Annotated in this window: 61 protein-coding genes and 1 tRNA gene (1 of these 62 cut by a window edge); 44 read left to right on the top strand and 18 right to left on the bottom strand. The window is 64.1% G+C overall.

The window, feature by feature from the left end:
• From H536_RS0113760 to H536_RS0113690, 15 genes are all read left to right on the top strand, one after another.
• On the top strand, nt 1-303 hold the end of the coding sequence (locus tag H536_RS0113760; RefSeq protein ID WP_155898490.1) for an HK97 family phage prohead protease. Its footprint begins 714 nt before the window's first position; the window shows 303 of its 1017 coding nt (coding positions 715-1017); its start codon lies off the left edge, out of view; the stop codon is at nt 301-303.
• 12 nt (nt 304-315) lie between these two features.
• Nucleotides 316-675 (top strand): hypothetical protein, encoded by a 360-nt coding sequence (locus tag H536_RS0113755; RefSeq protein WP_024351027.1) that lies wholly within the window; start codon nt 316-318, stop codon nt 673-675.
• Between the two features lie 61 nt (nt 676-736).
• The gene (locus H536_RS0113750) at nt 737-1720 is read left to right on the top strand and encodes a major capsid protein (protein ID WP_024351026.1); all 984 of its coding nucleotides are present in this window, start codon (nt 737-739) and stop codon (nt 1718-1720) included.
• Between the two features lie 117 nt (nt 1721-1837).
• Complete coding sequence (locus tag H536_RS0113745; protein WP_024351025.1) at nt 1838-2224, top strand: hypothetical protein; 387 nt, start codon at nt 1838-1840, stop codon at nt 2222-2224.
• Entirely contained in the window at nt 2224-3720 is a 1497-nt protein-coding gene (locus H536_RS0113740; protein ID WP_155898489.1) for a hypothetical protein, read from the top strand. The genes H536_RS0113745 and H536_RS0113740 overlap by 1 nt, the downstream gene beginning before the upstream one ends.
• Nucleotides 3721-3725: 5 nt before the next feature.
• Complete coding sequence (locus H536_RS0113735; RefSeq protein WP_024351023.1) at nt 3726-3926, top strand: hypothetical protein; 201 nt, start codon at nt 3726-3728, stop codon at nt 3924-3926.
• Nucleotides 3923-4228, top strand: coding sequence for a head-tail joining protein (locus H536_RS0113730; protein WP_024351022.1), 306 nt, complete (start codon nt 3923-3925; stop codon nt 4226-4228). The genes H536_RS0113735 and H536_RS0113730 overlap by 4 nt, the downstream gene beginning before the upstream one ends.
• Nucleotides 4225-4713, top strand: coding sequence for a hypothetical protein (locus tag H536_RS0113725; protein ID WP_024351021.1), 489 nt, complete (start codon nt 4225-4227; stop codon nt 4711-4713). The genes H536_RS0113730 and H536_RS0113725 overlap by 4 nt, the downstream gene beginning before the upstream one ends.
• A 15-nt stretch (nt 4714-4728) precedes the next feature.
• On the top strand, nt 4729-5544 hold the full coding sequence (locus H536_RS0113720) for a phage tail tube protein (RefSeq protein ID WP_155898488.1): 816 nt from the start codon (nt 4729-4731) through the stop codon (nt 5542-5544).
• A 52-nt stretch (nt 5545-5596) separates the two neighbouring features.
• Nucleotides 5597-6229: a hypothetical protein gene (locus tag H536_RS0113715; RefSeq protein WP_024351019.1), complete on the top strand. Its 633-nt coding sequence runs from the start codon at nt 5597-5599 to the stop codon at nt 6227-6229.
• Nucleotides 6226-9672 carry a hypothetical protein gene (locus tag H536_RS0113710; RefSeq protein ID WP_060576952.1) on the top strand — a complete coding sequence of 1149 codons (3447 nt, stop codon included), beginning with the start codon at nt 6226-6228 and terminating at the stop codon, nt 9670-9672. The genes H536_RS0113715 and H536_RS0113710 overlap by 4 nt, the downstream gene beginning before the upstream one ends.
• Nucleotides 9673-9675: 3 nt before the next feature.
• Nucleotides 9676-10206 carry a hypothetical protein gene (locus H536_RS0113705; RefSeq protein ID WP_024351017.1) on the top strand — a complete coding sequence of 177 codons (531 nt, stop codon included), beginning with the start codon at nt 9676-9678 and terminating at the stop codon, nt 10204-10206.
• Nucleotides 10203-12122 (top strand): hypothetical protein, encoded by a 1920-nt coding sequence (locus tag H536_RS0113700; RefSeq protein ID WP_024351016.1) that lies wholly within the window; start codon nt 10203-10205, stop codon nt 12120-12122. The genes H536_RS0113705 and H536_RS0113700 overlap by 4 nt, the downstream gene beginning before the upstream one ends.
• A complete protein-coding gene (locus H536_RS0113695) occupies nt 12115-12495 on the top strand; it encodes a hypothetical protein (protein WP_060576956.1) in 381 nt (126 codons plus the stop codon). The genes H536_RS0113700 and H536_RS0113695 overlap by 8 nt, the downstream gene beginning before the upstream one ends.
• 60 nt (nt 12496-12555) lie before the next feature.
• Nucleotides 12556-12774 (top strand): hypothetical protein, encoded by a 219-nt coding sequence (locus tag H536_RS0113690; RefSeq protein WP_024351014.1) that lies wholly within the window; start codon nt 12556-12558, stop codon nt 12772-12774.
• A 3-nt stretch (nt 12775-12777) separates the two neighbouring features.
• On the opposite strand, the gene H536_RS22660 is transcribed toward H536_RS0113690, so the two are convergent.
• Nucleotides 12778-16635 (bottom strand): bifunctional DNA primase/polymerase, encoded by a 3858-nt coding sequence (locus H536_RS22660; protein ID WP_162142666.1) that lies wholly within the window; start codon nt 16633-16635, stop codon nt 12778-12780.
• A gap of 453 nt (nt 16636-17088) precedes the next feature.
• Here H536_RS22660 and H536_RS24420 point away from each other — a divergent pair, with 453 nt between their 5' ends.
• From H536_RS24420 to H536_RS0113605, 16 genes are all read left to right on the top strand, one after another.
• Nucleotides 17089-17286: a hypothetical protein gene (locus H536_RS24420; protein ID WP_155898486.1), complete on the top strand. Its 198-nt coding sequence runs from the start codon at nt 17089-17091 to the stop codon at nt 17284-17286.
• Nucleotides 17283-17939 (top strand): hypothetical protein, encoded by a 657-nt coding sequence (locus H536_RS0113675; RefSeq protein WP_024351011.1) that lies wholly within the window; start codon nt 17283-17285, stop codon nt 17937-17939. The genes H536_RS24420 and H536_RS0113675 overlap by 4 nt, the downstream gene beginning before the upstream one ends.
• Nucleotides 17936-18157, top strand: a complete 222-nt coding sequence (locus tag H536_RS0113670; protein WP_024351010.1) for a DUF7940 domain-containing protein — start codon at nt 17936-17938, stop codon at nt 18155-18157. Before H536_RS0113675 ends, H536_RS0113670 begins: the two co-directional genes overlap by 4 nt.
• A 2-nt stretch (nt 18158-18159) precedes the next feature.
• Complete coding sequence (locus tag H536_RS0113665) at nt 18160-18726, top strand: lysozyme (protein ID WP_244495442.1); 567 nt, start codon at nt 18160-18162, stop codon at nt 18724-18726.
• A 106-nt stretch (nt 18727-18832) separates the two neighbouring features.
• Nucleotides 18833-19015, top strand: a complete 183-nt coding sequence (locus H536_RS0113660) for a hypothetical protein (RefSeq protein WP_024351008.1) — start codon at nt 18833-18835, stop codon at nt 19013-19015.
• Nucleotides 19016-19041: 26 nt separating this feature from the next.
• Nucleotides 19042-19566 carry a hypothetical protein gene (locus H536_RS0113655; protein WP_155898485.1) on the top strand — a complete coding sequence of 175 codons (525 nt, stop codon included), beginning with the start codon at nt 19042-19044 and terminating at the stop codon, nt 19564-19566.
• Nucleotides 19563-19853 carry a hypothetical protein gene (locus H536_RS0113650; protein WP_024351006.1) on the top strand — a complete coding sequence of 97 codons (291 nt, stop codon included), beginning with the start codon at nt 19563-19565 and terminating at the stop codon, nt 19851-19853. The genes H536_RS0113655 and H536_RS0113650 overlap by 4 nt, the downstream gene beginning before the upstream one ends.
• Complete coding sequence (locus H536_RS25010) at nt 19853-20044, top strand: hypothetical protein (RefSeq protein ID WP_024351005.1); 192 nt, start codon at nt 19853-19855, stop codon at nt 20042-20044. The genes H536_RS0113650 and H536_RS25010 overlap by 1 nt, the downstream gene beginning before the upstream one ends.
• Nucleotides 20044-20253, top strand: coding sequence for a hypothetical protein (locus tag H536_RS0113640; RefSeq protein WP_024351004.1), 210 nt, complete (start codon nt 20044-20046; stop codon nt 20251-20253). Before H536_RS25010 ends, H536_RS0113640 begins: the two co-directional genes overlap by 1 nt.
• A gap of 1 nt (nt 20254) precedes the next feature.
• Complete coding sequence (locus H536_RS24415; protein WP_155898484.1) at nt 20255-20419, top strand: hypothetical protein; 165 nt, start codon at nt 20255-20257, stop codon at nt 20417-20419.
• A gap of 94 nt (nt 20420-20513) precedes the next feature.
• Entirely contained in the window at nt 20514-20894 is a 381-nt protein-coding gene (locus H536_RS0113630; RefSeq protein ID WP_024351003.1) for a hypothetical protein, read from the top strand.
• Complete coding sequence (locus H536_RS0113625; RefSeq protein WP_024351002.1) at nt 20894-22180, top strand: hypothetical protein; 1287 nt, start codon at nt 20894-20896, stop codon at nt 22178-22180. Before H536_RS0113630 ends, H536_RS0113625 begins: the two co-directional genes overlap by 1 nt.
• Nucleotides 22177-22500 carry a hypothetical protein gene (locus H536_RS0113620; RefSeq protein WP_024351001.1) on the top strand — a complete coding sequence of 108 codons (324 nt, stop codon included), beginning with the start codon at nt 22177-22179 and terminating at the stop codon, nt 22498-22500. The genes H536_RS0113625 and H536_RS0113620 overlap by 4 nt, the downstream gene beginning before the upstream one ends.
• Nucleotides 22497-22844, top strand: coding sequence for a DUF3307 domain-containing protein (locus H536_RS0113615; protein WP_029703254.1), 348 nt, complete (start codon nt 22497-22499; stop codon nt 22842-22844). The genes H536_RS0113620 and H536_RS0113615 overlap by 4 nt, the downstream gene beginning before the upstream one ends.
• Nucleotides 22841-23446: an HD domain-containing protein gene (locus tag H536_RS23330; protein WP_024350999.1), complete on the top strand. Its 606-nt coding sequence runs from the start codon at nt 22841-22843 to the stop codon at nt 23444-23446. The genes H536_RS0113615 and H536_RS23330 overlap by 4 nt, the downstream gene beginning before the upstream one ends.
• On the top strand, nt 23443-23844 hold the full coding sequence (locus H536_RS0113605; RefSeq protein WP_024350998.1) for a dATP/dGTP diphosphohydrolase domain-containing protein: 402 nt from the start codon (nt 23443-23445) through the stop codon (nt 23842-23844). The genes H536_RS23330 and H536_RS0113605 overlap by 4 nt, the downstream gene beginning before the upstream one ends.
• 60 nt (nt 23845-23904) lie before the next feature.
• On the opposite strand, the gene H536_RS24410 is transcribed toward H536_RS0113605, so the two are convergent.
• Both H536_RS24410 and H536_RS0113600 read right to left on the bottom strand, forming a co-directional pair.
• A complete protein-coding gene (locus tag H536_RS24410) occupies nt 23905-24147 on the bottom strand; it encodes a hypothetical protein (RefSeq protein ID WP_155898483.1) in 243 nt (80 codons plus the stop codon).
• Between the two features lie 114 nt (nt 24148-24261).
• Entirely contained in the window at nt 24262-24777 is a 516-nt protein-coding gene (locus H536_RS0113600) for a MarR family winged helix-turn-helix transcriptional regulator (protein WP_024350997.1), read from the bottom strand.
• 232 nt (nt 24778-25009) lie between these two features.
• On the opposite strand from H536_RS0113600, the gene H536_RS23325 reads away from it, so the two are divergent.
• The 6 genes from H536_RS23325 (at nt 25010) to H536_RS0113565 (ending at nt 29475) form a co-directional block, all read left to right on the top strand.
• Nucleotides 25010-25837: a Rha family transcriptional regulator gene (locus tag H536_RS23325; RefSeq protein ID WP_162142665.1), complete on the top strand. Its 828-nt coding sequence runs from the start codon at nt 25010-25012 to the stop codon at nt 25835-25837.
• A gap of 126 nt (nt 25838-25963) precedes the next feature.
• The gene (locus tag H536_RS0113590; protein ID WP_155898482.1) at nt 25964-26446 is read left to right on the top strand and encodes a hypothetical protein; all 483 of its coding nucleotides are present in this window, start codon (nt 25964-25966) and stop codon (nt 26444-26446) included.
• A gap of 25 nt (nt 26447-26471) precedes the next feature.
• Complete coding sequence (locus H536_RS23320; RefSeq protein ID WP_024350994.1) at nt 26472-27155, top strand: hypothetical protein; 684 nt, start codon at nt 26472-26474, stop codon at nt 27153-27155.
• Nucleotides 27152-27541, top strand: coding sequence for a hypothetical protein (locus tag H536_RS22640; RefSeq protein ID WP_155898481.1), 390 nt, complete (start codon nt 27152-27154; stop codon nt 27539-27541). Before H536_RS23320 ends, H536_RS22640 begins: the two co-directional genes overlap by 4 nt.
• Before the next feature lie 835 nt (nt 27542-28376).
• Nucleotides 28377-29135 carry a Crp/Fnr family transcriptional regulator gene (locus H536_RS0113570; RefSeq protein WP_024350991.1) on the top strand — a complete coding sequence of 253 codons (759 nt, stop codon included), beginning with the start codon at nt 28377-28379 and terminating at the stop codon, nt 29133-29135.
• An 88-nt stretch (nt 29136-29223) separates the two neighbouring features.
• Nucleotides 29224-29475, top strand: a complete 252-nt coding sequence (locus H536_RS0113565; protein WP_024350990.1) for a DUF6894 family protein — start codon at nt 29224-29226, stop codon at nt 29473-29475.
• A gap of 34 nt (nt 29476-29509) precedes the next feature.
• On the opposite strand, the gene H536_RS0113560 is transcribed toward H536_RS0113565, so the two are convergent.
• The 4 genes from H536_RS0113560 to H536_RS24405 all read right to left on the bottom strand — a co-directional run bounded on the left by H536_RS0113560 (nt 29510) and on the right by H536_RS24405 (nt 32369).
• Nucleotides 29510-30133, bottom strand: coding sequence for a metallophosphoesterase family protein (locus H536_RS0113560; RefSeq protein ID WP_244495444.1), 624 nt, complete (start codon nt 30131-30133; stop codon nt 29510-29512).
• Nucleotides 30134-30154: 21 nt separating this feature from the next.
• Nucleotides 30155-30340 (bottom strand): hypothetical protein, encoded by a 186-nt coding sequence (locus H536_RS0113555; protein WP_024350988.1) that lies wholly within the window; start codon nt 30338-30340, stop codon nt 30155-30157.
• Nucleotides 30341-30357: 17 nt separating this feature from the next.
• Nucleotides 30358-31911 (bottom strand): AAA family ATPase, encoded by a 1554-nt coding sequence (locus H536_RS23315; protein ID WP_024350987.1) that lies wholly within the window; start codon nt 31909-31911, stop codon nt 30358-30360.
• 110 nt (nt 31912-32021) lie between these two features.
• Nucleotides 32022-32369, bottom strand: a complete 348-nt coding sequence (locus H536_RS24405) for a hypothetical protein (protein ID WP_060576960.1) — start codon at nt 32367-32369, stop codon at nt 32022-32024.
• Between the two features lie 174 nt (nt 32370-32543).
• Between H536_RS24405 and H536_RS0113540 the strand changes: the two genes are divergently transcribed.
• Nucleotides 32544-32613: transfer RNA gene (locus tag H536_RS0113540), tRNA-Val, on the top strand.
• Between the two features lie 102 nt (nt 32614-32715).
• On the opposite strand, the gene H536_RS0113535 is transcribed toward H536_RS0113540, so the two are convergent.
• Together H536_RS0113535 and H536_RS0113530 are read right to left on the bottom strand one after the other, a co-directional pair.
• The gene (locus H536_RS0113535) at nt 32716-34590 is read right to left on the bottom strand and encodes a heavy metal translocating P-type ATPase (RefSeq protein WP_024350985.1); all 1875 of its coding nucleotides are present in this window, start codon (nt 34588-34590) and stop codon (nt 32716-32718) included.
• Between the two features lie 283 nt (nt 34591-34873).
• Nucleotides 34874-36247: an NAD(P)H-dependent oxidoreductase gene (locus H536_RS0113530; RefSeq protein WP_024350984.1), complete on the bottom strand. Its 1374-nt coding sequence runs from the start codon at nt 36245-36247 to the stop codon at nt 34874-34876.
• A gap of 336 nt (nt 36248-36583) precedes the next feature.
• On the opposite strand from H536_RS0113530, the gene H536_RS0113525 reads away from it, so the two are divergent.
• Nucleotides 36584-37459, top strand: a complete 876-nt coding sequence (locus H536_RS0113525) for a LysR substrate-binding domain-containing protein (protein ID WP_024350983.1) — start codon at nt 36584-36586, stop codon at nt 37457-37459.
• Between the two features lie 31 nt (nt 37460-37490).
• Here H536_RS0113525 and H536_RS0113520 read toward each other — a convergent pair whose 3' ends face one another.
• From H536_RS0113520 to H536_RS0113480, 9 genes are all read right to left on the bottom strand, one after another.
• Entirely contained in the window at nt 37491-38864 is a 1374-nt protein-coding gene (locus tag H536_RS0113520; protein WP_024350982.1) for an Asp-tRNA(Asn)/Glu-tRNA(Gln) amidotransferase GatCAB subunit A, read from the bottom strand.
• Complete coding sequence (locus H536_RS24400) at nt 38864-39040, bottom strand: hypothetical protein (RefSeq protein ID WP_155898480.1); 177 nt, start codon at nt 39038-39040, stop codon at nt 38864-38866. The genes H536_RS0113520 and H536_RS24400 overlap by 1 nt, the downstream gene beginning before the upstream one ends.
• A gap of 20 nt (nt 39041-39060) precedes the next feature.
• Entirely contained in the window at nt 39061-39798 is a 738-nt protein-coding gene (locus H536_RS0113510) for a DUF1028 domain-containing protein (protein ID WP_024350981.1), read from the bottom strand.
• A 31-nt stretch (nt 39799-39829) separates the two neighbouring features.
• Nucleotides 39830-40561, bottom strand: a complete 732-nt coding sequence (locus H536_RS0113505) for an ABC transporter ATP-binding protein (protein WP_024350980.1) — start codon at nt 40559-40561, stop codon at nt 39830-39832.
• Complete coding sequence (locus tag H536_RS0113500; protein WP_210310293.1) at nt 40558-42255, bottom strand: branched-chain amino acid ABC transporter ATP-binding protein/permease; 1698 nt, start codon at nt 42253-42255, stop codon at nt 40558-40560. The genes H536_RS0113505 and H536_RS0113500 overlap by 4 nt, the downstream gene beginning before the upstream one ends.
• A 112-nt stretch (nt 42256-42367) precedes the next feature.
• A complete protein-coding gene (locus tag H536_RS0113495; RefSeq protein WP_024350978.1) occupies nt 42368-43204 on the bottom strand; it encodes a branched-chain amino acid ABC transporter permease in 837 nt (278 codons plus the stop codon).
• An 86-nt stretch (nt 43205-43290) separates the two neighbouring features.
• Complete coding sequence (locus tag H536_RS0113490) at nt 43291-44442, bottom strand: substrate-binding protein (RefSeq protein ID WP_024350977.1); 1152 nt, start codon at nt 44440-44442, stop codon at nt 43291-43293.
• Nucleotides 44443-44472: 30 nt separating this feature from the next.
• Nucleotides 44473-45342 (bottom strand): nitrilase family protein, encoded by an 870-nt coding sequence (locus tag H536_RS0113485; protein WP_024350976.1) that lies wholly within the window; start codon nt 45340-45342, stop codon nt 44473-44475.
• A 249-nt stretch (nt 45343-45591) separates the two neighbouring features.
• The gene (locus tag H536_RS0113480; protein ID WP_024350975.1) at nt 45592-46164 is read right to left on the bottom strand and encodes a cupin domain-containing protein; all 573 of its coding nucleotides are present in this window, start codon (nt 46162-46164) and stop codon (nt 45592-45594) included.
• Between the two features lie 1288 nt (nt 46165-47452).
• Here H536_RS0113480 and bcsA point away from each other — a divergent pair.
• The 5 genes from bcsA to H536_RS25165 form a co-directional block, all read left to right on the top strand.
• Nucleotides 47453-49669, top strand: a complete 2217-nt coding sequence (bcsA, locus tag H536_RS0113475; RefSeq protein WP_024350974.1) for a UDP-forming cellulose synthase catalytic subunit — start codon at nt 47453-47455, stop codon at nt 49667-49669.
• 46 nt (nt 49670-49715) lie between these two features.
• Entirely contained in the window at nt 49716-52013 is a 2298-nt protein-coding gene (locus tag H536_RS0113470) for a cellulose biosynthesis cyclic di-GMP-binding regulatory protein BcsB (protein ID WP_024350973.1), read from the top strand.
• Nucleotides 52010-53104: a family 8 glycosyl hydrolase gene (locus tag H536_RS0113465; protein WP_024350972.1), complete on the top strand. Its 1095-nt coding sequence runs from the start codon at nt 52010-52012 to the stop codon at nt 53102-53104. The genes H536_RS0113470 and H536_RS0113465 overlap by 4 nt, the downstream gene beginning before the upstream one ends.
• Before the next feature lie 224 nt (nt 53105-53328).
• The gene (locus H536_RS0113460) at nt 53329-55203 is read left to right on the top strand and encodes a hypothetical protein (RefSeq protein ID WP_024350971.1); all 1875 of its coding nucleotides are present in this window, start codon (nt 53329-53331) and stop codon (nt 55201-55203) included.
• A gap of 171 nt (nt 55204-55374) precedes the next feature.
• On the top strand, nt 55375-55621 hold a 247-nt coding region (locus H536_RS25165; RefSeq protein ID WP_024350970.1), incomplete at its 3' end, for a helix-turn-helix domain-containing protein.

The following is a 55621-nucleotide window of genomic DNA, read 5'->3' as shown; positions in this document are numbered from 1 at the left end:
ACCGAGGTCACCACGACCCCGACCGCTCCGACGACCAGCGAACGTTCCGCCGAGGACACCGCGGCCATCGCCGGTCTCCGCTCCGCCGCCGTCTCCTATGGCTGCGAGGCCGGCTTCGACGCCATGGACAAGGCAGGCGCCACGGTCGCCGAGTTGCGTTCGATGGTCGCGTCGGGCGCTCGCAAGCACAGCAACACGCCGGACATCGACGGCGGCTCCTCGATGGGTGGTTCTCGCCACGCAGAGCAGCTGCCGGACTTCGGCACGGCCTTCCGCTCCGCCTTCGGCGGCGGCACCAAGTAAGGATCCAAGAACATGGCTTACCAGCGCCTTCGCGAACCGTTCCGCCCGACCGAGGCATTCCACTACGAGGTCGACGTCTCCTACTGCCGTGAGGCCGTGGAGATCACCGCGCCGGCCGGCGGCGACGTCATTCCCGGCACCGTCTGTGCGGACGAAGCCGGCGACTTCATCGGCATCAACATCGAGACCGTCTACGCCGGCGAGACCACCGAGGTCGCCGCCCTGGTTCGCGGTCCAGCGATCGTGAAGGCCGCCCGCATCTTCTTCCCGGACGTCCTCGACGAGGCCGACGCGGTGGATGCCGCCGCGACAGCCGCTGCCGAGGTTTCGCTCCGCGCCGATATGGCCGCGGTCGGCATCCTCATCCGCTAACCGACACACGAAATTTCAGGCGTCCGAGGGGGTTCGGATGTCCTCAGAGGGGTTGAATATTATGTTCGAGGATATCTGGAACGGCACCGCGTTCACGATGATCGAGATGGTGAATTCCATCAACCGCGCCCAGTATGTCCCGTCGACGCTGGACACCGCGATCAACTGGGAGGCCGTCGAGTGCGGCACCCCCGACTTCGCGCTGGACATCATCGACGGCGGCGAGATCGACATCGTGCCGTCGGCGCCCCGCGGCGCGCCTGGCGACATCATGGACGACGACAAGGCGGAGACGCAGAAGTTCCCGATCCCGGGCTATGCGCGCCAGGCGTCGATCTACAATCATGAGATCCTGGGCGCCCGCCTGCCGGGCACTGCCGGTCTGCGCACCGTCCAGTCCGAGCGCGATCGCAAGACGGCCAAGCTGCGCGCACAGTTCGGCGTCACCCTCGAGCATCAGCGCTCGAAGGCCCTCAGCGGCATCATCACGGACAAGAACGGCAAGGTGCTCGTCAACACCCTGCAGCTTCTCGGGGTGACCCAGCCGACCGTCGAGATCAAGCTCGGCAACTCGGCCAAGGACCTGGACGACCAGCTCACCGACGCTCGCGAGATGATCGAGGACAAGCTCGGTTCGATCACGCCGGCGAGCTATCTCTGGCTCCAGGGCCGGACGGTCAACCAGATGGTTCGCAAGAACAAGGTCTATAAGGAGATGGTCTCTAACCCGACCAACTTCCTCCTGAACCGTGGCGACAACCGCACCGGCAAGACGATCTCCGGCAACATCGACGTCGAGAGCTACGGTCGCGCCGACTTCTTCAACCCGGCGAAGTCCTACCTGATCCCGATCTTCCCGGGCTCGGCGAAGACCGTCTGGGGTCCGTCGTCTTCCGAGCAGTACCTCGGCCAGATCCTGCCGTTCTACCTGGACAAGAAGGTCCTGGACTACGGCGAGGGCATGATGATCCGCGGCACGATGTACGCCCTGTCGTACTTCACCCGCCCCGAGGCGATCCTGGAAGTCACCGTCACCGAGGCCTGATCGGCCTTGCAGTAATTCCCGGCGCGGAGGGGTTCGGCGCCGGGATGCATGCTGGGCGGGGCGCGTTCCTGTCCCTGTCCCGTCCAGCTCCCCCTTCTCATTTCGAGGTCGTAGCCAGTGTCGTCCAAGATCCGTCAGCCTCTCGGATATTCCGGCCACCCCTATCAAGGGGCGCTGCCGCTCGACGGTGCGATCCTCGACCGGGTAACCGTCGGCCCGACGTGGACGGAGATCGATCCCGCCGGCCGCGACCTGGTCGTTCTCCGGGTGCCGGCCGCCACGAAGCGCGTCCTCCTCCTCGTCTCCGATTCCGCTGTCGATCGTGAGGGTGTCGCTGCCGTCGAGGCCGACGGTGGGTTCGTTCTCGATCCCGGTTATTTCGAGTTCTGCACCGACCGCGATGGCACGGCATTCGACCGCTACTGGTTGGCAGTCGATCCGACCGACGCAACCGATGCCGCTGCCAACGCAGTCGTCCAGATCATCAAGGCAGGGGCGCGCTGATGTTCTATCGTCCCCTGCCCGGCGCTGGCGGCGGTTCCTCCGGTCCTGCCTATGACGACACCGAGATCCGGAACGCGGTTTTCCGCGATGACGGACCGTATGTCGCTGCGCCGCTTCGTGCGGGAGAGACCGCGACTTATCGGGTTACCGCCCCTTTGAGTTCCGGGACTTTCCGTGACCTTGGGCTGACCGAATCCGCAGATTTTACCGTCGCCGCCAGCGCGACTACGGTGACCATTCCGGTCACTCCAGACGACTCGATCGGGAGCTTCATCCAAGCTCTTTTTCTTAAAGTGAAAGCGCCGATCGGGTTCGCTTGGACTGGCGCGGGCTTCCCCGTTGAGTTCACGTCCTCAGGTGGAGCGTTGGCATTCACGCCGAATCCGGTGACCAAAGCACTTGGCCTGGCGACTGGTGGCATCACCAGCCGAATTCCTGCGATCTGGCAGGGCGGCGAGATCCTCCGGGTGCCCGAGGACTTTCAGACACTGGAAGCTGCCTTGGCGATGGCTGGCAGCCGCTTTGCGCTGCCAGGTGCCTTCGTCGAGATCAGCCTCGCTGACGGCCGTCATGAGCGGACGGCGACGATCAATCTCGACAACGCCCGGCTGGGTCATGTCCGCGTCCGGGGTCGGTCGGCACCTGACGTCTGGACTGGAGCGGCAACGTACACTGTGTCAGGTGCCGCAAAGGCATGGGGGGTCACCATTCCGGTGTCGAGCGCTTTCGCAGCACTGTGCGATATCGATGACTTCATTCTCGTCGAGGTGACCAGTAGCTACGGCAATGAGGTCAACCGCAATTGCGTCCAGGGCTACTTCCGGGTCACCGGTAAGACCGCGAATTCGGTCACTCTCTTCGTGACTGCATATCCGGCACTGAGCGGTGCGACGGCAAATCTAAAGCTGACGAAATTCACGTCGGTGTTCTGGTGCGTCGACATCGAGTTCGCGACCGCAGCCGACGCGGTTCTTCCGGCGTTCGAGAATCTCGGGATCGTCCGGTCCACCCGCACGACGACTTGGACTGCGATCAACCTTGTGCGGTCCAAGATGGCGAACTCCGGCGACCTTGCGATCGGCGACTTCGGCTATTCTTTCTGGCTGTCCGGTCCCGGCGCCGAATTCCGCGGCCAGCTCGTCGTCGGCACCGGTTCCCCCGTCATCTACAACGACGCCTTGATGGCGTTGAAGCGGTGCGTCATCGGGGGCTGCAACGGCGACAGCGTGTCAATCGGATCAGGCGGCCGGTTTGTCGTCGATTCCGATACCCGGCATTCGTTCATCGGCGGCTCCAACAACGTTGGAATCTACGCCGGCAACCGGGGATCTTTTCTCATCCGTGGCGATGATCTGAAAATTGTCGGGCAGTTTTCGACGTCGATTGTTGCGAACGACAGGTCGAACGGCCACTTGGGCCCGTCTGTTGCTTACGGTTCGATCTCGCCGGCGATCGGCGTCACTGGCAACAACAATTCCTCGATTACGCAGGGCTGACGGTCATGATCATTATCGTCCACGCCACCGCCCGCGATCGCGTCCACGCCACGCATCTCGATCTACAGTGGCCCGGCATCGGCGGATACTATCCCGGCGAGGAGTTCGCCTGCGCCCAGATCGATGGCGATCTCGCGCCAGGCGACGAGCTGCCGAGCGAGATCGAATGGGTCCGCCCGTTCACGCCGGAGGTCCCGCCCACATGATCCGCGACCTCCTCGCCAGAACCGTGTCCGCGTCGATCCTCGGCGTCGACGTCATGGTCTCCCTTCCCGGCGGCGATGTGCTGACGCGTGGCACCTGGACGACGCTCGACGAGGAGCGCGACATCATCGCTGGCGAGGGCAAGGTCGGGTCGACGGTTCTCCGAACGCCGATCGCCGCGCTCCTATCCGAACCGGCGAAGAACGCCCGGATCACGGTCGATGGCGAGACCTATCGCGTCGACAACATCTACCGCCGGGGAGCGAACTTCCTGATCGATCTGAAGAAGGTCGCGACCCGATGAGGCACGTCCGCGACCAGCTCATCGAAGCAATCTGTTCCCGACTACGGTTATCTCTCCCAGCGTTCGAGGGACGGGTATTCGCGGAAGGTAGCGGCTACCTCGACGATGCAGGGACGCTGATCGAGTGGGACGAGAAATCGTACCCGACAGCCACGGTTTTCTCCGGTGCGACGCGGGTTTTCCCGATCTCGCAGCATGCCGGGTATCGCCTGGCGCGCAGGGAGCAGGAGTTCTCCGTCGCTCTCGGGGTCCGCGAATATGACGGCGAGGATCCTCTGGACGCGCTGTCGGATCTGCTGGCCGCCGTCGAGGACGCAGTCCTGGGGATCGAGGACGAAGCATTCGTCGAGAGCGTCAACGTAACGACGATCTCGCATGTCGCACAGAGCGACGACGATGACGGGGGAATTTCAGCGACAGTCATCGGATTTGCCGCTGAATATTACACGCAACATGGAGTATCCGGCGAGTTCGTCGCCGGCTAACGAGGGGTTACTACGATGCCTGAAGTGTACAACAAGGCCGCGACGTTCCGGCCGCTCACCAACGACCTCCGCATGAAGCCGAAGGGCCAGTTCGCCCTGGAGATCATCGGCGAGGAAGCGGACGGCTTCGACAAGGGCGGCGACTATTCGTCGTTCACGGTGACGCCGAACATCGAAGAGAACGACGTCAACAGCAACGAGTATCCGGAGAAGACGCTCGCGCTGGTCGATATCACGACCGCCGACATCACGATCGGGTTCTCGGCGCGTATGGCGACCAACGTCCTGCGCCGGATCTCGATGCTGTCCGAGCAGAAGACCTTCACGCAGGCAGCCGTCGCCGCCGGCACCATCACGAAGATGATGGCGCCGAACAAGCTGTTCTCGCTCGGCGCGATGGACGTCACCGTTACCACCGTACTCGGCCCGAACGCAGAGGAATACGTCTTCGGGACGCACTACGAAATCGACAGCGCGACTGGAATGGTCGGCGTTCTGAAGCACCCGGACACGGTCCTGGCCGACGAGAGTGGTCGCGCCGAGGTGACCGTCGAGTTCACCGCGCCGGAAATCGAGGGTCGCAAGGCCTACGGGTTCATGTCGAACACCACGATCCGCGCCCGCATCCTGTTCCGTCAGAAGAACAAGTGGGGCCCGCAGTCGGCGATCGAATTCTGGGACGTCCAGCTGCGCCCGGACGGCGAGATCGTTCTCGGCGGCGACGGCGAGGAGTTCGCCGAGGTGAACTTCACCGGCCGGGTCTTCGCCGACCCGACCCGCGGCGCCGGCTACGAACTGGGTCGTGCGATCGACCTGCCTCGCGCCGCCTAAGACTACCGGGCGGGCTCCGGCCCGCCCTCTCCTCCTCCCGTTAGGACCTCCCGTGACCGACAGGGCCGCGATCATTGCTGCGCTCCAGCCAGACTACGCCGTCGCATCCCGGGTGGTGCGCGGCGTCTCCCTGCGTCCGGCGCCGGCGGTATTGATGGCGGAGCTGATCCTGGCCGACGAGGGCATGGCGGCCTTCTTCGAGAATCCGGTCGCACTGGTCGACGACGAGGAGTTCCTGGCCGCGATCGACGATCCCGATCAACTCCGTCCGCTGTTTGCCAGGCTCCTCGAGCACAGCGCGATGCATCTCGACGAGAAGACGCGGGGCCGGCTCTTGGCGACCAAGGGCGACACCTTCGTCGGCCTGGCGCTGGATGCCTTCGTCGTCACCATGCCGATGCCGGTCCACAAGCTGTTCAAGGTCCGCCGGTCGCCGTCGAGCAGCCCGATCGGCGTCGATGACGATCCCGAGGATATCGCTCTCGACGTGATCAAGACGGCCGAACGCCTGCGGGCGTCCGGATACCCGGACGCCTTCTCGATGTCGTGGACCCGGCTCCGGTTCGCCGAGGCCGTCATCGACGAGACCCGTCGCGATGCAATGGGCGACATGGCGGTCTCCAGTCGCGTCGCCCAGGCCGATACCAAGCACTTCAAGGATTTCATCAGGGACATCGGCCGATGAGCGTTACCAAAAGAATCGGCCAGATCGTAACGGCAATCCGCGTCGATGGCCTTGCCGGAGCCCGACGCGCCATGTCGTCCATGGCCAGGGGTGCCGGCGATGTCGGCAAGGCTGTCGACAAGCTCGACGGGAAGTCCGCCGCGTCCGTTGCCGCCGGCGCCGAGATCGCTTCCGATTCCCTCCGCGAAGTTGCGCAGTCGGCAAAGCTCGCCGAACGTGCCGTCGAGGGCATCGGCGACGTCAAGATCGACCCGAATGTCTCCGGTTTCGGCAAGGACCTGGCGGCGAGGATGGCTGCGGAAGCCAAAATCGCCGGCCGGGAGACTGCGTCGATCGAGACCGGTTTCGCGGACGCCCTGGTCGGCGAGAACAAGGTCGCAAAGGACCGCCTGAAGACCGAAGCCAGGGCCCGGGCCAAGACTCTCGTGGACGCGGAGAAATCCGCTGCTGCCGCGATTGCCGGTCTCGACGCCTCCGATCGGAATGCCGGGGCCCGCCGGGCCGCCCAGTCCGTCGACGTCTCAGGCATTGATCCCGCCGTCGCGAAGCGGGCCGTCGCCGCATACAAGCAGGCGTTGGGCAAGGGCGTCGAACTCGACGTCTATGTCGACGAGGAGAAATCCGTCCGCCTCGTCCGCGATCAGCTGCGGGCTCTCGAGCGTCGTGCCGGCAAGCTGAACATTCAGGCCTTCGACGAGGCTGCTGTCGGGCGCGCTGCCCTGGCGATCAAGGAAGCCGCCGCTGAGGGCCGGTCCCTCGCCGAGTATGTCGATGCCTCGACGGGTACGGTATTCGACGCCGAGCAGCTGGCGGAAGTCGCCAAACACGCCAAGAAGGCCGAACGCGAACTGGCCGACGCCGGCGACGAAGCGAAGCGCCTAGCCAAAGAGGAGAAGGCTGCGGCTGCCGAGGCACGTCGCCTCGAGTTGCGGGCGCTGGCCGTCGGAACGGCTCTGGGCTTCGTCGTGGGCGCCGCGGTCAAGGCCGGCAATGGCCTGCGGAACATGGGCAACGCGGGCTACTCCGCGACCCGCCGCCTGATCTCCGGTCTCAATTTGACGGCCAAGGGCCTGACGAAGGCGACCGCTCTCAGCGCGAAACTGACGGCCGGATTGACCGCCGCGGCTGCCGTGAAGGTCGGAGGCGCGGCCGCCTTTGCCGTCAAAGCCGGCAACGACACGATCGAGCGGTACCGCCAGACGAGGAACGTCAGTTCCCTGACCGGCATGACGCCCCAGGAGGTCGAACTCTGGGAACGCTTCGGCGCATCCGTAGGCCTGCAGGGCACGGATCTTGGTCAGGTTTTCTCGGGATTCACAGCTGCGATCCGCGAAGCTGGCCAGGGCGGCAATGACACCGCGACGACGTTCGACCGCCTGGGCGTGTCCGTCACCGGTGCGAACAAAGCGGTCAACAAGGGTATTTCGGGACTCGTCCCCTCGATCAAATCGCTCTGGCCGTCGATCGAGAAAGGCGCCGAGACCTCTGCGAAATCCTTCCGGAAAACGAATACCGTCTTCCTGGACTTCCTGAATCGCGTCAACAAACTCTCGAAGGAAGAGCGCGGCCAGATCCTCACTCAGGTTTTCGGTGAAGACGATGCTCTGAAAGTCGCCGAGATCGCTGACCAAGTCGCGGCGTCCGGTGGCAAGATCTCCGGCGCTTTCGGGCGTGGGCTGGTGTCGGATCAGGACATCGCGCAGATCAAGAGATATCAGGCGGCGATCTTGTCGCTCGGCAACGCCTGGGGTGTTTTCAAACGCCAGTTGCTGGTCGCTCTCGAGCCGATGATGACGACCCTTGCCCGGTTTGCCGAGGGCCGACTGGTCCGGTCGTCGGCGACGGTTATCCGCGACTATTTCGTCCGGCCCCTCTCGTCGGCGATGCGGTCGCTGATGACGTTCGTCCGGTTCATGGACGCGAACAAGGGTTGGGCCCGGGTTAATAGCGCGATCCAGAAGACGTTCGCACTCGCCGCAAAAGCCTTCGAGACATTCGGCAAGCTCGCCGCCCTCGTCTACCGCACGTTCTCGGGCGGCAGGAACGCGGAAGCGACATATGCCAATGTTCTGAAGTCCATCACGAACAGCCTGCGCGCCGTCGATAAATGGGCGGCGGACGGTCGTGGCGAGAAGGCCTTGCTCGCCCTCGCCGAGGCCGGCAAAGGCCTGTGGACCGTATTCAAGGGTCTCCTCAGTGTCGTCGCCGCATTCGGCCTGGCGATCGACGACTATCTCCGCGACCGGGGCGTCGATCTCTCGGCGATCTTCTCGATCGACAATCTGCGGACGGCTTTCACGAACGCGATCGCCTGGGTTGGCTCGTTCTTCGGTGACATCCAGAAGATCCTCGCCGGTCAGTTTGGAATTATCGAAACCGATCTCGCCAAACGCCTGGTGCTGTTCGGTGCGAGCATTGTCCTCACGGCGATCGTCGTCTCCGACAAGCTGCGGGGAATCGTTGCCAGCTTCTTCGCCGAAGTCCGCGAGTTCATCGACGGCCTGGCGGGCTACTGGAAGTTGGCGTGGTCGGAAATGGCCTCGGCCGGCAACGGATCGGGGCTGGCCGGCATCTCGACGATGCTCGGCAAGCTGCTCTACATCCTCTCGTCGGTCCTCGAATACGTCGAGCGGCTGTCCCAGGCATTTCACGACATCTTCGTCCTGCAGAAAGATGCCCCCGAGGGATTCCGTTGGCTCCAGGACGTCCGCGAAATCTTCGGGCAGCTCTGGACAGCGATCAAGAATATCCATCGCGCCATCCAGCCAATCATCTCCGCGATCGACACGGTCCTGGAGAAGATCGGTGGGTGGAATACGGCCACGGTCATCCTCGCTGGCCTGATCGCTGGCAAACTCTTCGGAGCGATCCGCACTGCGATCGGCGCCATGGCAACGCTGTTTGGCGCCTCGGCCGGTGGGGCTGCGGCCGGCGCTGCCGGGGGTGCGACTGCCGGAGCCGCAGCCGGCGGCGGGATGCTCGCTGCGATCTCGACGATCGGCGGCCGCATTCTCGCCCTCGCCTCAGGGCCCTTCGGCGTCCTCCTCACCGCGGTCGGCCTCGTCACCGCCGCCGTATCCACGCTGTCCGAGAGATTCGACGCTCTTCGCGAGAAGCGGATGGATCTCGCTCGGCTCAAAATGGACCGGGACTACGAAAAATACGGCGCGAAGAATGGCCTGTCGGTCGCGGAAAACGACGCCCGGCGCGCCGCTTTGAAGTCCGTGAACCCCGGTTCCTATGGCTCGGTCTACGGCTCCGTGAATCGGCAGGTCGTCTACACGGCAGAAGATGATCCCGCGACGATTCGAGCGAAAATGCTGGGTCAGCTTCCGACACAAAAAATCGAGATCAAAGCGGGAGACACGGTGATCGAGGCTTTCCAGACCGAATCCCAGGCGGCCGCTCTCCGGCGGTCCCGCTCTCTCTCGCTGGGGAACTGATCAATGGCTGAGATATCCCTGATTTTCCCGGATGTCCGGATCCCACGGCGCTCGATCATCGGGATTCAGGAAGAGCTGACGCCGGTCGGTGAGACCCAGTTTCGCGAGACGTGGAACGGGCGGACCATCGCGTTGCAGCCTTCGTTTGGGCGGAAATTCGAAGTCGTACTCAGCAACGACGGCGATGCGGTCTGGACGCCCTCGTTCGATAACCTGGAACGCGGGTCACAGGTGACCCTCTACGCCTCGACGTGGTGGTCCGCGACCATTCCGCCGATGACGACGACGACGACATTGAAGCGCGACCCGGTTCCCGGCAGCGTGTCCGCTCGCGATGCCGACAACGAACGGCTCCAGGGCGACGTCGGCATCGTGGGCCGAGAAGCGAACATTTATGTTCCACGTTCCGGCTACACGACGATCCTCTACCGTCCCATCCTACATTGCTTGGTTGGCGACATCCGCATGTCCGGATCGGCGACTGGCAGATCGCAGTCCTGGGAGATGGTGCTGCGTGAGGAGATGGCGCCATGAAGGCTTTTCTCGCTCTCGTTGCCGATCTCGATGCAGTCTTCGACCCGCTGATCCACTGCGATCCGGCGTCCGATGGTTTTGCATTCACGATGCGTCAGACAGAGGCCCAGATCTCCGAAGTTGAGATCGAGATGCAGCAGTCTGGCCTGCGGATCCTGGCGGCACTGGCGAACAAGAATATTTTGCTGTCGTGGTCGCGGACCGGCGATCCCGCCGATGCCGAGCTGATCGCCCGCGGCTACATCGCGCCGGATTTTGCGGGTGTCTACGACCTAACGCAGCGAATTCGGGTGATATGCGCGCCTCGCGATATCGAGGATCGGAAGCTGGCATATGCCCGGCAGCACCTGGCGCAGAAGCCGGACACCGACAATCGATTTTCGGATTTCGACGAAGAGGACGCGGAGACGTATCTGCTCGGGCGGTCGGTGGCTTTCTATGTCGATCCGGTTACCCATGAGGTCTCGGTCAGCGACGAACTCCAGGGCGAGGTCCACCATTCTCTGCAAGACCTGGCATTCGCCGATGAAGGGGCGCGCCCGGTTTCGTCGCTGGGAACCTGGGGCTACCCGCCGAAGACGATCAGATTCCGAGTGACGGCCGACTGGGTCCAGGAGGACGCCGGGCAGTGCAATATCGCCGGACAGCTAGCGACGGCCAGTTTTGGTCGGGTTGAAACCCTCGACGCCACCATCGGCGAACGCCTGCCATCGACGCTGGGTTTCGAGGGAGCGCCGGGCTGGTCTCTCGCTGACTCCGCGCCGGTTTACTCGACGACGAGGACGGAATCGCAACCCATTCTCCTAACGGGTCCGGAATACGAAGCCACGTTCGACGCCATCGCCAACACTGTGCCGGTCAGCAACCTCAACGGCGGGACGGTCCAGGTGCGGCCAGAGACCAGTGGAAGCGCTACCTCGACGCATTCTGTGTCGGCAGTGTTCGCGAAATATTCGTTCAATTACTCGAAAATTTTGGTGAACTACGATTATTCGCAAGCTCGTCAGGAAGCGCTCTACCTCGCGATGGACGTGCCCTTGCAGCAGGCCCTGGCAACTTCCGATGTAGCCGAAACCATCGAACTGTCGATCAACGACATCTTCCGAGATCAGGACGTCCCCGACTATGAGATCGGGGTCGATTATCTCGAGAACGATGTCGTGTTCTACAACGGCAAATATTATCGGTCTCGGGGCGATCACTATGCGGAGGATTTCCTGCAGCCGATGCCCGGCACAAATCCGCCGATCACGTATTGGGAGAGCCAAACACCGGAGGGGCTTCTGGATCGAGGCACGACCACCAGTTTCTTCGAGACCAACGGAGACCTGTCGGACGCCGTCGATCACGTCAAATGCCGGGCACGAAAGTTGGCCAGGCGCATGCTTAGGATCCTCAACGTCACCGTAGCCACAACTTGGATCGATGGGGTCGCAGTGACGACGCGGGATGACGCGACGATCTACGCGCCTGACAGCAGGCTGATGCGCGGCAAGGTCATCGCCGTCGAGCGGGTTTGGGGCGGCGACGATGGCCAGCAACCGCACGTCAAATGCACGATCGGCATCCCGTTCGGTACCGGCATAGATAGCCCCTTTGGCGTCTACGACAGCGGCATCGACGAGGTCCTGGCGTGGGCCCCCACCGTCGATGCCCCTTCCGTTCCGGTGAGCGTCGCTGACATCCGGAGCGGCGCCGGTGTCGTCAGGAATGGCGGCACAGTCGTGAATTCCGCGAACGATCAGCTGGTTGCTGCTGGTGGACTCGAGAATCCCACCGACGTCTCGGTCGTGCTGCCGACGTACATTTCCGGGGTGAAGCTCACCAGTCTCTCTCCGCGACAGACGCTGTACCGCGAGATCGATGTCGTCGCGCAGCTGCGGGTCGCCCCCAAAGGAGCCGATCTCGATGCCTAAAATCGACATGAGAATGCGGTCGCTCGAAGATCGTGAACTGCTCAATCTGGTTGACAGGATCGCAACAGAGCGGGCGCGTAAAGAACGAAAACCCGCGCCAAAATCCTACAGCTCAGTGCCGACGAGTACGGTCGTCCCCATTGCGGGAGAGCAGTCGAACGGCAGCCCGGCAACGATCACAAAAGTGAAGTTCTCCGGGACGCCGACGTACTATTCGGACGGGGCCGGAGGCATGTACCAGCTGCGCAGCGTGAAGTCCGCGATCGGCACCCAGGCTATCGGGAAAGAAGCGTTCGCCGCCGAGGATTTCGGTAGCAGCATGGACACCGTCGTTCTGAACCCGACAGCGACGTCGCAGGACGAATCCAGCTAGTAATCAGATGGCGATGCGTTAAGCTGCCTGCATGTTCCCACACCAGCGAGGAGATGGGAAATGCAAGACGGGCTGCAGGAGTCGGTTTACATCGAGATCGAGCGAGCAAAACAGAGCGGCACCGCCCTGATTTTGGGCGATGCCGGAGATCGTGTCATGCGGCGGATTGGCGAATCCGGGCAAGCGATGACAGATCATGTCGAGCAGCAGCTCGTCCGTGAAGCATCCCGAGCTTCCATCCCTGTCATGTTCGGTCGAACCAATCCGCCGCCGCGGTGACGATCAGAAAACTTCGGCCTCGAAGATCTCCATTGCGGTTTTCGGAGCCGCAGCCGCCTCGGCTTCCCGGTCCGCCCGACGCAGCCGCACGTGATAATGCTGCGCGAGAACCGCGACATCCAACGTGGTCACCGGACGATCGTTCGTCGCCGAAGGATCGAAATCAGCAGGCAATTCGCGGGTCCACATTCTCGATCCGGGCATTGCCGACCAGCCCTCCGCCATGGCCGCCGACAAGGCACGATCGCGGAAGCGGACTTCATCAGCATACGTACACAGAGGCGCGGGAAACTCTTCCATCTTGCCGAGCGTCGGTCGGTGAGTGATCTGGTAGCCGTCTTCGACGAGGCGATCGATCACTGACGGGGTGTGCGCCGGGACGTAGAGGACCTCGCCGCCGACGGCGACTTCGAAGAAATTCCTCCGGGTCTCGCCCATCTCGAGGATCTTCGAGAACTTCTGCGCCGCCTTCGCTTCCTCTGTGGTATCGCCGGCGCCGATCGGGCCCTGGTGTTCCCTGGCCACCTCGACCGCCGACCCGATCCAGCTCATGAGGTCTTCGAACTCGATGACCTCATCGACGATCAGCGAGGGCGGAATGTATGATCCAACATTGATGAAAACTGTGATCTCATCGCGCCGGATCGGGCGCAGGCGGCCGAGAAATTGCAGATGTTCCTCCTGCCGGATCTGGCGGAGCGCCATCTCGCTGTAGCGCCCTTCCGTCGCGACCTGGGTGACTTCCATGTCATGGCCGTTCCGCAGCCTGATGACGTCGGTCTTGTAGATACGATCGAGATCGAACCCCCGATTTTCGCCCAGCGGATCCCGCAAAGGTTCGGGATTTTCCTCGCCGTGCGCCAAGGCCGCGACGATGTCGTCGAGCTGCTGGATCGATGGATTCAGACAGCCGATCGCGAGGGCCGCGCCGCATTTCTCAGCGACGTTGAAACCCCGGTTGTTTCCGTAGTGCATCCAGATCACGCGCTTTGGAGCAGACCAGCCGTCGAGCAAATGATTCTTCAGAGCCTGGGGCGCGCAGACCGCGATGCCGCCTTGCGGATACATCGCCGCCGTATGCGAGATCAGCGTCCGCAGCTCGACGGTCAGGCGATCCTTGTATGCGGCGTAGCTCTCCGTGTCCGAATTTTTCGGCAGCAGCGAGGTCTTCGAAAGCGACTTTCCGGTGACGTGAACCGTCCGGACCCGGAGCATGGCGTCCATAGGCTCGCAGACGATTTCGCTCTCCTTGCGGTCGAGGACGCGGGCCAACAGCGACTTGTCTGCCGAGGCATCGAGGGCGAGGATGTGGTGATCCTGAAAATTGTGTTCAGCGATCCACGACAGCCTGATCTCGCCGGCGGCATCCGTCGTCGGCCCCTTCTGCCAGAGGATCCGGCGATCGGTTTTTGCGGTCGGCAGGACGGCCGGGAGCAGCGGGTCTTTGCGATTCCCGAAGGCGTCGAGCAGGGAGATCGAATCGATTTCAACGCGATCTTTGATCAGCCGCCAGAACTTTTCCTCTTCATGCACTGCGGTCCTTTCGGGGCCGGAGCACAGCCGCTCGATCGTCGCTAGAGAGGTCGTTGGGTCGATATCGTCGGCGTCGCGGACACGCGACAAGAGCGCGATCGTGAGGTCGAGCATTTCTCGCTTCTGCGCAATCGAGTAGCCGCCGTTTCGTCCCGGCTGGTCGTTCTCGAAAAACCAGCGGACGGGATCGACTCCGCTCCGGAGCGCATAGTAAGCGCGGGCGCCGAGTTCCTCGCGAGCGAGCGTGAAGGCCTCTTCTGGGATTTCCGCCCCCTTCCCGTCCTCGGCCTTCTCTTTTTTCGTCCGGTAAGCGACCGGATTCCTGGGGTATAGGAGGATCTCGTCCGAGAAGCGAACGCTCTTGATCAACTGACCGTGGAAGCTCTCGTCGATGATCACACCACGGCAATGCGTCATCGCCTTCGGGGCGCTGCATGTCATGTATGCATGAGCTGCAAGAATGAGATCGGCGGTTTTCGCTTCCTCAGCCTGCCTCTTGAATCGACATTTCCACGTCTTCGTAGCCTCGTCCCAAGCAGTGCAGCGAATGGTCTTCGATGGGTCGTCGGGATAGTCAGGATGGGGCTTTTCGCAGATGACGTCAGTGTTCCGCCCGGCTTCTTGCATTGCCCTTACTTTATCACCTTGGACGCAGCGATCCGATCCGGTCAACGTTGCCGACCGGGCCTTTCCAATCCACTGGACGACCGCAAGTCTGACATCCCGAGCCTTCTGGCCAGTCTCCTCGATGTTTCGGTACGCCGGCGCGAGCATCAGCATCTGCGCCGGCTCGGTCGCGCCGTCGAGCTTCTCCTGACGGATCGATTCGATAACGTCCTCGACAGACAGGTCATGCCGGAACCGATCGACGCCTTCGATGAGCATGTGAGTTTTGCCGGCGCCGGTGGGAGCGATGATCGCATGCGTGGTCGGGTGCTTTGCCTCCGGATCGTCGTGAACGGCAGCGAAGAACGCGTCGATCCGCTCGTTCGTCGCTGTCGTGATCTGCCTCACTGTCTCGGCCGCGGTCTCGGGAATCTGCCGGCTCGCATATTCGGCGTCGTCGCAGCGCAGGTCGGAAAAGGGGACATCTTTAATCGGCCCCCTTGCCTCGGCGGGCGGCAACCATGCGAGCGAGCCGCGGCAGCCATCGGTGATCGGCGATCCGGCGGCCACCTTCCTCTCGACAGCCTTCCGGACCTTCCTCGACCGCGGAGCGATAGGCGTGATCCGGCCGTCGACGATCGCCTCGGCCGCCCGGGTCACTTTATCAGTGACTTCTCGCAACAGCTCGTTCGGGTTGCCCCACCGGCCATCGATGCGAGCGCGGCTCTGAAACTCTTCGAGGACGGCACGGATGAGAGCTTTCCTGCCCTCCTCGTCCCGGCAGTTGCCAGGGTTGGAGCGAGCAGAAAGCCGAGCCAACGCGAAAAGGAATTTCTCGCGTCCGTCGGTGACGAGGCCCTCTTCTTCGACCCAGCTTCCGCCGCCGGCGTTCGCTGAGAGCTTCGGGAGATTGACGCCGTCCGTCTTCACGAAGCCGAGCGCGTCGAGGTCGATGACGGTATTCGAAGAGTTCCGGTGAAAGGGCCGGAACTCCTGGACCTTCGCCATGAAGGCCTCGATCTGCGCGGGGGTGACCAGCGGCACATCAGCGGGCGTGAGGATCGCCGGCTGGTCGTCTCCGTCCCACGAAAACCGAGAGTAGGTCTCATGATGACGACCGTAGATCGTGATCGTCTTCTTATGAGACAAGATCTCAAAACCGTGCGGTGACGCGCTCTCGCCGTCGTCAGCGACGAAGAATCGGGAGATGTTCGCAGGCAATTCTTCTGCAGTCGCGACACGATACAGGAGCGCCCTTTTCGGCGCCCTGCCGACGCGTTTGAAACCCGAAAACCCGAGAATTTCGAACGCGATCTTCTCGACAGCAGACGCCAGACGCCAGTCGAGAATGTCGATATCCAAGCAGAAGGTGTTGCCGGACACCGCGCCTAGGATCAGCGCGACATTCTCATTGAAACACGGCCTCGCCCAGCGGCCGACGAGCGCAGCCGTGGGGCGCTCTTCCTGATACTGGCCCCACGCGATGGCTTTCCGCCGATAGATCGACGGCAGCCGACGGCCCGTCCGCTGCTGCGGGAAAACACACCACCCGTTTTCGTGGCACATGGGCCCGAGGGTGCCGAAAATCACCTCCGATGACGACGTCGATTCCGCGACGACGTAGTGACCGGGCTCCTCGTCAGAGTCCGGGACTTTCGCCGGGTCGACGACTTTCCATCCCGGAAAACTCCGGAGAACGGCCAAAATTTCTGGATCTGTCACGCGTTCCTGCCTGCGATGTCGTCTATCAGTGGTTGAGCCGATCGATCGTTGAGGGGAGTGTCGATCGGTCTCAGTCCTGCATCGTATCATACGATTTGTAAGCCGCAATCAGATTCGACGTTCACCAGCGAAAGTCACAATTTGCACTTTGCACATTATTGGTGCCGACGATGTTTCAGGAGCCGTGCGGATCGTGGTCGGACTTTCCGGGTGTTCACATCGGTTTCCGGAACGTTCCTGAAATTTTCCACTTTTCATGCGCCGCTTGCATTGCGCGTTGCTAACTCCTCGCCGACAATTTGATTCGTATTCGCCGGATGGGGGTCCGGCGTCGTGTTGCGTATGAGTTGTACCGAGGGGTTCCAGTTGCGTATTCGACCGCGCTTGCTTGAGGGTCTGCACGAGAGTCTGGCTATCGCTATCCGGCGGGAGATCTCCCGGCGGAGCATCACGATGCGTGAGGCCTGCCTGATCGCCGGCTGGCAATCGAACTCTCACCGCGAGAGGGTCTCTCTTTATATACGTGGCGACACCCGGGCGCTGGGTCACGAAGCCGCTCTGAAGCTCGCGGAAGCGCTGGGCATTAAGCTGCGCTACGACATCGTCGCTCCGAAGCCGGGGTCCGTCGCGCTGACGAGGCTGGCGGCATGACGACCGTCCTCGCCCTCGATCTCGCAACCAACAGCGGCTACGCGGTCCTCGATGACAGCGGCGTCCGGGCGGTCGGGTCGTGGCGTCTCGACGACGGCATCAGGAAGACCGCGACAAAGACGATCGCGGCTGTGCCGATCAACGACCAGCACGTCATCCAGTCGAAGCGCCTCCGCCGCTGGATCGGAGAGATCCTCCAGCGCTTCGAGATCGATTTCGTCGTCATAGAGAAAGACACCGGGCGGTTTGCCTCGGCCGTCCTCCTCGCCCGCCTGCAGGCCGCGGCTCACGAAGCCGCGTACGACGCCCACGTTCCGTCCGTGATCTCTCGGCTGGGCGACTGGCGCGGCCGCATTCATGGCGCCGGATATCTGAACGACAAGGATTTCCTGAAGGACGAGGCTCGCCGGATCTGCGCCGTCGACGGCGTTGCGGTTCCGGATGCCGATGCCGCCGAGGCCTACCTCATCGCCAAGGATGCCCATGCCTACGGGTTCGATGCGCTCCGGGCCGATGAGAAGGAAACGAAGAAGCGGAAGCAGCAGAAGGCCGTCAAAGCCCGGCAGATCGCCCGCGAAGCGAACAAGGCTGCGGTTCTCGAAGCCAAGATGCGCGCCCCCTCCGCGCCCCGAATCCGGAGGAAAGCCGCATGAATTTCGCACTCGACCGCGACTGGAGATCCATCCTGAAACGCGCCTGGTCGGTCCGCCTGATCGGCGTCTCGGTCGTCCTATCCGGAGCCGAGGTCGCACTCCCGTATCTCGACGGCGTCCTGCCGGTCAAACCGGGAATCTTCGCCATCCTGTCGTTCGGCACCACGATTGCCGCCGGCATCGCCCGTCTGGTCGCCCAGCGCGATCTGGAGGCCTGACCGTGGCCACTCTCGCAGATCTCTTTCGCCGCCTCTTTTCTTCTCGGAGCACGCCTGTGTCCGTCCCGCGTCCGACCGCTGCGCCGCGTTCGAAGACCAAGTCCCGCCTTGTCGTAGGCGGCGCCGGTACCGCCCTCCTCGCCGCGACCATCGCTTTCGTCGGCGGCTGGGAAGGCAAGCGAAACGAAGCCTACCGCGATGTCGTGGGAATCTGGACGGCCTGTTACGGCGAAACCCGCAACATCAAGCCGGGTATGACGTTTACCGATGCCGAGTGCGACGCCCAGTTCGCCCCGCGCCTCGTCGAGTTCGAGCAGGGCATCCGGGCCTGCCTGACCGCTCCCGATGCCATCCCGGACGGTGCGTATCGGGCGTTCGTGTCGGTCTCCTACAATATCGGCATCGCAGGATTCTGCCGCTCGTCGATGGCGAGGAAGGCAAACGCCGGCGACCTGGTCGGCGCATGCAATTCGCTGCGCCTCTGGAATAAGGCCGGCGGTCGCGTCGTGAAAGGCCTCGATAACCGTCGTCGGGCCGAGCAGAAGATCTGCCTCGAGGGGCTCCGCTGATGCTCCCCGAAATCATCTTTTTCATCATCGCAGCGCCGGCGATCGCCGGGTTTTCGCTGACGATCGCATGTGCACGGGCGCATGCGAAAACACGGAGAGACTACTGATGATCAAGCGTTCCCTCATTCGACTGTCGCTGATGATGGTCGTCCCGCTGAACCTCGTTGTTGCGGCTCTGCTTCTGGGTGAAACTGGGTCTGTCGAAATAGTGAGCGTCAGCTTGATCATAGCGCTGCCAGCCCTTCTCCTCATCGAGGCGGCGACAGCAATCAGGAAGCGGCTGGCGTGACCAGCTACCTCCTCGCCGGCATCTCTGTGATCGCGATCGGCGCCATCGCATTCGCCGGCGTCCAGTCATCGCGCCTGTCTGCCGTCCAGGCTGATCTCGCGACCACCCGCCAGGAACTTGATGTCTCCGAAGCCAGACGCCGCGGCGCCGAGTCCGCACATCGCGAGATCGTCGAGCAGCTCGCCGCCGTCAGTCGTCAGGCGGACGCCGCCGCTCGTCGTGAGGCAGCCCTTCGCGAGCGGATCGCACGGGACACGGACACGGATCGCGATGGCCCAACAGCACCGGTTCTCCGCGACACAATCCGCGACCTCGGCAAGATCTCGGCGCGCCAGGACGACTGGTACGTCGGTCGCCGCCACGTCTGGCGCCTCGTCGTCATGATAGACGGAATCCCTACCAACATCATCGAGACCAAGGATCAGGCCGCCTGCATCGGCGCTGCCGGCGCGGCCGCAGACGCCGTCCGGAAGCTGCCGAATTTCGAGAGAGAGCTGAAGGGCAAGGTCCGGATTTCCTGCTCGATCACGACGCCGGCGGTGGCCGCATGACCGCGAACATTTCCACGCACACCCGGGCCATCTGTGCGTCGATTTGTACGCTCGCGATCGCTGGCTGCACGACGACCACGATCTTGCCGCCGCCTCCTCTCGCAGATCGCATCCCGAGCCAGCTCTTGGAATGCCGTGACCGGCCGACCGTGGGCGATCTCGCCAGGCAGAGCGACGTCGCGAGGTGGGTCGTCGAACTCGATTCAGCGGGTGAGGACTGCCGGCGGAAGAACAAGGCAATCGCCGGGATCGTCGAGAGCGACCGGGCCAGGACAGGAGAGAACTGATGCACAGACGAGATCGCGAAGCATTCCTCGAGGCCGACTTCTTTGACGGGCCGATCGAGGAGAACCGGAAAGTTTTCATGTCGGACAAGATCGCCGTCCTGACGGACGATGACCGTCGTCGCATCGACCCTTTCGCGGGGACCGTACCAGCCGGCGGAGGCAACTTCCTCGACTACGGCAGGAAGCGCTGATGGACACCCTCGCCTACCGCCAGTGGCCGTCCGGAGAGCTGATCCTTGTGGACGAGGCTGCCAGTGCCGAATGGCAGCCGAACCGATTCCGCGATGGCGCGGCCAAGCGGTCGATGCTGGCCGAGGTCCGTGCCCGCGAAGCCGCCGAGATCGGCATGAACCGCGCCGAGCGGCGTCGGCGCGCTGCCCTGGCGAAGAAGGCCGCCTGACATGCCCGCCGCCCCTGCCCTTCCCGCCGACGACTATCCGGACATCCGCTCTCGTCCTCTCCTCGATCGCCTTCTGGACGACGAGGAAGACGACATCCGGGAGCTGATCCGTGTCGCTGGCCTTGGGGCATGGGATCGCCGGCGCAGCTGGCAAGACGACGAGTAACGAGTAGCCGCCGAGACGGGGGTCGGGCGGCAGGAATTCAAGACGGTGCCGAATAACGCGAGGGGTCGCGGGCGCTATGAGGGGTGTAACGAGTATGGCGTCCGAAATCATTTCCGCAGAGATGGTCGTTGCCTTGACCGGCACGATCGGCGTCTTGGGCGCCGGCTGCAAGTTCGCGTGGAATGCGATCGCAAAGAAGATCCGGGACTCGGAAGTCCGGCTCGAAGCGGAACGCGTCCGGCACGAACTCAAGATCGAGACCGAACGTCTCAAGTATGAAGCCGTCGTGGCAGATCAGATCCGCGAAATGCGGAAAGAGATGTCGCAGCAGGAACGCGAGATCAACTATCTGCGCCGCGTCTCCGATGCATACCTGCGGCACATTTCGGTTCTGGAGCAGCTGATGCGCCAGGCAGGGATCGAGATTCCCATTCTCGACTTGCCCGACTTTCCCTCGTCCGATGGAGATGTGTGATGACGACTGCCCCCTCGAAGGAGGCAATCGTCTCCGACATCCTCGCCGGCCGCACATCCGCAGCAGAGATGGAGGAGATGTACGGCATCCCGGCCAGCCGAATCCGGAAATGGTGCCAGCGGGCGCGGGAGAAGACCCGGATTTCCGCTCCCACGCCGCCGATCGTGGAGACCGTCGAGGTCGACCCGACGCCGCCGAAGACGGAGCCCTTCATGCTCGGCGGGTCGCCGGCCGACAGGAAGATCGTCGCGCTCGAAGAGCAGGTCCGGCGTCTCCGGAAGTCGTTGAAAGAGGCCCACCGTCAGGCCCTCGACGATGACGCGATGCGGGAGATCCTGGGGTCGATGGTCGCGGAACCGGTCAGGGCTCCGGACTGGACCCTGAAATCCCCGACGATCCGGACGAAACTCCCGGAAGTCCCGGTAGCAATGTGGACCGACTGGCATTTGGGCGAGACCGTCTCCCGCGACGAGACGAACGGGCGCAACGAGTACAATGCCGCCATCGCCGAGGCCCGCGTCCACCGCGTCGTCGAAAACACCATCGACGTCGCCCGGCACCACGGTCCCGGCAACTATCCCGGCATCGTCATCGCCCTGGGTGGGGATTTCGTGTCGGGCGGCCTGCACCCCGAGCTGCAGAAGACCGACGAATTCGAGATCCTGCCGTCCGCTCTGAAGTGCCGCGACATCCTGGTTGCCGCGATCGACCGGATGAAGGCCGAGTTCGGATCCGTCTATCTACCGGCGGTCTGCGGCAATCACGGCCGCATGACGCACAAGCCGGAATTCAAGCGGTACATCTACAAGAACGCGGACTGGCTGATCTACCAGATGCTGATCCGGCACTACGCCGACGACCCCACCGTCGTCATCGACTGCCGGCCGGCGAACGAGATTCTGTACCGGGTCTACGGTCTCCGCGTCCTGCTGATGCATGGAGACATGATGGGCGTGAAAGGCGGCGACGGGATCATAGGCGCGCTGGGCCCGATCGCCCGCGGCGAGGTCAAGGTTCGCGGATATTCGTTCGAGTCCTACGATTTCCTGCAGATCGGTCACTGGCACCAGGAATTGTGGCTGCCGAGGACGATCGTCTCCAACACTTTGAAGGGCTACGACGAGTTCGCCAGGCTGGCTCTCCGGGCGCCGGCAACGCCTCCATCGCAGCCTCTGTTCTTCGTCCATCCGGAACGCGGGATCACGTCCCGCTGGTCGATCGCCGCCGAGGAGAAGCCGACGCCGGCCGACGCTCCGTGGCTCCAGGTCTTCCAGGCCGCCGCATGATCCCGCACCCGGTCACCGACCACGCCTGCGTCCGCTATTTCGAGCGCGTCCACGGCGTCGATTTCGACAGCCAGTTCCCCGACGCCAGGCACGATGGCCAACGCCTCGCAGCGATCTGTAGCTATCTGGATATCCAGCCATCTGACGCGAGGGACATGGTCTGCCCACCTCGCCTGCATGCCGGCGTCCACCTGGGCGCGACACTGATCCGCGCTGCCCGACACCGCATGATTTGCGCCGGCGGCCGGGTCGTGACCGTCGTCATTCCGACACCGAAAATGAAGCGCCGGCGTCGGCCGAGCCTGGAGATCGCAGCATGACTCTCGCAATTGTATTCGCTTTGCTCGTCGTCGCGCATGCCCTGGCCGACTATCCGCTCCAGGGGGAATTTCTATCGAAAGCGAAGAACCGGAAGTCTCCGATCCCAGGCGTACCTTGGTATCAAGCGCTCGGCGCCCATTCCTTAATCCACGGCGGCTTCGTCGGCGTTATCGTCGGCACGCTCAATCCGGTCGCCGGACTCGTCCTTGGCACTCTCGAAACCATCGCCCATTTCGCCGTCGACGACGCGAAATGCCAGGGCCGGATCTCATACAATCTCGACCAGGCGCTGCATCTCGGATGTAAGATCGCCTGGGTCGCAATCCTCGCGGTGACCGCATGACGATCTACCAACCGCTCCCAAAATCCGCCATCGCCCTCGGCGGCGGCCGCTACCTGGACCTGCTCGATCCCCAGCCCGCCGATATCGACGTCTACCGCCTGTGCCGTGTCCTGGCCGGCATCCCTCGCTGGTCTGGTCAGCCTGATACGCCCTGGACTGTCGGCCAGCACTCTCTCGTCGTCGGCAAGATCGTCCAGTCGCGGTACCGCGATCCGAAACTGACGCTCGCTGCGCTTTTGCATGACGGCCATGAGTACGCGACCGGCGACATCAATACTCCGCTCAAGAGGCTTCTCGGACCGGCGATCGTGGCGATCCAGGGCGGCCTGGACGCGGCGATCTGCGACCGTGTCGGGGTGGATATCGAGGCGATGCATGGGGCGATCGTCAAGGCTGTCGATGTCGAGGTCGGTTGGTGCGAGGCGATCCTGTTCGGGATGGATGCCGACGATCCGGACCAGCGGAAATTCGTGCCGGCCCGCTATGAGATGGCGACGGATATCGAGTTCGAGATCCGCAGGTTCCTCCGATATCCCGGCGATGATCTCGATGTCGCGGCACTCATGATGATGGCGATCCAGGAAGCTGGAGGCATCCTATGAGCGACGAGAATCCGAAAGCGCTGGTCGGTCGGCAGAAAGCGCCCCTCACTCACGTCGTGCCCGCGACATCGCTGGCCTGGCTGGCCGAAGCCCATCTCGACGGCGCCGAGAAATACGGACGCCTGAACTGGAGAGAGAAGAAGATCGCCCTGACGGACTACATCGACGCCATCCAGCGGCACATCGATGCGATCAAAGAGGGTGAGGATCACGCCGGTGATTCAGGCCTGCTGCATCTCGCCCACATCATGGCTGGGGCGTCGATCGTCATCGATGCGAGAGCTTGTGGTTGCCTGATCGATGACCGGGTGTTTCCGAGGGCGGACGCACTGGAAGCGTCGAAGGTCGAGATCTTGGAAGCCCGGCGGGGCCGACACGAGAGGAAGGCTGCGGCCTGAAGACCCTGCTGCGCAGGCGTTGTACCTATTTCGCGATTTCAGTAACAACCGTCGGCTGCCTCAAGCGCGAGGTCTTCCCGGTCCGTTATACCGGCTCGCAAATCCGGTATAACTGCTCTCGCCGCTGGCCTCTTTCGTGAGCACTTCTTCTTCTCGCAAGACAGCAATTTTCAGAGCATACAGCAGCCCCGCAATGCTCGGTATCGACCCCGGAAAGTCGAAATCGCGCCGCCCAGGCAAGTCGGCTTCGAGGTAGTCACCAAGAGCCCGATGCAGTTTCTTAGCTGTCAACATATCGATCACGTCGCGTTCTCATTGACGTGAACGTAGCCAAATTTCGTTTAAGCTTTGAGAATGCACGTAGAACGGCTCGGGATGTGCGGAAGGTAATCAGTCGTCGGGACTGAGAGCTGGGCTTCAGCGGTCAATCTGAAGGTCGTTTTCTGATGTTGACTGATTCAGCGGTCGTCGAAATTGGGCAACGCGCTCTTTCAGGCGATCGTCGAGAAGCTGCAGGCCTGCGCGGATCTCAGTGGTCTCCGAGGACGACAAGTCGCCGAACAAGTTTTCTTCGACGCCGCACCAGATCTCGCGAACCAACGCTTGGGTTTCGGCGCCGGCCGGGGTCAGGGCGAGAGCGATTTTCCGATGATCGGATTGATGCGGGACACTATCGATAAGCCCTTTCGCGACGAGTTTGGTCGACATTTTCGAGGCAGTCGAGGATCGGATTTTCAGGCGGTCAGCGACCTCCGAATTCGTAATCGAGGCATCGGTCTTGAGAGCGCAGATCAGCTCGTCTTGACCAGGCCGCAGGTCAGCGACGCGGAGAGCGATATCGACGTGCGCTCGGGTGAGCTTCGCGACGTACAGTAGCTCTGTGACGGTCTGGTAGCCCGTCTCGCTTGGTGGCGTTTCCGATGACTGGTCCATGAGGCCTCCCTGTCATCGCCTTATAGATCGCGACCGGACACAACGAAAAGAACGAAATACCGTTATCGTTCGCTTTCCTGATACTTTTTGATGCCGACGCTAAGGCATTGAGAAAGCTGACGAATATTGACTTTTGCAGGGATCGGTTCATGATGGGGAGGCGTCAAAAATGACGCGGCCCGAGGCGGTGTTCACGCACCGGCCCGGGCCTAACCCAGGTCACGGAGATAACATGACCAAGGCTCGGGGCATCATAGCCCAAACTCCCGCAGTTTTCACCCGCGATGGCTCAGTTTTCGCGAATTCTCGCGACGTGGCCGCGTACTTCGAACGCCGCCACGATTATGTTGCCAGGGCGGCCGCACGCCTGGCTCGCAAGGGTGTCCCACATTTGTGGGAGGCCCCCTACATCGATGCGCAGAACGGCCAGACCTACATGTCCTACGACATGAATCGCGACGGTTTCACTCTCCTCGCGATGGGCTTCACCGGCGACAAGGTGCTGCCATGGAAGCTCTCCTACATCGAGGCTTTCAACAAGATGGAGAAGGAGCTTGCCAGCCGGCCGGCTGTCCCCGCGCCCGTCGCCCCGTCCGCGATCGATTTCAACGATACTCTCCAACTGTCCGAACTCGCGACCAACCTCGCGAACTTTGCCAAGCAGATGAAGGAGCGGGCCGAGTTCGCAGAGGCGAAGATCGCCAAGGATGCGCCGAAGGTCGCCTTCGCCGAGGATTTCGGGGACCTCTCTGGCACCTACAATTTGCGGACGTGCGGAAAGATGATCGGCGTCCCGGATCGTGAGTTCTTCGCCCACCTCCGCCGCCGGTATCTCTATGAAGACGTGAACGGCAATCTGCTGCCGAGGGCGGAGTTCCAGAATCGCGGCTGGTTCGTGGTGAAGCCGGTTCCTACACTGAGCAGGAAGGCGCACTTCCAGACCCGGGTGACCGCGCCGGGGTACCAGCGCCTGTGCCGGGATTTCGGCCGCATCGACGACCTCGCCGACATGATCCCCGGCGGCACCGACATGCGGCCGAAGCTGGCGCTCGTCCAGTAGCCAAAGAGAGAGGGGTCGCACCGGCGGCCCCTACACCATAAAAGCCAATAATATGCCGCATAAAATTGCGACATCCTATTGACCATTCCTCTAATGCCGCATATGTATACGACACGGGAACGGCATATGCCGGCCCAACCGGTAGAGGACACCGAAATGACGAACTCCGAAATCTTCTCGCTCGCACACGATCTCACCAAGGGCCTGGTCACCGAAGGCATCTCCTATAGGGCCACCTTCGGCTTGGTTCTGAAGATGGTCCGCCGGGCCGTCTCTCACGCTGCGTGGGGCCCGGTCCTGGACACGCGGCAGGTCATCAAAAAGCTGGCGACCGCTGGTGAACTGGCCACGCTGCCGACCATCGTCGGCGTCTCCGAGAAGCAGATCGCTTATGCCACGAAGATGCGTGGTCAGCGCTTCACGAATGCGCTCGGCTGGGTGAACCGTCTCCGGGAGATCCTCGACGATACCGAGGACCAGAAGGCGCTGGACGTTGTCGAGCGCGAGCTGCGGAACAACTCCGACGCGAAGTTCTGGCTCGATGTCGTTGGTGAGCACGTCAACGAGGAGACGATCGGCCGGATCTATCACCACGCCGTCGCCGCCTGATTTTAATCAAACAAGGAATGAAGCGATGACGAACCACGACAACAATCCCGACTGGCAGGAAGTCGCCGAGCGGCTTTTCGGCTCTGACTGGATCGCCCCCCTCTCCGAGGTCCTCGGCGTCAACCGCCGGACCGTGGAGCGCTGGCGGTCCGGGGCGGTCTCGGCGCCTGACCGGGTCGCCGACGAGATCACCGACCTCGCCCGGCGGGGCCGCGACAACCGGAATTACGGAATCATGCTTCGAAGGGCGGCAACCGGCGAGAGCCCGATGGCTATCCGGGACGCCGCGCAGGCACTGGTGCTCGACGTTCTCGACGAGGTGCCGGTCGCGATGAAGGCCGCTCGGGATTCCGACATGAGAGAGCCTTGCGTCGCGACCATCGCGATCGACGCCGCCATCTCCCACGCCAAAGAGACCGGTGCGACTTTGATCAAGGTGTCCGGGCGCATCCTCGCACCCGGCTGCGAAGGCCGGGAGCACCACATTGCCACGGCGGACGATGCCTCTACCGCGGTGCCCGCGGACCTCACCCGCCGGGCGAAGGATTGGGCGAACGGAGTCCAGGCGCTCATTATTTCGCGGGGACATTCCCTGATGAGTGTCAGGACCGAGTACTCCGGCAACGCGGACGTGTTGTGGGGTCCGGGAGCGCTGAGCAAGCGCATTCTCGAACTGATCGCCGCCGAGGGTGATGGCGACCGGTCATGAATCTCCGCTCTCTCATGACCCGGGCACACCGCAAGACCCGCCGCCTCGTTCGCGCCGGCATCTCCTACGCCGCGACCCTCCGCCTCGTCCTTCGCGATCTCTGGTCCCTCCTCCGGCGGCCTCTTCCCGCACTCGTCGGCCGGCGCCGGGACGTGATCCGTGCGGAATCCCTGCGGGCGACGTGGATGCCTTACTACGTCCGCGAGATCGAAGGCGCGGTCTTGGAATTCCAGGACGAAGAGGGCGTTTTCGAACGCGGTCTGGAGCTGACGCGGGCACTGTTCCGGAACGACGCCGGCTTCTGGATCGACGTCGGCCGAGGCGGGATGGTCGGTCTCGACCGGCTTGGCGAGATCGTCCGCGGAGAGCGGGCAGCAGCCATCTAACTGGAGAGAAACATGGGATTTCTGAAGGACATCGCCGCACGCTCTGACGCCAACGCGGCGTCTGGAAGTGCGTCGGCGCCAGTACCAGCGCCGATCGCCACTCCGACGGCGCAGGCGAACGACACAGGTCACCGGGTCACATCGACTGGCATTACATATCAAGTCGCGACGAAGGCCGGATCATGCGGCGGTCGGTCTCGCGGCTACAACATCACAGCCGGCGCGGTAATGCATGCCGTCCCTATCGCCGCCGGCGCAATACTGGACAACCAGTCCGCTGCGTGCGGAGCCCGACCGGCGGTCATGTGGTCCGATCAGCACGACGAGGAGGTGACCTGCCCGAAATGCCGGAAGCGCCTCGGACTGTAGATCAAAACGAGAACATCCTTTAGCCTCCGGGTCCTACCGACTCGGAGGCTTTCTCATTGTCGAAACGCGCTCGCCGAACCCGTCCCATGGGCGTCCTCCCGCCTGACGCGGGCATCACCGACGCACACATGCGCACGATCATCGCACTCGCGATCGAAGAGATCCCAGTCGATCTCCGGGCCCGTATCGCGATGAAGAGGCCGGCCGTGTCGTGGCAAGATTACGATGAAGCCCGACGCCAGATCGCAGAGCATTTGGTCTGCAGGATCCGCGAATCTGTGCGGTGCGATTATGGAGGACCGGGCGCGAACGGAGGGCACGGGTGAGCGGTCTATTATACTGATGTGCGGGTTTCCGGTACATGAGCATAATAGAGATTGTGGTCCCTTGGTGGCCGAGCTGATCCACAATTCGATCTCTTCTCGTCGCTTCCTCAAAGCATGATCGGTGCTAGAGGTGAAACTTGATGCCCGAAGGAGGGAACACGGTGCATAATGATTCAGGACACATCAGAATCCTTATTCGAAGACTTCAGCGTTCAACTGGACTGAACGAAGAGGAACTGGCGGATCTGCGTTCTCTCCCTATCCAGGTTCGCGAGGTAGGGAGAAACGAAACGATCAGTCATGAGGGCGATCGCGTCGATCATTGCATGCTGGTCGTCAATGGCTTCGTGGCGCGGTACCAGGACACCCGGGAGGGGATGCGCCAGATCCTTTCGTTCTACGTGCCGGGCGACATCCCGGATCTCCAGACGCTGCATCTCGCGACCATGGATCACAGCGTCGCGAGCATCACCGCGGGTAAAGTCGCGATGATACCGCACGGGGCACTGCACGACATCTGCGACCGCAACAGCCGGATAGCCAGCGCCCTGTGGCGCGAGACACTGATCGATGCCGCGATCGCGAGAACGTGGTTGCGCTGCCTCGGTCGACAGCAGGCGCACTCCCGCATTGCCCACATCCTGTGTGAACTCTACACGCGCCTCAATGCCGTGGGCTTGGCCGAACATCCCATCCGGATGCCGTTTACCCAAGCGGAATTCGCGGACGCGACCGGACTCAGTGTGGTCCAAGTTAACCGGACGCTGCGGGAACTTCGCGAGGAGGAACTGATCACGGTCAGAAAGCGGGAGATGGTGGTGCATGACCTGGCGCGGCTGCAGCATGTTGCGGAGTTCGATCCCCTCTATCTGCATCTCGATCCAGCGCAGCGCAGATAGGCGACCACAAAATATTCGAAGGAGAAGGGATCGGAAGGGTCGTGAGAACGTCTACGGATTGGTCCCAGTTCCCACACCGGAGATTTTGATGCCACTCTACTTTTTCGACGTCCTGGACCAGGGCGAATTCAGTGAAGACGATGTTGGCATCGAATGCCGTTCGCTTGAAGATGTGCGGAAAACTGCAATCGATGCTCTGCCAGATATCGCAAAATCAGTAGTGCCCCGCGACGACCACCGTACAATATCGGTCACAGTTCGGGACGAGACTGGCACAAGCATATTCCGGGCATCGCTGACCTTGGACGCGGGCTGGCTCGGCGAGAAAGCCGGAGACTAATTCGCCCCCGGCCCCAAGTAGGTGGTGATCACCGTCACCGCCCGCCGGCCTGATCGACACGCTGCTGCAGAACGTCGCCCAAGGCCCTTGATTCGGCTTCCTCCTTGGCTTTCTCGATGTACGCCCGCTCCCATCCCTCGAGCGACCTGCCAATCGTCGGCGTCGGCGTCCTCACGGCGAGGATCTCGTCAAGCGTCACCGGTCGGAAGTCCCAGTTGTCTACGCCGACATCGACCGCGCCGGCGACGAGACGATTGCCGTGCACGTGGCCGAAGAGATGCACGGAGTCCCTGTAATAGGCCGGCCATTCCGCCATCGGATAGTGACACATCACCACCCGCTTGCCGTCGACGGCGATCTCTTTCAGATCGTGCACCGATTCCCAGGCCCAGCTCCGCACGGACGCCTTATCGTGGTTGCCGACGACCAGATGCTTCTTTCCGTGAAGCATCCCGAAGATCTTCTCGGCATCATCGACAGGCATCTTGTAAGCAAAGTCCCCTAGATGCCAGACCTCATCACCCGGCGCGACCGTCGCATTCCAGCGCTTCACCATTTCACTGTCCATGCGCCCGACAGTCTTGAAAGGCCGCTGGCACATATCAATGATGCCGGCGTGGCCGAAATGGTGATCTGCGGTAAAGAAAATCCTGCTCATCGTGGCCTCCATCGCCGCATACTACTGTCTCTTAATGCTCTGAAGCTTCCATCTCATGACGTTGAGAGCGATACTTTTACGCATCTCGCTATCGCTATTCGTCCAAACTTCCAGAGCCGAACAGACGAAATCGTTGGGCGGAATGCCCTCGTCCTCTTCGATCTTCCGCAGGCGTTCGCGCAAATGCTTCGGGATCACGATCAACATTGTAGGCCTCCATCGCCTCAGTTTCTGATTTCGAGCCGGTCCCTGTTGTCGACCAGCGCTTCGACGATGCGCGCCAGATAACGCAGGGAACCGCCCTTCCAGGCTTTCCTCAGCAAATCTTCTTCATCCGGTGCGACGGGCGGGATCATGCCGTCGATAAGGCCGCGCTTCCTGCTGATGTCGTCGACGATCCGCCTGGCGAGAGGACCGATATGCTGCGGGCCGGGATCAGGCATTTTCACGACATCGAAGCGGTCCCTCAGCGGTGCCGGGATCGAGAGCGTGTTCGCGGTCGCGACGAACGACACGTGCGAGAGATCAATCGGCGCGTCGAGAGCGGTCTCATAATACGCCTGGGCAGTATGCGTCTCGAGCATCGGCAGCAGCGCGTCGACGAGGGACCCGTTCTCATAGTGCCTCCCCGCCTTCTCGATCTCGTCGAGAATGATGACCGGATTCGCGACGCCGTGCTGGCGGATGGTTTCGCCGGGCGTCGAGAGTTGCGAAGAATGCCACCTCGCCGGCGTTCCCCCGAAGCTGTTGTCGCCGCTGCTAGCGCACGGGAAGACGAAATGCGGAGTGTCCAGCATCGCTGCGATCGCCTGCAAGAGAGACGTCTTGCCGGTACCGGGCGCGCCGACCAGGAGCGTGGGTCGCAGCTTGATGACCTTGCCGACGCGGATGCCCGAGAGGAGGCGCCGGATCACATCGCCAGCGTGGGGCCATTCCTCGAGGAGCATAGCAGTCGGGTCGCTGTAGACCGTCCGCAGCGGGATGTCGGCGTTCACGATCGCCTGGCAAGCTGTCCACAACGCTTTGGTCGCCGTCGTCTTGGGCGTGGCGATCGGCGAGTTGAGGACCCGTGCCGTCGGACCAGTCGGGGTCGGCATCCGCTTCCAGCTGTCGTCTGCCTCCTCGGCGATCGCCGGCTCCTGCTCCTGGTCTCGGGCGCCTACCTCGTCGCGAAGGACCGACAGGATCTCAACGAAGTCCGCCGGCGAACTGGCTTGTTCGACCGCGGTGTCGAGGTGGACGCAATCGAACGAAAGCGGATCCCAGCCGATGGGCCAGTCGGACGCGGGAGTGCCAAAATGCCGGCGCAGGACCTCCGTCATATGTCCTTCGCCGACGCGGGTGACGTCGATCTCTGCAGCGACGACCCGAGACAGAACGTCCGGCATCGCGTCGTCGGGCGCGAGGTACAGCAGGACGTCGTTGTTCCCCAGCGCCCTCAAGGTCTCGCGGACATCGATCTCGCGCCGGCCGACGTCCAAGGTCGGGCCCTGCACTTCGTGCGGCATGCCAGAGAAATACGTCCGGGCAGCCCGCCTGGCAGACCGCTCCCAGTTTTCGTTCGACCGGATGACGATGAGCCGCCGCCTGTCGGACAGCCGCTCAGGCATACGAAGTTCAGGATTTGCGAGGAAGACCGCTTTCAGCGTCGGCGTCCGGGCGTCTTCAACGAGAGCCTCGATGCCGAGATCCTCCGCGTCGACGTCATCGCCGGAGAAAGTCTGGCCTTCGGAGAGAAGGCGGCGATGATCTCCGACGAGGCGAGAAAGCTTTTTCATGAAGCACTCCAGAGTCGACGGTTACGGGCCTCATCGCCCAGGTTCCGTCTGGAAGCGTTCTGGATAGCAGCTACAGGTTAAGATCGCTTAACGATTATCCCGAGATTTCTTCATAGCTCTTCGAAATCTTCGAAATCGTCGTCGTGTGCTAGTTCGAAGAGCGCCGACCTGGCGGCTTGTTTCGTCAGGCCTTCAGTGCGCATGTCAGAGTAGAGATCGCGTATCTCTTGAGAGAACTCGTCGCGGAGTTGTCGCTGCTTCTCGAGCTTCGCGAGCAGTTTTGGGGGAATGCGGGAATCGCCGCTCAGCCAGCGCGTCACATGCCGCATTGGGACCGTAGTCGACCGTTGCAGGCTTTCGGCTGTCGATCGTGGAAAGACTGCCTTCGCGAGCGCGATCGCGGCTTCGGCGTTGTATGGGACGAAATCGGGTTTTTGAGATTTATCATCGTCGGTCATGGCAGGGGCCTCCGTTCGCCCAGATGGTGTCGCCAGGCATGATGGTAGAGGAAGCCGGCGTGGGGCTGAAGCCTGGCGAGAACATCCGTTCTAGGACGACCGATGACGACGGAAACGGGCGGACAGGTGGAGAACATGGGGGTATGTGCCCCCACCTCCGTCCCCTGCAAATCAGGGAAAGCGCCAAGGAGCGCCCTCGTTCACACCGAGGGGGTCACAGGTTCAATCCCTGTCGCGCCCACCATCTATTTCCAAACAGATATCGACCCCGAAACCCGGCCATGCCTTCCGGGATCAGCCGCTGTAGATCTGCGGCTGCACGACCGGATGGCGGATCCGTCGCCGGTCAGCCCGGGCGCAGGGCGCGCAGGGCGTTAAGGATGACCGCGACGTCGATCACTTCCTGCAGGAGAGCCCCCTGCACGGGCGGCAGATAGCCCGCGGCGGCGGCGAGCATGCCGAGACCCGACAGTCCCAGCCCGACGACGACGCTCTGCAGCGCGATGCGGCGCGAGCGGCGGGCGATCGCCATGGCGTCCGCCAGCCCGTCCAGATCGTCGCGCAGGAGGATGATGTCGGCCGCTTCCGCCGAGGCGGCGGCGCCTTCGACACCCATCGCCACGCCGAGATCGGCCGCAACCAGCGCCGGCGCGTCGTTGACCCCGTCGCCGACCATCATCACCGAGCCGCCGGCCTTTTCCCGGCCGACCAGCGCGATCTTGTCCTGCGGCACGAGGTCGGCGGCGACGGCGTCGAGGCCGAGGTCCGCCGTCACGGCGAGCGCGACGTCGCGGCGGTCCCCCGTGGCCAGCACGATCCGGCCAACGCCGAGGGCCCGCATCCGGGCCAGCGTCGCACCGACACCGTCGCGCAGGCCGTCCTGCATCAGGATGAGACCGGCGAGCCGGCCCTCCACCACCAGCGCGACGATCAGCGCGCCGGCCGGCACCGCCGCATCGAGCGCCGCAAGTCCCTCCGGCGCCAGGGCCGACGCGACGTGATGACGTCCGCCGACGCGCATGGCGCGGCCATCGATCGTGCCTTCCACGCCCTCGCCGGCCACTTCGCGCCCGTCCTGCGGCATGACGAGGGCAAGGTCCCGGCGATGCGCCTCGGCGACCAGCGCCCGTGCGATCGCATGCTGCGAGAGCTGGTCGAGGCTTGCGGCCAGACGCAGGATCTCCGCCTCGTTCCAGCCCTTGGAAGCGACGATCCGGGTGACAGTGGCGACGCCGTGGGTCAGCGTGCCGGTCTTGTCGACGACGAGCGTGTCGATCCGGCCGAGGGTTTCGAGCGCCCCGCCGCCCTTGACCAGAACGCCTCTTCCGGCCGCCCGGGACATGCCGGCGACAATGGCGACCGGGACCGCCAGGATCAACGGACAGGGTGTCGCCACGACGAGGACCGCGACGGCGCGCACCGCGTCGCCCGACAGCCACCACGCCCCAAGCGACAGGGCGATGGTCACCGCCATGAAGCCCAGCGCGTAGCGATCGGCGAGCCGGGCCATCGGCGCCTTGGCCCGCGCCGCCTCCTCCACCATGCGCACGATGCCGGCATAGGTGCTGCGCGCCGCCGATTCGCCCGCCACCAGATCGAAGGCGGCGCCGACATTGCTGGCGCCGCTCATCGCGGCCTCGCCGTCGCTGCGCGCGACCGGCAGCGATTCCCCGGTCAGCGCCGACTGGTCGAGCAGCGCCGCGCCGGAGACGGTTCCGTCCACCGGCAGCACGTCGCCGAGATGGATCAACAGCCGGTCGCCGGGCGCGATGGCGGCGATGGGCACGGTTTCCAGCGCGCCGTCGCGATAGCGCGTCGCATGTTTTGGCACGCGGTCGAGCAGCGCGGTCATCTCGCGGCCGGCGCGGCCTTCGGCAAACGCCTCCAGCGCCTGGCCGCCGGCATACATCAGCGCCACCACCGCGGCGGCCAGCGTCTCGCCGACAAGAAGCGCCGCAAGCATCGCCAGTGCCGCGACGATGTCGAGGCCGAAATTGCCCTGCCGCAGGCTGACGACGATCTCGCCGACGAGAATGACCAGAACCGGGATCACGCCGGCCGTCCACGCCAAGTCGGCGATGTCGGGCCGGCCGATGCCCCAGGCGAGCAGGCCGAACGCCAGCCCGGTCAGCGCGCAGACGATCGCCCCGACCCGCGCCAGACGCCGGACCAGCGCCCCGTTCGGAGCCGCGGCCTTACGCCCGTCCCTCGCCTCAGCCATACGCGCGCTTCATTCCGGTCTTCCCTGCGATAAGACGATGCGTCGAAACACAGAACCACATGACATGCGAAAAACGTAATGTTTTCGCTCTGCGCGAACGGACGGGCATCCGAAGGTCGCGGGATGACCTACTGCTCTCGATCTGCCACCTCCTCGGGAGCTGAAGCGGCACGACCTCGTTGCCACGTGCGAACGCCGCCGCATGTTGCGGCGGCGCTCCGTCTGACGTCATTCGCCCCGGCGCGGCCAGCTGCCGGGCAGACGCGCGCCGGGTCTCGTCGGCTCAGGCCGCGGCGGCGCGTTGGGTGCGGGCGCGCTCCTCCATCGTCCGGCGGATCGTAACGGCCTGGCTCTCGGTCGCCTCGACATCGTCCCAGCTCAGCATCTGCCCCTCGGCGACGGCGCGCTTCAGCGGCATGTTGTGCGCCAGGCCGATCGGCAGGCCGCCCATGGCAAGTGAATCCTCGGCGCGGGCGATCCGGCCCCAGACGGTGAAGCCGCCCTCGCCGTCGAGCACATCGCCGGGTTTCAGGGCCTTCTTGGCGACGGCCACGACATCGGAGACGAGCCCGTTGGTCCGGCCGGTCGGCTCGCCGCGCAATGCGGCGTTGGCGACACTGACGCCGAGCTCCAGCCCGATGAGATGGGAGGGCCGGAACAGGGTCGCGTAGCGGCCGGAACTGTCGGTGACGACCTGATATTCGCGGAAGCAGCGGCGCACATAGTCGGCGCCGCGACCGTCGTCCTCCATCGCCTCGAAGGTGATGTAGACGCCCCATCTCAGATCGCCGAAGACGTGCCGGCCGTCGCGCTCCAGACTGGAGATCACCTCCACCATGCCGGCCTGTTCGAGAATGCCGCCATGAGAACGCGGCTTCAGGATCTCGGCGAGATCATGAGTGCCGACGGGGGGAAACAGCAGCCCGTCGCGCGGCGCCAGGAGGCCCGACGCGTTGGAGATCGCCGCCATTTCGAGCGCCGACTTGGTGCCGTCTAGAAACGAGTTGAACATCTGCGGGTTCATGCCGCCCTTGGCTGCCTCCTCAGGCGTCAGGCCGTAATGGTCCCAGACCGTGTCCGGCGTCGAGGCGGCGTATTGCGGCAGATATTTGGTGCCCTTGCCGGCAGCCACGACGCGGAAGCCGCAGGTGCGGGCCCAGTCGATCATCTCGCAGACCAGCGCCGGCTGGTCGCCATAGGCCATCGAATAGACCAGCCCGGCGCGGTCGAACTCCTCGACGAGATAGGCGCCGGCCAGGACGTCGGCCTCGACATTCACCATGACCATGTGGCGACCGTGTTCGGCCGCCAGCAAGGCGTGCCGGATGCCGGCCGCCGGATGGCCGGTCGCGTCGATCACCACGTCGAGACCGTCGGCGCGGATCAGCGCCTCGCCATCCTCGGTGATGCAGGTCCGGCCCGAAGCCAGCGCATCGGCAAAGCTGTGCGTCGTCGCCGCCTCGGCGTCCCAGCCGGTGTTGGTCAGCGCCGCCTTCGCGCGGTCGGCGGAGAGATCGGCGATGCCGTAGAGATGCATGCCGGGAATGTGCCGGACCTGCGACAGGAACATCGATCCGAACTTACCCGCGCCGATCAGGCCGACGCGAATGGGCTTGCCGGCGGTCTGGCGTGCGAGAAGCTTTGTGTAGAGGTTCATGGCGAAGGTCTCCCTAGAAGATGATGCTCAGACGGCCCGGACAGTTCTGCTGGATCGGTGATGCGGGATCCGGCGATGCCGCCGAGAGCGACCGCCGCCGATCGCTTCGGCGCCGCAGTCTCCCGCCTGCGTCCCGGCGTGGGCGCTCGTTGCGCATCGGCGCAGGGCCTCCCTCCCCGGCGTGATGCGTGTCTCCCCGGTCGGCGGCGGGCCCGCCCGATCCGATCGCGCGTCCATCCTCCCGGACGCGCGATGGCCTGAGGTCTGGAATACCGACCGGAGACGGGCCGGGGCAAACAACTTTCGCCGGCTCATTGATTAGAATATCTAAATCCGATGCCGATCCCGTTCCGCGCCATTCTCGCCTTTCACGCCACCGCCCGCGCCGGCAGCATGGTCGAGGCGAGCGACAGCATCGGCGTCACGCCGTCGGCGATCAGCCAGCAGATCCAGCTTTTGGAAGCCTATTTCGGCATGCGCCTGTTCTCGCGGACCGGCCGCGGGGTCATCCTGACGGAAGCGGGCGAACGCTATTTCGATCTGATCCGGCACGAGGTCGAGCGCGTCGCGAACGTCACCGAGGAGATGCGCGAGCGCCATTCCTACACGGTGCTGAACGTGCGCATCGCGCCGACCTTCGCCAACACTTGGGTGCTGCCGCGCCTGCCGGGCTTTATCACGGCGAACCCCGACATCGAACTGCATGTCGACGCCACGAACGAGCCACCGGACTACAGCCGCGAGGCGATCGACCTGGAGATCCGCCACGGCTCGGGCGGCTGGCCGGGCCTCTACACCGAGTGTCTGCGGGACGAGGAAATGTCGGTCCTGTGCGCGCCGGGCTGTGCGTCGGCCGGCTCGCTCGAAATCGCCGATCTGGCCCGCTTCCGGCTGCTGCATTCAGTCAAGAACGTGGTGCAATGGTCGCACTGGTTCGACGCCCAGGGCGTGGCGCCGCCCAAGGGTCTGCAACGCGCCCTCTTCGACCGGGCGCACATGTCGATCGACATGGCGGTCGCCGGCGTCGGGCTGGCGCTGGAATCGGACCTCACCGCCCAGCGCGAGATTGCCGACGGCCGATTGGTTCGCCCCATGCGGCACGAAAAACGCGTGACGCAACGCTCGCTCTGGCTGGTCTGCCCCCACCAGCACCTCAATCGCCGCAAGGTGCAACGCTTCGTCGACTGGCTGAAAGCAACGCTCGTCGGGTAAGGCCCGCGCGGGTAGATCAGGGCTTCTCCGGTCAGGCCTCGAGCGTCTGTTCGACCGCTGTGGCAGCTCGCACGACGCTCGCCTCGTCGAAGGCCGCGCCGGCGATCTGGAAGCCGATCGGCAGCCCGCGGGAGTCGGTCCCGCAGGGCAGACTGATTGCGGGCAGGCCGAGCAGGTTCCACGGATAGGTGAAGCGCCAGGAGGTCTCCAGCACGCTCTCGCGCCGGCCATCCAGCACCACCTCGCGCTGGCCGATCTCCCAGGCGGTGATCGGCATGGTCGGCCCGACCACGACGTCGACCCGATCGAAGACCGTCTGGAACTTCCCGGCCAGGAGCCGGCGGTAGCGTTCCGCCTGGAGGTAGTCGGAGCCCGTCACCAGCCGACCCATCTCGACCAGCAGCCTGACGTCCTCGCTGTAGTTGTCGATGGCGCCGGAGGCCAGATGCGGGAGATGGTAGGCGGTCGAGGACGACAGTTCGATGGCGAAGATCGCGCCGAGGCCACAGGCGAGTTCCGGGACCTCGAATTCGACGATCTGTGCGCCGGCAGCGGCCAGGCGCTCGATCGTCGCCTCGACCGCGGCCGCGACTTCGCTGTCCAGAGCCTCGAAGAAATGGTTGCGGCAGACGCCGACGCGGAGCCCCGCTACGGGCGCGGCCGCGAGCGACGCCAGATCGGTCGGCGGCTCGTTCGCCGATGCCGCATCGTCTGGATCGTGCCCCGACATCACGTCGACGAGCAGCGCCGCATCGGCGACGTTGCGGGTGAGCGGGCCGGCATGGTCCAGCGACCAGCTGTGCGGCACGATGCCGGAGCGGCCGATCCGACCGAAGGTCGGCTTGAAGCCCACAGTCCCGCAGAGGCTGGCCGGAATGCGAATGGAACCGCCGGTATCGGAGCCGGTCGCGGCGAGGCAGAACCCGGCCGCGACGGCAGTTCCCGATCCGCCGCTCGATCCGCCCGGCACCCGGCGCTCGTCATGCGGATTACGGGTCGGCGGGGTCTCCATGCCCCAGGCGAATTCATGCATCCGCGTCTTGCCGATGAGGATCGCGCCGGCCTTGCGCAATCGGGCGATGGCGGCGCCGTCCTCCTTCGGAAAGGCGATCTCGGCGTCCGTACCGGCCGTCGTCGGCATGTCGGCCGTCAGGTAATTGTCCTTGACCGCGATCGGGATGCCGTGGAGCGGGCCCAGTGCCCGACCGTCGCGCACGGTTCTCTCCGCCGCTTTCGCCTGCTCCAGGGCGTCGTCGGCCAGATGGACGAAGGACTGGAGCGTGCCGTCGCGAGTTGCGATCCGATCCAGGCAGGCACCGATAAGATCCACCGGCGACAAGCGCGCGTCCCGAATTGCCCTTGCCACCTCGCCGATCGGCGCATCGAAGGCGGTGTCGATGTCCATCAGGCGTTCTCCCCGCGGCGCAGCGGCCTGAACACGATGGCCGGGTGGGTCTCGCCCAGATCGAGGCGACGCAGCGCGGCGATCTGTTCGGCGATCGCGGTGTAAGCGGTCCGGACTTCCGCCACCCGATCGGCGCGGATCAGCGTCTCGGAGTCAATCTTGCGTTCGTCCTGCATCGGCTCTCTCCTCGTTCCGGTCACGGCTCGCGGCTGCCGCCGCCGCCCGGACGGTCCGGCGGCGACTTGAGCAGGAGGTCCATCACCTCCTGCGGGAAAGTGCTCGGCCGTTCGCGCCGCGGCATGCCGTCGACAAAGGGCATAAGCTGGAGCTTGGCGACCTCGAAGGTCTGGCGCAGCCGCGCCACCGGATCGGCATCCTCGTCGACGCGCAGGTCGAGCCGCGCATAGGCTTCGCCGGCGTAAACCAGCAACGCTGCCGACTGCTTGCCGCGCTTGTCGCCTCCCGCGCCCTGAGCGGCTTCGAGGCAGCGCATCAGCCGTTCGCCGAGCGGCTCGTCCGCCGTGCCGGTGAAGCTGTCCTCCATGGCGGCGATGACCTCGGGGCCGGTCAGCATGTTGCCTTGGGCGGCATAATCCGTGCCGGTGGCCGCAGCATAGGCGGGCGTGCAGGCGTCTCCGGTCCAGGACGCCGAGCCGCCGGCCGCGTCGACGACGCCGACCTGCCTGAGATGGGACTCCGGATCAGCCGCCATGGCCGTGGCAAGGGCAGCTTCGGCGCCCGCTCCCTCCCCAAGCGCATCGAGAATGGCCGAGGCGAGGCAGGGATTGACCCAGGACTGGGTCGTCACCGCACCGAGGCCGGGCCGGACATAGGGGCACATCGACCCAACGGCCGGCACGGCAGAAGCCACCGCAACGCCCAGTTCGCCGGTTCGCGCGCACCGCGCGACGATGGAGAAGGTGTTGGCTTCCATGGCAGTGACGCAGCTCCCGTCTGGCTTGCCGCTAGATCCGCAGATGCTGTTCGAGCGTCGCGGCGGTGTCGGCGTGGGCCGCATCCCCCTGCTCGACGATCTCGCCGATCTTGAGGATCGCGTAGCGGTCGGCGACCGACAGGGCGAAGGGCAGGTTCTGCTCGACCAGGAGCACGGCGACGCCGTTCTTTTCCTTGGTCTGCCGCAGCACCTCGGCCATCTTGGTGACCATGGAGGGCTGCAAGCCTTCGGATATCTCGTCGATGAGCATGATCTTCGGCCGGGCGACGAGGCCGCGCGACAACAGCAGCATCTTCTGTTCGCCGCCGCTCAGCGTGCCGGCGCGCTGGCGAAAGCGCCGGGCGATGACCGGGAAGGCTGCTTCCACGTCGCCCATCCGCTCGGCGAGCAGCCTGTCGCTTTCCACGCCGAGGCGGAGGTTTTCCTCCACGGTCAGGTCTTGGAAGATCGCGAATTCCTGCGGCGTATAGGCCACCGACTGGCGCGCGATCAGGTGCGGCGGACGGTTGGTGATCTCCTCCCCGCCAAGGCGGATGGTGCCACGCGACGCCCGCACGTAGCCCATGATGGTCTTGAGCAGCGTCGACTTGCCCATGCCGTTCTTGCCGAGGATCACCAGGATCTCGCCGGGCGCGATGCCGAAGCTGACGTCGCGCACCACGGTTGCCGCGCCGTAGCCGCTGCTGACATTCTCGACGGCAAGCCAGTTCTCGCGGGGCGTGAGGTTCTGTGCTGCGCTCATGCGGCGGTCTCCAGATTGTGGCCGGCATAGACCGCCTTGACGAGATCGGACGAGACGACCTCCTCGACGCTGCCGTCGAGCAGGAGCTTGCCTTGGTGGAGGACGACGATCCGGTTGGAGATTTCCCGGACGAAGTCGAGATCGTGCTCGATCAGGAAGACGCAGAGCCCGTATTCCTCGACGAGGCGGGTCAGGACGTGGCCAATGGCGGTGCGCTCGGACTTGGTCAGTCCGGCGGTCGGCTCGTCGAGCAGCAGGACGCGCGGCTCGGTGGCCAGCACCATGGCGAGTTCCAGACCGCGCTTCATGCCGTGGGACAGATAGCGGGTCTCAAGGCCCAGCTGCTGGTCGAGCCCGGTTGCCCGCAGGATCTCCAGTGCCGGCTCCGGCAGCGCCACCGTCTGCCGCCGCACGAAGGCAGAGGCGCCGTCGATGCGGTAGCGGGCCAGCCGCAGGCAGTCACCCACCGTCAGGCTGTCGAACAAGCTGGTATTCTGGAAGCTGCGACCAACGCCGAGCCCGACGATCTTCTGCGGCGAACGGCGACCGATCTCGGTGCCCGCGACGGTCACCTCGCCGCTGGTGCGCTCGGTGCCGTTGCTGATACAGCGCATCAGCGTCGTCTTGCCGGCGCCATTCGGGCCGACAATGCTCAGAAGCTGCCCTTCGCGCGCCTCCACCTCGATGCCGTCGAGGACGGTCAGGCTGCCATAGCGACACGTCAGGGCCGCGATGCGGATCGGCGCAACGGACGTTGCCGTGGGCCGCACGCCGGTTCCCTCGGCCGCGACCAGACGCACACCGGCGGCGTGATGGCCCTCGCCTTCGGGGTTGGAGCGCGCGCGATACCGGCGCCAGGCACCGGTGACCAGCGAGGCGAAGCCGTTCGGCAGGAGAATGATGACCAGCACGAAGACGACGCCGACGATGAACTTCCACAGGAACGGCAGGCTGCCGGACAGATAGGACGACGTCACGTCGATGCCGATGGCGCCGAGGATCGGGCCGAGCAGCGTGCCGCGTCCGCCGAGCGCCACCCAGATCAGCGATTCCGTGCCGAGCAGGAAGCCGCCGAGCTCCGGCGCCACGACGTTGGTGAAGGCGGCATAGCCGAAGCCGGCGACCGCGCCGATGGCGCCGCAGGCCACGAACAGGCCGATCTTGATGCGCGAGACCGGGATGCCGAGGTAGGCGCAGCGATCCTCGTTCTCGCGGATCGCCACGAGGATGCGGCCGTAGTCGGAGCGCACGAAGAGCCAGGCGACTGTGGCGACCGCGACGAGCAGGATGCCGGCGATCACGAACCAGGTGTCGATCGACCAGTAATAGGTCGGGAAGCCCGACAGGCCGCTGCTCGAGCCGGTGAACCGGCCGCCCGCGAAGATGATCTGGACGAGCACGATCGGCAGCGCCAGCGTCATGATCGAGGAATAGAGCGGCGAGGCGCCGTGATAGAAGGACAGCAGCCCCACCAGCCAGGCGGTGACCGCCGCGGCGACGATGCCGATGACCAGCGCGAGCGCGAACCAGCCCGGACCGAAGCCCCAGTGGGTGGCGACCAGCGCACAGGCATAGGCGCCGATGCCGAAGAAGGCCGACTGGCCGAAGGTCAGGACGCCGGTATAGCCCCAGACGAGATCCACCGTCAGCGCCAGCACGCCGAGGAAGAGCGCCCGGATCAGGACGTTGGTCATGTAGGTGTCGAGATAGAGCGGTGCGGTCGCCACGATGACAAGTGCGACGGCGGCCCCGGCGAGCGTCGTCCAGATCTGGCGCGACGAGCGCTGCGACGCGTTCGGAATGTTGTCAGCCACGGGACAGTCCTTGGGGTTTGATACGCAGGATGACTGCGGCGAGGACGACAATGGTGATACCGCCGAGGATCGGGCTGACGAAGGTGCTGACCAGCACCTGGGCGCCGCCGAGGAACAGCGAGGCGAGCGCCAGCCCGGGGATCGCGACCCCGGAGACCAGCACCAGCATGAAGGAATTCACCAGCCAGGGCAGGCCCATGTTCGGGTCGACCGAGAGCAGTGGCGTGATCAGCGCGCCGGCGGCGCAGGCCAGCGCGGCACCGAGGCCGAAGGTCATGGCGCGCACCCGGACGCTGTCGATGCCGAGGCCGCGGGCAAGGTTCTCGTTCATGATCACGGCCCGGGCGTGAAGGCCGAAGCGGGTGAGATACAGAAGCGCGGTCAGGAGCCCGCCGATGATCACAGCGACGGCGACGAGGATCAGCCGCCAGGACGAATAGGTGGTGGCGAGGATGTCGGTCGTGCCGGAGATCGGGCTGGCGGCGAACTGCACTTCACGGCCGAAGATGAAGACGATGACCTGCGCGATGACGATGCCCAGCCCCCAGGTGGCGAGGATCGCGTCAAGCGGGCGCGAGTAGAGCGGCCGCACGATCAGGCGCTCCACCACGACGCCGAGCAGGAAGCCGACGATGGCGGCGGCAGGAATGGTCAGCCACGGGCTGAAACCGGCATCGGTCACCACATGCGCGGCGTAGCCGCCGACGGTCAGGAAGGCGCCGTGGGCGAAATTGATCAGTTTCATCACGCCGAGGATGATCATCAGCCCGGCGGCCACGATGAACAGCATCGACGAGGTCGTCAGAATATCGAGAAAGAGCGTCGCCATCCGGTCTCCAGCGGCCTGTGCCTGTCGGGTGGAGATGGCCGGCGGACATCGCCCGCCGGCCATCTCTCATGGTCTGGGTGGTCGGCTCAGAGGTTCGGGCACTGCTCGCCGGGATCGACATTGTCGAAGGTCTTGATGACCTCGACGCCGCCGGCATCGGTGACCTGGCCGAGATACATGGTCAGCGGCGTGTGATGCTGCTTGTTCATCTGGATCTCACCGCGCGGGCCGGTGAAGGACACCTCCGGCAATGCGTCGACGATCGCCTGGGGCTCGACCGAGCCGGCCTTCTCGGCGGCGGCCTTGTAGAGATAGATGGCCTCGTACTGCGGCACGGACAGATCGTTCGGGGTCTTCAGCTCGCTGCCGAACTTCTCTTCCATGGCGGCGAGGAAGGTCTTGTTCTCCTCACTGCCGATGCCGGTCAGATAGGACTGGGAGATGTAGATGCCGGCCGCGTCGGCGCCCATGTTCTTGGCGGTACCCTCGTCGACGGCGAGGTTGCCATAGGGGATCGATACGCCGGAATTGCGCAGCTGCTTGGTCAGGGTGACGTTCGGCGCGCCGCCGGCCGTCGAGGTGATCAGCGCATCGGGATTGCTCGACTTCAGATCGCTGATGATCGCGGTCCAGTCGGAGCCGTCCATCGGCAGATACTGCTCGCCGAGCACCTCACCACCCCGCTCGGTGATGTAGTCGCGGGTGAATTCCAACATGCCGCGGCCGAAATTGTAGTCGCTGCCGATCAGGTAGAAGGTCTTGGCGCTGAGGTTGTCGACGAAGTGGTCGACGATCGGCTTGACCTGCTGCTCGGGCACCCAGGCATCGACGAACATCCAGGGGCTGCAGGACCGGCCCTCGTAGAAAGAGGTGTAGATGAACGGCTTGCCGGCGCGGTTGACGATCGGCAGGCCGGCATTGCGGGCAGCGCTCGTCTCCATGGAGATCAGCACGTCGACGTCGTCCTGGAAGACCAGCGAGTCGAAGGCGCGCTGGGCGCCCTGGGCGCCGCTGCCGTCATCGGCCACGACCAGCTCGACCTGGCGGCCGAGAATGCCGCCTGCCGCGTTGATTTCCTCGACGGCGAGCTCGCTGGACTGGACGACGGAAGGCGCGACGACGCTGTTGGCGCCGCTGAGGCCGACGGGAATGCCGATCTGGATCGGCTCCTGCGCCGAGGCGCTGCAGGCCATGGCTCCCAGAAGCGCGACGCTTCCGGCTAGACTCTTGATGTTCATGACGTGTTTTCCCTGTTTGAGAGGCCTGTTTCAGTACCAGCCGGGCCGAACCGCCGTGCCCAGCATTTCCCCGTAAAGATCCGTCCGGCGATCGCGCATCACCTGGTTGAAGTCGTTCCAGTTGCGCTTCCTGCGGGACTGGGAGAGGTCGCAGATGGCGGTCACCAGTTCCGACTCGCGCGCACTTGCGGCGCCGGCGACCGGCCAGCCATTGTGGTCAACGATGAGGCTCTGGCCGATGAAGGGCTGGCCACGCTCGGTGCCGACCCGGTCGCAGGCGGCAACCACCATGGAATTGCTGTGCGCGGCGCCCATGCACAGGACGTTCGCCATGGCCGGCATGCCGACCGGCTGCTCGGCCATCGGCACCCAGTTGGTCGGCACGCAGACGATGTCGGCGCCCTGCAGCGCCAGAATGCGCCAAGCCTCGGGGAACCAGCCATCGTAGCAGATGAGCACGCCGACGCGGCCGAATGGCGTGTGAAAGACAGGGAAGCCCAGATCGCCGCGCTCGAAATACAGCGCTTCGTCGGCCCACAGATGGTTCTTGCGATAGGTGCCGATGACGCCTTCGGGGCCGATGACGATCGCGCTGTTATAGAGCTTGACCCCGTCGTGCTCCAGGAAGCCGGCCACGATGTAGAGGCCGCGCTCGGCTGCCAGCGCTGCCCAACGGGCAATGGAGCTGCCGGTCGCAACATCCTCGGACAGCGCATAGGCCTCTTCACGGCTTTCCAGGACGTAGCCGGAATTGCACAGCTCCGGCAGCACGATCAGCCGGGAGCCGGAATCGGCGGCCTCACCGATCAGCTTCAGGCTGGTCTCGACATTGCGCTCGATCTCACCGATGCGCGGCTCGAACTGCGCACATGAGATCTGGATGCCTGCCGCCTGCGCCATAAACCTTCGCCCCCACCTTCGCGTTTGTGCCAACCCGCGCCGGCCCTTGCCGGCATGCCACGAACAGCGGCGCGCCAAGGGCTGCGATGGGGAAAGCCTACCCGATCCGGGTGCGCGTTCAAGTGACTTGAACGGATTTCTGTAAGAATTTTGGGCGCGCACAATACGCAGGCAGCCTGCCGATTTGGCGGGCAGGACGGACGCTGCCGGCACCACCGCGGTGCCCTGCCCCGCCGGCTGTTTGCGTGCTCAGAAAGTAGGCGGCGTATTCACCCAGAGGACCCGCGCGACCGTGTCGCCGTCATTACGATATTCGTGCGGACGCTCCGAACGGAAGGCAAACGAATCGCCCGGCTCGAGCACGTAGGTGACGCCCTCGACGGTCAGGGTGAAGGTGCCCTCGAGCACGAAGCCGATCTCCTCGCCGACATGGGCAAATGCGCCGTCGGTCGAACCGCCGGGATTGACGATGTGGATGTTGGCCTCGAGCACGTTGCGGGGCGCGGCAGGCGGCAGCCGCTCCAGCATGATGCCGGCGCCCCGGCGGGACTGGCCGACGCCGATGACCTGTCGCTCGCCGGCCCGGTGGACGATCGCCGCGTCCTCGTCCTGTGGCTCGAACAGGAAGGCGATGTTGATTCCCAGCGCATCCACGAGCTTGCGCAGCATCGTCAGGGTGGGATTGACCCTGCCCGTCTCGACCTTGGACAGCATGCTTTCCGAACAGCCCACCGTCGCAGCAAGCTGCTTCAGCGAGAGATTGTGCAGGTTGCGCATGTGCCGGAGCTTGCGGCCGACATCCTGCGGCACCGAGTTACGCATCTGTTGCATCCGGCAAACAACCTCAACTTGGCGGACGGATCGCTCCAGCTACAACCGAACCCATCCATGACTCGGGCCAGATAACCGCAAGTGGCATGCAACCGGAACCCCTCGTCGCCCCGCAAAGTGTGATGCGAGGATCGCTGCCGCGTGGCTCGACGCTCGGGGCGATGACGATCCTCTTTCTCGGACCGTCCGAAGTGTTGCAGGATACCGCAATCCTTTGCCGGGACAGGCGCGTGCGTAGCGCGAGCGACCTTGCGAACCGGACAAGGGCCCTCTGTAGGTCCACGCGACGCGCGCTGTGGCACATGCCGCTTCCTATCCGCAGTCCGACCAGGCAGTGGCCACCGCACTCCCAGCACTTGACGGCGAGATGCCCGCGTGGCGCGATCGAGCCCCATCAAATGCGAGGTTCTCGATGAAGATGGTCGCCGTCGCTTGCTTGGCTACGCTCGGCTTCGCAACGAGCACGCAGGCGCAGCTCCTCAGCCCCCTGCGAATTGTGCAGTGGAGAACGCCGGTCAGCCCTTTTCAGCCGGACAGCGTCGGGTCGCTTCTTCGTCTGATGAGTCGGGGGGAAAGGTACGCACTGCCCTTGCCGCGCTACCTAGAGTTCCGCAACGACCTGGTTCGCATCACGACGGCATCGGGATCCGCATGGCATCTGATACCGCTCAGCCCAGAGCCTTCTCATTGCGGCAGAGCCTGGTGCGGGATGGTGGATCAAGATGCGCGATAAGGCGTCGACGCCGCATTAAACCGCGCCCCGCGGGCGGAATACGTGCATGCCATCTGCCGCAAAGCTCACAGGAACTGTTGGTCCCGCTGTCTATCGACATGGAATGTCCAGGAGCATCTTGGGGAAAGAGCCATCGGCCCCTCTCGCCTTCACGGAATGCTCCTCGTGTACCGGGGCCGTAGCGTCGCATCCACGATTGCCCCGCAATCGAAGTATTTTTCACACAGTCGTCTACAGCGAAATCCGTCTTTGATGATCGCTTGAAATGGTCGTCGGCGCGACAGAGCCCGGTGGGACGCCATCACACCAGCCTATGGCATTCAGCCAAATGGCTCGAACGGAGGCGATATGTGCAGATTCTGCACGGCCAGTGCCAAAAAGACGCTCATTTTCCTCAGCGTCACTAGGATATATTTCTCAATTAACCAGACCTTACCGTAAAAGTGAGCGGACATTGACGCAAGACGCCGCGCCCTGCTTAAATCCGCATAGTCGTTTCGGGATCTAATCCTGCATGCTCCCCGCGCAAAAATAGTTGAGGTTTCGATGCTTAGAACGATCTTAGGTGGCATCTGGCTGGTTTGCGCATTGCTTTTCTTCATGATGGTTCAGCAACCTGTGAGCGTAGAAGCGCAATGGCTGATTGCGATTACTGCTCTGGCCGTAGCTATTGGCATATACACACTTCGTCTGAGCGGCACATGGAAATATATATTCCTAGGCGCCGTCAGCCTTGTCGTCCTGCGTTACGCGTACTGGCGCACCACATCGACCTTGCCCTCCGCGGACGATCTCACCAACTTCATCCCGGCCATTATCCTCTATGGCGCCGAGATGTATTGTCTGCTGATGCTGGCGATGAGCCTTTTCGTGTCTGCCGATCCGCTCGAACGCCCGCAGGCGCCGCAGTATCCGGACGACGAGTTGCCCAGTGTCGACGTGTTTGTGCCCTCCTACAACGAGAGCTCCGACATCCTGTCGCTCACCTTGGCGGCCGCGAAATCCCTCGATTACCCACAGGACAAGTTGCACGTGTATCTGCTGGACGACGGCGGCACGGACGAGAAGCGACTGTCGTCGGATCACAAGACCGCGCTCGCAGCGCAGACGCGTCACGAAGAACTGCAGTATCTGTGCCGTGATCTCGGCGTCGGCTATCTGACCCGGCCCGCCAACGTTCACGCCAAAGCCGGCAATCTCAACAACGGACTGGCGCATTCGTCCGGTGCGCTAGTGGTCGTGTTCGATGCTGACCACGCACCTGCCCGGGAGTTCCTGCGCGAGACCGTCGGGTTCTTCAAGCGCGATCCCAGGCTGTTTCTCGTTCAGACGCCGCACTTCTTCTCCAATCCCGACCCGCTGGAGAAGAACCTGTCCACCTTCCGAACGATGCCGTCGGAGAACGAGATGTTCTACGGCACGATCCAGAAGGGCCTGGACAAGTGGAACGCCGCGTTCTTCTGCGGTTCGGCTGCGGTGCTGCGCCGCTCGGCTCTCGACCAGGTTGGCGGCTTCTCCGGCGTGTCCATCACCGAGGATTGCGAGACGGCGCTCGATCTCCACTCGCGCGGTTGGAACAGCCTCTATGTCGACCGGCCGATGGTCTCCGGGCTGCAGCCAGAGACCCTTGTCAGTTTCATCGGCCAGCGGTCGCGCTGGTGCCGGGGCATGATCCAGATCCTGCTGCTGAAGAACCCAGCATTCCGGTCCGGCCTGACCTTGGCACAGCGCATCTGCTACATGTCGAGCGGCATGTTCTGGTTCTTTCCGTTCGTCCGCCTCGTCTTCCTGGCGTCGCCGCTGCTCTTCATTCTGTTCGACATGAAGATCTTCGACGCCTCGGTGGACGAGTTCGTCGCCTACTCCCTCACCTACCTCTTCGCCGGCGAACTGCTGCGCAACTATCTCTACGGCCGCGTGCGCTGGCCCTGGGTGTCGGACCTCTACGAGTACATCCAGTCGGTCTATCTGGTGCGCGCCATCATGAGCGTGCTGATCAATCCGCGGCGCCCCACCTTCAACGTCACGGCGAAGGGACTAACGATGGACCGGGACCGCCTTTCGGACCTGTCCTGGCCCTACTTCGTGATCTTCGGCGCGCTCCTGCTGACCATGGGTGTTGCGATCTATCGTTATCAGACCGAGCCGGAAATCGGTGGCATGCTGCTGGTCGTTGGAACCTGGAACCTCATGAACCTGGTCGTCGCAGGCGCGGCGCTTGGGGTCGTCACCGAGCGGATGGAACGCCGGCAGGCGCCGCGGATGCCCAGTGCCCGCAAGGGCGAACTGGTCGTCGCGGGAGCAACGGTTCCGGTGGTGATCGAAGACGTATCGCTGGGCGGCGCCAAGGTCGCGGTGCTTGGCAGGCTCCCCGACGCGATCGATCGCGAGGATGCTCGGCTCCTCGTCTGGACCCAGGACGGCACCCGCGAACTGGGCTCGCTGCCGGTGACCGTGAAAAGCTTCGGCGGTGGCGAGGACGGTCTGGGCTTGGGACTGCGGTTCCGCGCCGGCGTCACGCACTACCCGCTGATCGCCAACCTGATGCTGGCCGATCTCGGCCCGGTCCGTGCCGCCCGTCTGGCCCGGCGCAACCGCCGCGGCATCCTCGGGGGAAGCTTCGCCTTCATCGGCTGGAGTCTCGCCTACCCGCTGGGCGCGTTCCACCATCTCATCTTCGATCGCGATGCGAAGCAGCCGGCGTTGGAGGCGGACACCGCACCGGCCCCGGCGGCAGCCCGGCCGAACTCAGCCAACGCCTGAAGGTATCACCATCATGATTTTCTCCAGGACCCTCCTGTCGACCACTATGCTGGCGGTCGCCAGCCTCGCCCCGCTCGCGGCATCCGCCCAGCCTGCCAACCCTTTCGCGGTTCCGGCGCCTGCCATCCCGGCCCCGCCCGCGGCGGTTACGGCTCCTGCCAATCCAAGCGCATCCGCGACCCTGCGCAGGTTCAACGCAGGTTCGGCCGAACTGGCCTTCGCCGGCGAGCGTGTGGAACGGGCCTACCCGTTCTACGTCACGGCGGCGGAAACCGCCCAGGCGGCACAACTCGTCCTGTCCTATCAGAGCGCCGTCTCGATCATGCCCGAGACATCGCGAATGGCCGTCTTCATCAACGACCTGCCCGTCGGTGAAACACAGCTCGGTCGCAGCGGCGAATTGTCGGTCGCCATTCCGGCGGGCGTCCTGCAGCCCGGCTATAATGGTATCCGCATCCTGGTCGACCAGCACCATCGCGTGGACTGCTCGATCGAGGGAACCTACGAATTGTGGACCCGGATTGCCCCGTCGCTCAGCGGCCTGGACTTCGGAACCCCCTATGTAGAGCTCTCCTCGCTCGCCGATCTGCCGGCCATCGCCCGTACCGGGACGGACCGGATGGCGATCAATCTCGTGCAGAGTGCCGGCCGGATGGCGGACCTCGACCGCGCGATGAGCGTCCTTCAGGCTACCGTACTCCTGGCTGGTATCGATCGTCCCGCCGTTACCGTTTCCGGCAGCGCCGGGAGCGGCCCCGGCCTCGACATCATCATCGGCACACCGCCGGGTGGCGTGCGGCCGGCCTCGACGCGTCCGGCTGTTCAGGTCGCCCCGGACGTATCCCTGATCGCTCCCGAGGCGGGCAGCAGGGCGACCCTGCTCGTCGGCTCGCAGATCACCGGTGACATCGACAGGACGATCGCCGCGCTCGTCGAGGAGGCACGGTCGAACGCGCCGATGGGAACGGCAGCGGGCCTGAGGTCGCTGTCCATTCCCCAGGGCCAGACTGTCTCGTCCAAGACATCCATCCCGCTTGTCGACCTGGGGCTCGACACGCGAGAATTCGCCGGCCGGGCCTACCGCTCCGAAATTGCCTTTGACCTGCCCAGCGACTTCTACGCTGCAGACTACGACGCGGCACACATCACACTCGATGCGGCCTATGCTGCGGGCTTGTCGGAGGACGCCACGCTCATCGTCCGGGCAAATGGTCGGCAAGTGTCCTCACTGCCCCTGAGTTCGACCAGACAGGGACGCATCGAACAGCAGACGTTGAAGGTGCCGCTGAGCGCACTCCGACCGGGGCACAATCGCGTCACCTTCGAGGCGACGCTCCTGAGCGGCAGCGACGAAACCTGCGAACCCATCGCATCGATCAGCGATATGCCAGCCCGCTTCGTCATCGGCCCAGGCTCCGCCCTGCATCTGCCGCGCGTCGCGCAGATGGGTCACCTGCCCGATATGGCGGCCATGTCGGCAGGCCGAAGCGTAGCCGGCGACAAGAGCGAGACGCTGACGATCTATTCCACCGGCCTGAATGCGCCGGGCCTGGACGCGGCGGCAACTCTTCTGGCGCAGATCGCCGCCTCGTCCGGAAGCGTCCAGCCGGTGAAGGTCTCGCGCGACGTACCGATGGTCGCCTCGGGTGATCTCCTGGCCGTCGGCACATATGCCGATCTCCCGCCTGCTCTACTGGATCAGGTCGGGCTGGCTGTCCCGTCGAGGCTCGGAGCGAAGGCGGAGACGGACGGCACGCAGGCGTCGCTGTCGCAGGAGGAGGCGGGCGGAGCGGGGCTCGGCAACATCCGGATCGCCTCTTTTGCGGATGCCTTCGCTGCCCCCACCGACATCGCGTCCCGCATCGAGGAACTCGGCGGCTGGGTCGGTGGTCTCGTCAGTGCGCAGGCATCGAACTTTCTCGGCCTGGGCGAGAACGACGCCTTCACCAACAGCGGTGGTCACGTGCCGGAACCAGCCAGCAGGCTGGTCATGGCGCAGGCCGCCACGCCCGGAGATCGCCCCTATGCCTGGACGGTCGTCGCTGCAGCGGATGCCGCTACACTGACGGCCGGCGTCCAGACAATGGCTGCGGCAGCAAACTGGGCGCAGCTCGGTGGCGCCGTCACGGTCCTTCACGATGACGGCCAGGTGGTCTCCCACGACGCCAGCGAGGAGCGCCTCTACGAGACGCAACCGCGATCCTTCGGCAACCTGCGGCTGGTCTTCGCCGGCTGGCTGTCTCGCCATCTTCAGGCATATGTGCTGACGCTGATCCTTCTGGCCCTGATGCTCGGCATCTCAACGCGCCTGTTCCTGTCGCAGGTCGGAAACCGCGACCGATGAGATCGATCCTCACCCTTTGCGCTCTGGCGTCGCTGGTCCCCGCCATGACCTATCCTCCGGCCGCGCACGCCAACCCCGTTACGGCGACGTCTGCCGCACCCGAGGTCCTGCCGGCCGACTATATCGTCGGGTCGTGGCAGCTCTATCGTAGCCTCTTCATGTCCGCCGAAGGGCGGATCATCGACCGTGAAAACGGCTCGATCAGCCACAGCGAAGGCCAGGGCTACGGCATGCTGATCGCCGTTGCCGCAGGCGATCGCCAGAGCTTCGATGCCCTGTGGGACTGGACCGAACGCGAACTGATGGTGCGGGACGATAATCTGGCGGCGTGGAAATGGGATCCGGCCGCCTCGCCCCACGTCACCGACCCCAACAACGCCACGGACGGGGACATCCTGATCGCTTGGGCGCTGCTGCGAGCCTGGAAGCTCTGGGGCGTCAGGGATCATCTGCGCGAGGCTCGCGCCATCGTGGGCGACGTGGTGGCGCTTGCCACGACCGACAGTCGCTACGGCACGGTTCTGCTGCCTGGTGTCCAGGGGTTCACCGTCGAGGACAGCGCCGACGGGCCGGTCGTCAACATGTCTTACTGGGTGTTTCCCGCAATCGCGGAGCTCGGAGAGACAATGCCCGAATTCAAGGCGCTGAACCTCGCAGCGAGCGGCTTCGCGCTGCTGCATGCGATCGACGCCACACCTGAGAAGATCCCGTCCGACTGGACGGGGATCGGCGGTGAGTTTCCGCACCCGGCGGCGGCCTTCGCTCCGACCTTTGGCTACAACGCCGTCCGGATCCCGCTCTACGTCGCTTGGCAGACGAACACCGAACCGCAACTGCTCGAGAGCCTTCAGCGGGCCTGGGGCGACGAAGGCCGCAGCGGTCTGGCGGTGCTCGACGTGACCACCGGGACGCCGATCGAGCCGATGGTCTCGCCGGGCTACGACGCAATCCTCGACGTCATCGCGTGCAGCTTGGGCCAGAGCAATTCGGCGCGTCGCGCGAAAGCGTTCGAGCCGTCAACCTATTATGCCAGCACGCTTCACATTCTCAGCCTGATGGCCCTCTCAGAAAGGTATTCCGAATGCTTCTGACGAGATCCCGCGGACTTGCGTCCGTCGCCTTTCTCACCGCCATGCTGGTCGCTCCCGTGTCGGCCGAATCCGATTCCGCGACTCCCGGGAGCCTGTCGTTCGGACTGTCTACGGGGGCCACCGCACCAGGCGCATCCGCTCCCGATGAGAATGCAGCGCCTCCCGTATCGAGCCGCAGTGGCGACATCCTGCGAACCTTCTATCCGCAGATCGACGCCGGTGCGATGGCCCCTGCTCCAGCCGGCCTCGCGCCGACCGGTGTCGCACAGACCGGCGGCACGGCTGCCGCCAATCCGTTCGCCATCCCTGCTCCGGTCACGGCGCCGGCAGCCGTGGCCGTCGCCCCAAATCCATTCGTCGTGCCCCCGTCAGCGACCACTGGCGCCCCCACCGATGCGACGCATCGGAACCGTCCGGCTTTTTCCATCGACGGAGGCACCGACGCCCAGACCGGATCGGGCGACAGGAGCGGGATCGACGAGAGTGCGCTGCGCTACTATGCGGAGCAGCGCAATCTCGAGCGGGTCGGCGCCGAAATCCGTCGCCTGAAGACGCTGTATCCGGCCTGGACCCCTCCCGCCGATTTGTTCGCTCCCAAGAGCGATGTCGACGAACAGCCGCTCTGGGACCTGTTCGCGGCCGGCCGCTTCGCTGAGGTGCGTAGCAGGATCGCGACCTACCAGGCGCAGCATCCGACCTATCGACCGTCGGCGGATCTAGCGACCAAGCTCGACGATGCCGACGCCCGCCAACGGATCAAGGCGGCTTTCGAGGCCGGTGACTGGTCATCGTCGCTCGCTGCCGCCCGGGAGCGTCCGTCGCTTCTGGTCTGTGCGGAAATGGATGTCCTGTGGCAGGTCGGGGAAGCCTTCGCCCGATCCGGCGATCTGGCTCGTGCCTTCGATCTCTACGGCTACGTTCTGACCACATGCGACAATCCCGGCGAACGCCTCGCCACGATGCAGAAGGCGGCCCTGCTGTTGCCGCAGAAGGGCGTCGATGCCCTGATCACCTTCGGCGGAACCTTGGCGAACGGATCCCGCGAGTTCGACGGCATTCGCTTCCAGAAGCTGCGTGCCGAGATCGGCGAAGAGATCGCCGCCGGACAGAAACGCTCGCGCGTGTCCGCGAACGACCTTCAGGCCTACGAGCGTTTCGCCAAGGCGACGCTCTCGGCCGAGGATGCCAGCCTCCTGGGCTGGTACCATTACAATCTCCAGCGGTTTGACATGGCCAAGGAGTGGTTCAGCCTTGCCTCCGACATCGAGCCCAACCCGAAGCATCTGGAGGGGTATGTCCTCTCGCTGCGCAATCTGGACGAACTCGATACGGCCGAAGATCTGGCCTATCGCGAGTACGAGGACTCGCCCGAACTGGCGAAGATCTATGTCGAGCTGGTGGCCGACAGGATGAACGATCCAGCGGTCGCGGCGGATCTGTCCGTTGCCGATCTCGGTCGTTTCCAGACCGTGGTCGAGGATACACGTTCGGCCCTCGGCGCCCAGACGCTGGGCTGGCACCTTCTGGAAGACGACAAGATCAACGAGGCCGGAACCTGGTTCGAGAAGTCGGTGGATTGGGACGTCACCGAAGAGGGCGTTCTCGGCCTCGCGGTCGTGGCCAGCCGGACCAAGAACAACGCCGGTCTGAAGCAGATCAAGGCCCGGTACGGCGACGAATTCGCCACGCTCGCCGAGATCGAGGAATACGCCCCTCCCGCCCGCGTCGTGTCGTACCGGCCGGGCAGGTCGGCTGCATCGCCGTCGCGCGGAACGCGGCGGGCACGGTCTGGCGGCGGCGGCGGCGACAGGCTGATGCGGCAGGCCAACCAGCAGTTCCAGGCAGGCGACTACAATGGCGCTCTGGCGACCCTCAACAAGCGAGAGGCACGAAGCGGCAAGTCCTACGGCGCCGAGGTGCTGAAGGGCTGGGTCAACATCAAACTCCGGCGTTGGGACGAAGCCGACCGCATCTTCCGGAACCAGGACAAGAAGCGCTCCACACGAGACACACGCTTCGGCATCGGTGCGGTTGCGAACTCGAAATACGGGATGTGGCCGGAGAACCAGAACAACTGCAAGGTCCGGTTCAAATGCTAGATCGTCGGGGGCCGATCACTTTCCGGCGGGAATTTATGTCATTTAACCGCACGGACAATCGTGTTGCATTCGAAAGGACGAAAGAACGGGACCTGAGTTCCAGCGCGAGGTGCAACACCCCCTAGCCGATGTAGGATCGGCTTGGTTTCCAGACCTTTCGGGAGTGTTGCCATGTCATGCTACGAGCATCTTTCGTCCGCCGAAAGAGAGCGGATTGCCATTCTCCTCGCGGCCGGTCATTCGAAGGCGGGCATAGCCAAGACTCTTGGCCGGTCGCGGTCGACTATCAGTCGCGAACTGGAACGCAACGCGCTGCCAGGCGGCGACTATTCGCCGGTCGTAGCCGACGGAGCCTATATCGAGCGCAGGAGGCGGGATGCCGTGCTCGAGAGTGACGGACGCCTGCGCCAGTTCGTCA

The sequence above is a fragment of the Aurantimonas coralicida DSM 14790 genome, assembly GCF_000421645.1.
Lineage (GTDB): Bacteria > Pseudomonadota > Alphaproteobacteria > Rhizobiales > Rhizobiaceae > Aurantimonas > Aurantimonas coralicida.
This window is presented reverse-complemented; position numbering and strand designations above follow the sequence as displayed.

Excerpts from the sequence above, each read along its gene's own strand:
- H536_RS0113520 (WP_024350982.1), bottom strand. The coding sequence starts at position 38,864 with ATGGACATCGACACCGCCTTCGATGCGCCGATCGGCGAGGTGGCAAGG.
- H536_RS24415 (WP_155898484.1), top strand. The coding sequence starts at position 20,255 with ATGCCCGCCGCCCCTGCCCTTCCCGCCGACGACTATCCGGACATCCGC.
- H536_RS0113755 (WP_024351027.1), top strand. The coding sequence starts at position 316 with ATGGCTTACCAGCGCCTTCGCGAACCGTTCCGCCCGACCGAGGCATTC.
- H536_RS0113570 (WP_024350991.1), top strand. The coding sequence starts at position 28,377 with ATGCCCGAAGGAGGGAACACGGTGCATAATGATTCAGGACACATCAGA.
- H536_RS0113640 (WP_024351004.1), top strand. The coding sequence starts at position 20,044 with ATGGACACCCTCGCCTACCGCCAGTGGCCGTCCGGAGAGCTGATCCTT.
- H536_RS0113660 (WP_024351008.1), top strand. The coding sequence starts at position 18,833 with ATGATCAAGCGTTCCCTCATTCGACTGTCGCTGATGATGGTCGTCCCG.
- H536_RS0113675 (WP_024351011.1), top strand. The coding sequence starts at position 17,283 with ATGACGACCGTCCTCGCCCTCGATCTCGCAACCAACAGCGGCTACGCG.
- H536_RS23315 (WP_024350987.1), bottom strand. The coding sequence starts at position 31,911 with ATGAAAAAGCTTTCTCGCCTCGTCGGAGATCATCGCCGCCTTCTCTCC.
- H536_RS0113725 (WP_024351021.1), top strand. The coding sequence starts at position 4,225 with ATGAGGCACGTCCGCGACCAGCTCATCGAAGCAATCTGTTCCCGACTA.
- H536_RS25010 (WP_024351005.1), top strand. The coding sequence starts at position 19,853 with ATGCACAGACGAGATCGCGAAGCATTCCTCGAGGCCGACTTCTTTGAC.
- H536_RS0113710 (WP_060576952.1), top strand. The coding sequence starts at position 6,226 with ATGAGCGTTACCAAAAGAATCGGCCAGATCGTAACGGCAATCCGCGTC.
- H536_RS24400 (WP_155898480.1), bottom strand. The coding sequence starts at position 39,040 with ATGCAGGACGAACGCAAGATTGACTCCGAGACGCTGATCCGCGCCGAT.
- H536_RS0113470 (WP_024350973.1), top strand. The coding sequence starts at position 49,716 with ATGCTGGCGGTCGCCAGCCTCGCCCCGCTCGCGGCATCCGCCCAGCCT.
- H536_RS0113630 (WP_024351003.1), top strand. The coding sequence starts at position 20,514 with ATGGCGTCCGAAATCATTTCCGCAGAGATGGTCGTTGCCTTGACCGGC.
- H536_RS0113695 (WP_060576956.1), top strand. The coding sequence starts at position 12,115 with ATGCCTAAAATCGACATGAGAATGCGGTCGCTCGAAGATCGTGAACTG.
- H536_RS0113735 (WP_024351023.1), top strand. The coding sequence starts at position 3,726 with ATGATCATTATCGTCCACGCCACCGCCCGCGATCGCGTCCACGCCACG.
- H536_RS24405 (WP_060576960.1), bottom strand. The coding sequence starts at position 32,369 with ATGACCGACGATGATAAATCTCAAAAACCCGATTTCGTCCCATACAAC.
- H536_RS0113705 (WP_024351017.1), top strand. The coding sequence starts at position 9,676 with ATGGCTGAGATATCCCTGATTTTCCCGGATGTCCGGATCCCACGGCGC.
- H536_RS0113530 (WP_024350984.1), bottom strand. The coding sequence starts at position 36,247 with ATGAACCTCTACACAAAGCTTCTCGCACGCCAGACCGCCGGCAAGCCC.
- bcsA (WP_024350974.1), top strand. The coding sequence starts at position 47,453 with ATGCTTAGAACGATCTTAGGTGGCATCTGGCTGGTTTGCGCATTGCTT.
- H536_RS0113590 (WP_155898482.1), top strand. The coding sequence starts at position 25,964 with ATGCCGGCCCAACCGGTAGAGGACACCGAAATGACGAACTCCGAAATC.
- H536_RS0113535 (WP_024350985.1), bottom strand. The coding sequence starts at position 34,590 with ATGGCTGAGGCGAGGGACGGGCGTAAGGCCGCGGCTCCGAACGGGGCG.
- H536_RS0113525 (WP_024350983.1), top strand. The coding sequence starts at position 36,584 with ATGCCGATCCCGTTCCGCGCCATTCTCGCCTTTCACGCCACCGCCCGC.
- H536_RS0113700 (WP_024351016.1), top strand. The coding sequence starts at position 10,203 with ATGAAGGCTTTTCTCGCTCTCGTTGCCGATCTCGATGCAGTCTTCGAC.
- H536_RS0113720 (WP_155898488.1), top strand. The coding sequence starts at position 4,729 with ATGCCTGAAGTGTACAACAAGGCCGCGACGTTCCGGCCGCTCACCAAC.
- H536_RS24420 (WP_155898486.1), top strand. The coding sequence starts at position 17,089 with ATGCGTGAGGCCTGCCTGATCGCCGGCTGGCAATCGAACTCTCACCGC.
- H536_RS0113495 (WP_024350978.1), bottom strand. The coding sequence starts at position 43,204 with ATGGCGACGCTCTTTCTCGATATTCTGACGACCTCGTCGATGCTGTTC.
- H536_RS0113460 (WP_024350971.1), top strand. The coding sequence starts at position 53,329 with ATGGCCCCTGCTCCAGCCGGCCTCGCGCCGACCGGTGTCGCACAGACC.
- H536_RS23325 (WP_162142665.1), top strand. The coding sequence starts at position 25,010 with ATGACCAAGGCTCGGGGCATCATAGCCCAAACTCCCGCAGTTTTCACC.
- H536_RS0113560 (WP_244495444.1), bottom strand. The coding sequence starts at position 30,133 with ATGAGCAGGATTTTCTTTACCGCAGATCACCATTTCGGCCACGCCGGC.
- H536_RS0113505 (WP_024350980.1), bottom strand. The coding sequence starts at position 40,561 with ATGAGCGCAGCACAGAACCTCACGCCCCGCGAGAACTGGCTTGCCGTC.
- H536_RS0113670 (WP_024351010.1), top strand. The coding sequence starts at position 17,936 with ATGAATTTCGCACTCGACCGCGACTGGAGATCCATCCTGAAACGCGCC.
- H536_RS23320 (WP_024350994.1), top strand. The coding sequence starts at position 26,472 with ATGACGAACCACGACAACAATCCCGACTGGCAGGAAGTCGCCGAGCGG.
- H536_RS0113615 (WP_029703254.1), top strand. The coding sequence starts at position 22,497 with ATGACTCTCGCAATTGTATTCGCTTTGCTCGTCGTCGCGCATGCCCTG.
- H536_RS0113650 (WP_024351006.1), top strand. The coding sequence starts at position 19,563 with ATGACCGCGAACATTTCCACGCACACCCGGGCCATCTGTGCGTCGATT.
- H536_RS0113620 (WP_024351001.1), top strand. The coding sequence starts at position 22,177 with ATGATCCCGCACCCGGTCACCGACCACGCCTGCGTCCGCTATTTCGAG.
- H536_RS23330 (WP_024350999.1), top strand. The coding sequence starts at position 22,841 with ATGACGATCTACCAACCGCTCCCAAAATCCGCCATCGCCCTCGGCGGC.
- H536_RS0113555 (WP_024350988.1), bottom strand. The coding sequence starts at position 30,340 with ATGTTGATCGTGATCCCGAAGCATTTGCGCGAACGCCTGCGGAAGATC.
- H536_RS0113690 (WP_024351014.1), top strand. The coding sequence starts at position 12,556 with ATGCAAGACGGGCTGCAGGAGTCGGTTTACATCGAGATCGAGCGAGCA.
- H536_RS0113625 (WP_024351002.1), top strand. The coding sequence starts at position 20,894 with ATGACGACTGCCCCCTCGAAGGAGGCAATCGTCTCCGACATCCTCGCC.
- H536_RS0113605 (WP_024350998.1), top strand. The coding sequence starts at position 23,443 with ATGAGCGACGAGAATCCGAAAGCGCTGGTCGGTCGGCAGAAAGCGCCC.
- H536_RS0113730 (WP_024351022.1), top strand. The coding sequence starts at position 3,923 with ATGATCCGCGACCTCCTCGCCAGAACCGTGTCCGCGTCGATCCTCGGC.
- H536_RS0113500 (WP_210310293.1), bottom strand. The coding sequence starts at position 42,255 with ATGACCAACGTCCTGATCCGGGCGCTCTTCCTCGGCGTGCTGGCGCTG.
- H536_RS0113750 (WP_024351026.1), top strand. The coding sequence starts at position 737 with ATGTTCGAGGATATCTGGAACGGCACCGCGTTCACGATGATCGAGATG.
- H536_RS0113485 (WP_024350976.1), bottom strand. The coding sequence starts at position 45,342 with ATGGCGCAGGCGGCAGGCATCCAGATCTCATGTGCGCAGTTCGAGCCG.
- H536_RS22640 (WP_155898481.1), top strand. The coding sequence starts at position 27,152 with ATGAATCTCCGCTCTCTCATGACCCGGGCACACCGCAAGACCCGCCGC.
- H536_RS0113600 (WP_024350997.1), bottom strand. The coding sequence starts at position 24,777 with ATGGACCAGTCATCGGAAACGCCACCAAGCGAGACGGGCTACCAGACC.
- H536_RS0113740 (WP_155898489.1), top strand. The coding sequence starts at position 2,224 with ATGTTCTATCGTCCCCTGCCCGGCGCTGGCGGCGGTTCCTCCGGTCCT.
- H536_RS0113465 (WP_024350972.1), top strand. The coding sequence starts at position 52,010 with ATGAGATCGATCCTCACCCTTTGCGCTCTGGCGTCGCTGGTCCCCGCC.
- H536_RS0113565 (WP_024350990.1), top strand. The coding sequence starts at position 29,224 with ATGCCACTCTACTTTTTCGACGTCCTGGACCAGGGCGAATTCAGTGAA.
- H536_RS0113480 (WP_024350975.1), bottom strand. The coding sequence starts at position 46,164 with ATGCGTAACTCGGTGCCGCAGGATGTCGGCCGCAAGCTCCGGCACATG.
- H536_RS0113510 (WP_024350981.1), bottom strand. The coding sequence starts at position 39,798 with ATGGAAGCCAACACCTTCTCCATCGTCGCGCGGTGCGCGCGAACCGGC.
- H536_RS0113490 (WP_024350977.1), bottom strand. The coding sequence starts at position 44,442 with ATGAACATCAAGAGTCTAGCCGGAAGCGTCGCGCTTCTGGGAGCCATG.